56 protein-coding genes, 1 tRNA gene and 1 pseudogene (2 of these 58 cut by a window edge) are annotated in these 55,837 nt (G+C 62.9%); 22 read left to right on the top strand and 36 right to left on the bottom strand.

Annotated elements, in window-relative coordinates; genetic code table 11:
- The 3 genes in view from egtD to SYNCC9605_RS00580 are tightly spaced (at most 33 nt apart) and all read left to right on the top strand, a layout consistent with a single transcriptional unit that may run on beyond the window.
- Positions 1–191: the 3' end of an L-histidine N(alpha)-methyltransferase gene (gene egtD / locus SYNCC9605_RS00590; protein ID WP_011363149.1), read on the top strand. Its footprint begins 763 nt before the window's first position; only the last 191 of its 954 coding nucleotides appear in the window; its start codon lies beyond the left edge, outside the window; the stop codon is at positions 189–191.
- Positions 192–224: 33 nt separating this feature from the next.
- Entirely contained in the window at positions 225–458 is a 234-nt protein-coding gene (locus SYNCC9605_RS00585; RefSeq protein ID WP_011363148.1) for a hercynine metabolism small protein, read from the top strand.
- The gene (locus SYNCC9605_RS00580; RefSeq protein ID WP_011363147.1) at positions 455–934 is read left to right on the top strand and encodes a hercynine metabolism protein; all 480 of its coding nucleotides are present in this window, start codon (positions 455–457) and stop codon (positions 932–934) included. The genes SYNCC9605_RS00585 and SYNCC9605_RS00580 overlap by 4 nt, the downstream gene beginning before the upstream one ends.
- Position 935: 1 nt before the next feature.
- Here SYNCC9605_RS00580 and SYNCC9605_RS00575 read toward each other — a convergent pair whose 3' ends face one another.
- From SYNCC9605_RS00575 to SYNCC9605_RS00545, 7 genes are all read right to left on the bottom strand, one after another.
- Positions 936–1,199: a hypothetical protein gene (locus tag SYNCC9605_RS00575; protein ID WP_006851112.1), complete on the bottom strand. Its 264-nt coding sequence runs from the start codon at positions 1,197–1,199 to the stop codon at positions 936–938.
- A gap of 27 nt (positions 1,200–1,226) precedes the next feature.
- Entirely contained in the window at positions 1,227–2,735 is a 1,509-nt protein-coding gene (lysS, locus tag SYNCC9605_RS00570) for a lysine--tRNA ligase (RefSeq protein ID WP_011363146.1), read from the bottom strand.
- A gap of 44 nt (positions 2,736–2,779) precedes the next feature.
- Entirely contained in the window at positions 2,780–3,541 is a 762-nt protein-coding gene (gene rpaB / locus SYNCC9605_RS00565; RefSeq protein WP_011363145.1) for a response regulator transcription factor RpaB, read from the bottom strand.
- Between the two features lie 92 nt (positions 3,542–3,633).
- Positions 3,634–4,941 (bottom strand): ABC transporter substrate-binding protein, encoded by a 1,308-nt coding sequence (locus tag SYNCC9605_RS00560; protein ID WP_011363144.1) that lies wholly within the window; start codon positions 4,939–4,941, stop codon positions 3,634–3,636.
- Positions 4,938–5,447 carry a hypothetical protein gene (locus tag SYNCC9605_RS00555; protein WP_041434317.1) on the bottom strand — a complete coding sequence of 170 codons (510 nt, stop codon included), beginning with the start codon at positions 5,445–5,447 and terminating at the stop codon, positions 4,938–4,940. The genes SYNCC9605_RS00560 and SYNCC9605_RS00555 overlap by 4 nt, the downstream gene beginning before the upstream one ends.
- Before the next feature lie 16 nt (positions 5,448–5,463).
- Positions 5,464–6,210 carry a rod shape-determining protein MreC gene (gene mreC / locus SYNCC9605_RS00550; protein ID WP_011363142.1) on the bottom strand — a complete coding sequence of 249 codons (747 nt, stop codon included), beginning with the start codon at positions 6,208–6,210 and terminating at the stop codon, positions 5,464–5,466.
- A 4-nt stretch (positions 6,211–6,214) separates the two neighbouring features.
- Positions 6,215–7,267 (bottom strand): rod shape-determining protein, encoded by a 1,053-nt coding sequence (locus tag SYNCC9605_RS00545; protein ID WP_011363141.1) that lies wholly within the window; start codon positions 7,265–7,267, stop codon positions 6,215–6,217.
- Positions 7,268–7,409: 142 nt separating this feature from the next.
- Here SYNCC9605_RS00545 and SYNCC9605_RS00540 point away from each other — a divergent pair, with 142 nt between their 5' ends.
- A complete protein-coding gene (locus SYNCC9605_RS00540) occupies positions 7,410–7,787 on the top strand; it encodes a single-stranded DNA-binding protein (RefSeq protein ID WP_011363140.1) in 378 nt (125 codons plus the stop codon).
- Between the two features lie 33 nt (positions 7,788–7,820).
- On the opposite strand, the gene SYNCC9605_RS00535 is transcribed toward SYNCC9605_RS00540, so the two are convergent.
- Together SYNCC9605_RS00535 and ahcY are read right to left on the bottom strand one after the other, a co-directional pair.
- On the bottom strand, positions 7,821–8,480 hold the full coding sequence (locus SYNCC9605_RS00535; protein WP_011363139.1) for a DedA family protein: 660 nt from the start codon (positions 8,478–8,480) through the stop codon (positions 7,821–7,823).
- 71 nt (positions 8,481–8,551) lie between these two features.
- Positions 8,552–9,982, bottom strand: a complete 1,431-nt coding sequence (gene ahcY / locus SYNCC9605_RS00530; RefSeq protein WP_011363138.1) for an adenosylhomocysteinase — start codon at positions 9,980–9,982, stop codon at positions 8,552–8,554.
- 30 nt (positions 9,983–10,012) lie between these two features.
- Here ahcY and tsaE point away from each other — a divergent pair, with 30 nt between their 5' ends.
- Complete coding sequence (gene tsaE / locus SYNCC9605_RS00525) at positions 10,013–10,504, top strand: tRNA (adenosine(37)-N6)-threonylcarbamoyltransferase complex ATPase subunit type 1 TsaE (protein ID WP_011363137.1); 492 nt, start codon at positions 10,013–10,015, stop codon at positions 10,502–10,504.
- On the opposite strand, the gene SYNCC9605_RS00520 is transcribed toward tsaE, so the two are convergent.
- The 7 genes and pseudogenes from SYNCC9605_RS00520 to SYNCC9605_RS00495 form a co-directional block, all read right to left on the bottom strand.
- A complete protein-coding gene (locus SYNCC9605_RS00520; protein WP_011363136.1) occupies positions 10,471–11,427 on the bottom strand; it encodes a carbohydrate kinase family protein in 957 nt (318 codons plus the stop codon). The two genes, tsaE and SYNCC9605_RS00520, sit on opposite strands and share 34 nt — an antisense overlap.
- Positions 11,428–11,448: 21 nt before the next feature.
- Entirely contained in the window at positions 11,449–12,639 is a 1,191-nt protein-coding gene (mutT, locus tag SYNCC9605_RS00515; protein ID WP_011363135.1) for an 8-oxo-dGTP diphosphatase MutT, read from the bottom strand.
- On the bottom strand, positions 12,554–13,207 hold the full coding sequence (locus tag SYNCC9605_RS15315; RefSeq protein ID WP_257930044.1) for a transglutaminase family protein: 654 nt from the start codon (positions 13,205–13,207) through the stop codon (positions 12,554–12,556). The genes mutT and SYNCC9605_RS15315 overlap by 86 nt, the downstream gene beginning before the upstream one ends.
- A 41-nt stretch (positions 13,208–13,248) precedes the next feature.
- Positions 13,249–13,377, bottom strand: a pseudogene (locus SYNCC9605_RS15745) (hypothetical protein); the annotation flags it as partial.
- A gap of 56 nt (positions 13,378–13,433) precedes the next feature.
- Positions 13,434–13,889, bottom strand: coding sequence for a DUF3488 domain-containing protein (locus SYNCC9605_RS00505; protein WP_041434315.1), 456 nt, complete (start codon positions 13,887–13,889; stop codon positions 13,434–13,436).
- Entirely contained in the window at positions 13,846–14,430 is a 585-nt protein-coding gene (locus SYNCC9605_RS00500; RefSeq protein ID WP_156782932.1) for a hypothetical protein, read from the bottom strand. Before SYNCC9605_RS00500 ends, SYNCC9605_RS00505 begins: the two co-directional genes overlap by 44 nt.
- Positions 14,378–15,292, bottom strand: a complete 915-nt coding sequence (locus SYNCC9605_RS00495; RefSeq protein WP_257929715.1) for an AAA family ATPase — start codon at positions 15,290–15,292, stop codon at positions 14,378–14,380. Before SYNCC9605_RS00495 ends, SYNCC9605_RS00500 begins: the two co-directional genes overlap by 53 nt.
- A 64-nt stretch (positions 15,293–15,356) precedes the next feature.
- Between SYNCC9605_RS00495 and SYNCC9605_RS00490 the strand changes: the two genes are divergently transcribed.
- Complete coding sequence (locus tag SYNCC9605_RS00490; protein WP_374699856.1) at positions 15,357–16,298, top strand: alpha/beta fold hydrolase; 942 nt, start codon at positions 15,357–15,359, stop codon at positions 16,296–16,298.
- A 2-nt stretch (positions 16,299–16,300) separates the two neighbouring features.
- Here SYNCC9605_RS00490 and SYNCC9605_RS00485 read toward each other — a convergent pair whose 3' ends face one another.
- Positions 16,301–17,308, bottom strand: coding sequence for an RpoD/SigA family RNA polymerase sigma factor (locus tag SYNCC9605_RS00485; RefSeq protein WP_011363132.1), 1,008 nt, complete (start codon positions 17,306–17,308; stop codon positions 16,301–16,303).
- A gap of 54 nt (positions 17,309–17,362) precedes the next feature.
- Positions 17,363–18,823 (bottom strand): magnesium transporter, encoded by a 1,461-nt coding sequence (mgtE, locus tag SYNCC9605_RS00480; protein ID WP_011363131.1) that lies wholly within the window; start codon positions 18,821–18,823, stop codon positions 17,363–17,365.
- Positions 18,824–18,895: 72 nt separating this feature from the next.
- Between mgtE and SYNCC9605_RS00475 the strand changes: the two genes are divergently transcribed.
- Positions 18,896–19,369 carry a glutathione peroxidase gene (locus tag SYNCC9605_RS00475; protein ID WP_041434314.1) on the top strand — a complete coding sequence of 158 codons (474 nt, stop codon included), beginning with the start codon at positions 18,896–18,898 and terminating at the stop codon, positions 19,367–19,369.
- Here SYNCC9605_RS00475 and SYNCC9605_RS00470 read toward each other — a convergent pair.
- From SYNCC9605_RS00470 to gyrB, 4 genes are read right to left on the bottom strand one after another with little or no spacing between them, the layout of a single operon-like run.
- On the bottom strand, positions 19,335–19,733 hold the full coding sequence (locus tag SYNCC9605_RS00470; protein WP_011363129.1) for a FluC/FEX family fluoride channel: 399 nt from the start codon (positions 19,731–19,733) through the stop codon (positions 19,335–19,337). The two genes, SYNCC9605_RS00475 and SYNCC9605_RS00470, sit on opposite strands and share 35 nt — an antisense overlap.
- A complete protein-coding gene (locus SYNCC9605_RS00465) occupies positions 19,726–20,106 on the bottom strand; it encodes a FluC/FEX family fluoride channel (RefSeq protein WP_011363128.1) in 381 nt (126 codons plus the stop codon). Before SYNCC9605_RS00465 ends, SYNCC9605_RS00470 begins: the two co-directional genes overlap by 8 nt.
- Entirely contained in the window at positions 20,087–20,422 is a 336-nt protein-coding gene (locus tag SYNCC9605_RS00460; RefSeq protein WP_011363127.1) for a hypothetical protein, read from the bottom strand. Before SYNCC9605_RS00460 ends, SYNCC9605_RS00465 begins: the two co-directional genes overlap by 20 nt.
- A complete protein-coding gene (gyrB, locus tag SYNCC9605_RS00455; protein ID WP_011363126.1) occupies positions 20,422–22,389 on the bottom strand; it encodes a DNA topoisomerase (ATP-hydrolyzing) subunit B in 1,968 nt (655 codons plus the stop codon). The genes SYNCC9605_RS00460 and gyrB overlap by 1 nt, the downstream gene beginning before the upstream one ends.
- A 152-nt stretch (positions 22,390–22,541) precedes the next feature.
- On the opposite strand from gyrB, the gene miaA reads away from it, so the two are divergent.
- Positions 22,542–23,441, top strand: a complete 900-nt coding sequence (gene miaA, locus SYNCC9605_RS00450) for a tRNA (adenosine(37)-N6)-dimethylallyltransferase MiaA (RefSeq protein ID WP_011363125.1) — start codon at positions 22,542–22,544, stop codon at positions 23,439–23,441.
- Positions 23,442–23,498: 57 nt separating this feature from the next.
- Complete coding sequence (gene infC, locus SYNCC9605_RS00445) at positions 23,499–24,152, top strand: translation initiation factor IF-3 (RefSeq protein WP_011363124.1); 654 nt, start codon at positions 23,499–23,501, stop codon at positions 24,150–24,152.
- Here infC and SYNCC9605_RS00440 read toward each other — a convergent pair.
- Complete coding sequence (locus SYNCC9605_RS00440) at positions 24,149–24,916, bottom strand: dienelactone hydrolase family protein (protein WP_041434313.1); 768 nt, start codon at positions 24,914–24,916, stop codon at positions 24,149–24,151. The two genes, infC and SYNCC9605_RS00440, sit on opposite strands and share 4 nt — an antisense overlap.
- A 79-nt stretch (positions 24,917–24,995) precedes the next feature.
- Between SYNCC9605_RS00440 and SYNCC9605_RS00435 the strand changes: the two genes are divergently transcribed.
- Positions 24,996–25,997 carry a GntR family transcriptional regulator gene (locus SYNCC9605_RS00435; RefSeq protein WP_011363122.1) on the top strand — a complete coding sequence of 334 codons (1,002 nt, stop codon included), beginning with the start codon at positions 24,996–24,998 and terminating at the stop codon, positions 25,995–25,997.
- Between the two features lie 10 nt (positions 25,998–26,007).
- Positions 26,008–26,754 (top strand): serine O-acetyltransferase, encoded by a 747-nt coding sequence (cysE, locus tag SYNCC9605_RS00430; protein ID WP_011363121.1) that lies wholly within the window; start codon positions 26,008–26,010, stop codon positions 26,752–26,754.
- Between the two features lie 336 nt (positions 26,755–27,090).
- On the opposite strand, the gene secA is transcribed toward cysE, so the two are convergent.
- The 3 genes from secA to uvrB all read right to left on the bottom strand — a co-directional run bounded on the left by secA (position 27,091) and on the right by uvrB (position 32,176).
- A complete protein-coding gene (secA, locus tag SYNCC9605_RS00420) occupies positions 27,091–29,895 on the bottom strand; it encodes a preprotein translocase subunit SecA (RefSeq protein WP_011363120.1) in 2,805 nt (934 codons plus the stop codon).
- A gap of 78 nt (positions 29,896–29,973) precedes the next feature.
- Positions 29,974–30,045: transfer RNA gene (locus SYNCC9605_RS00415), tRNA-Gly, on the bottom strand.
- 91 nt (positions 30,046–30,136) lie between these two features.
- Positions 30,137–32,176: an excinuclease ABC subunit UvrB gene (gene uvrB, locus SYNCC9605_RS00410; protein WP_041434310.1), complete on the bottom strand. Its 2,040-nt coding sequence runs from the start codon at positions 32,174–32,176 to the stop codon at positions 30,137–30,139.
- 71 nt (positions 32,177–32,247) lie between these two features.
- On the opposite strand from uvrB, the gene SYNCC9605_RS00405 reads away from it, so the two are divergent.
- Positions 32,248–32,703 carry a GNAT family N-acetyltransferase gene (locus SYNCC9605_RS00405; protein ID WP_011363118.1) on the top strand — a complete coding sequence of 152 codons (456 nt, stop codon included), beginning with the start codon at positions 32,248–32,250 and terminating at the stop codon, positions 32,701–32,703.
- Between the two features lie 52 nt (positions 32,704–32,755).
- Positions 32,756–35,467: a DNA mismatch repair protein MutS gene (mutS, locus tag SYNCC9605_RS00400; protein WP_011363117.1), complete on the top strand. Its 2,712-nt coding sequence runs from the start codon at positions 32,756–32,758 to the stop codon at positions 35,465–35,467.
- A 4-nt stretch (positions 35,468–35,471) separates the two neighbouring features.
- Here the strand turns inward: mutS and ribH are convergent, their stop codons facing one another.
- From ribH to SYNCC9605_RS00385, 3 genes are all read right to left on the bottom strand, one after another.
- A complete protein-coding gene (gene ribH / locus SYNCC9605_RS00395; RefSeq protein ID WP_011363116.1) occupies positions 35,472–35,954 on the bottom strand; it encodes a 6,7-dimethyl-8-ribityllumazine synthase in 483 nt (160 codons plus the stop codon).
- A 63-nt stretch (positions 35,955–36,017) separates the two neighbouring features.
- Positions 36,018–36,206 carry a photosystem II reaction center protein PsbZ gene (psbZ, locus tag SYNCC9605_RS00390; protein ID WP_006850156.1) on the bottom strand — a complete coding sequence of 63 codons (189 nt, stop codon included), beginning with the start codon at positions 36,204–36,206 and terminating at the stop codon, positions 36,018–36,020.
- Between the two features lie 112 nt (positions 36,207–36,318).
- Complete coding sequence (locus SYNCC9605_RS00385; RefSeq protein ID WP_011363114.1) at positions 36,319–37,077, bottom strand: DUF561 domain-containing protein; 759 nt, start codon at positions 37,075–37,077, stop codon at positions 36,319–36,321.
- Positions 37,078–37,112: 35 nt separating this feature from the next.
- On the opposite strand from SYNCC9605_RS00385, the gene tilS reads away from it, so the two are divergent.
- Complete coding sequence (gene tilS, locus SYNCC9605_RS00380) at positions 37,113–38,117, top strand: tRNA lysidine(34) synthetase TilS (RefSeq protein ID WP_011363113.1); 1,005 nt, start codon at positions 37,113–37,115, stop codon at positions 38,115–38,117.
- Here the strand turns inward: tilS and SYNCC9605_RS00375 are convergent.
- Positions 38,065–38,733, bottom strand: coding sequence for a precorrin-8X methylmutase (locus tag SYNCC9605_RS00375; RefSeq protein WP_257929702.1), 669 nt, complete (start codon positions 38,731–38,733; stop codon positions 38,065–38,067). The two genes, tilS and SYNCC9605_RS00375, sit on opposite strands and share 53 nt — an antisense overlap.
- On the opposite strand from SYNCC9605_RS00375, the gene holA reads away from it, so the two are divergent.
- The 3 genes from holA to SYNCC9605_RS00360 all read left to right on the top strand — a co-directional run bounded on the left by holA (position 38,722) and on the right by SYNCC9605_RS00360 (position 42,355).
- Positions 38,722–39,687, top strand: a complete 966-nt coding sequence (gene holA / locus SYNCC9605_RS00370; RefSeq protein ID WP_011363111.1) for a DNA polymerase III subunit delta — start codon at positions 38,722–38,724, stop codon at positions 39,685–39,687. The genes SYNCC9605_RS00375 and holA overlap by 12 nt on opposite strands.
- A 47-nt stretch (positions 39,688–39,734) precedes the next feature.
- Positions 39,735–41,540: an aspartate kinase gene (locus SYNCC9605_RS00365; protein ID WP_011363110.1), complete on the top strand. Its 1,806-nt coding sequence runs from the start codon at positions 39,735–39,737 to the stop codon at positions 41,538–41,540.
- 281 nt (positions 41,541–41,821) lie between these two features.
- Positions 41,822–42,355: a hypothetical protein gene (locus SYNCC9605_RS00360; RefSeq protein ID WP_156782931.1), complete on the top strand. Its 534-nt coding sequence runs from the start codon at positions 41,822–41,824 to the stop codon at positions 42,353–42,355.
- Here SYNCC9605_RS00360 and SYNCC9605_RS00355 read toward each other — a convergent pair.
- Genes SYNCC9605_RS00355 through SYNCC9605_RS00345 form a run of 3 tightly spaced genes read right to left on the bottom strand, consistent with a single transcriptional unit; the run spans position 42,341 to position 46,363 of the window.
- The gene (locus SYNCC9605_RS00355) at positions 42,341–44,380 is read right to left on the bottom strand and encodes a ribonuclease J (RefSeq protein WP_011363108.1); all 2,040 of its coding nucleotides are present in this window, start codon (positions 44,378–44,380) and stop codon (positions 42,341–42,343) included. The two genes, SYNCC9605_RS00360 and SYNCC9605_RS00355, sit on opposite strands and share 15 nt — an antisense overlap.
- A 52-nt stretch (positions 44,381–44,432) precedes the next feature.
- The gene (gene dapA / locus SYNCC9605_RS00350) at positions 44,433–45,341 is read right to left on the bottom strand and encodes a 4-hydroxy-tetrahydrodipicolinate synthase (protein ID WP_011363107.1); all 909 of its coding nucleotides are present in this window, start codon (positions 45,339–45,341) and stop codon (positions 44,433–44,435) included.
- Complete coding sequence (locus SYNCC9605_RS00345; RefSeq protein WP_011363106.1) at positions 45,341–46,363, bottom strand: aspartate-semialdehyde dehydrogenase; 1,023 nt, start codon at positions 46,361–46,363, stop codon at positions 45,341–45,343. The genes dapA and SYNCC9605_RS00345 overlap by 1 nt, the downstream gene beginning before the upstream one ends.
- A 157-nt stretch (positions 46,364–46,520) precedes the next feature.
- Between SYNCC9605_RS00345 and tig the strand changes: the two genes are divergently transcribed.
- The 5 genes from tig to SYNCC9605_RS00320 all read left to right on the top strand — a co-directional run bounded on the left by tig (position 46,521) and on the right by SYNCC9605_RS00320 (position 52,599).
- Positions 46,521–47,930, top strand: coding sequence for a trigger factor (gene tig, locus SYNCC9605_RS00340; RefSeq protein ID WP_011363105.1), 1,410 nt, complete (start codon positions 46,521–46,523; stop codon positions 47,928–47,930).
- 43 nt (positions 47,931–47,973) lie between these two features.
- Positions 47,974–48,648: an ATP-dependent Clp endopeptidase proteolytic subunit ClpP gene (gene clpP / locus SYNCC9605_RS00335; protein ID WP_006852004.1), complete on the top strand. Its 675-nt coding sequence runs from the start codon at positions 47,974–47,976 to the stop codon at positions 48,646–48,648.
- Positions 48,649–48,738: 90 nt separating this feature from the next.
- Positions 48,739–50,088: an ATP-dependent protease ATP-binding subunit ClpX gene (gene clpX / locus SYNCC9605_RS00330; protein ID WP_011363104.1), complete on the top strand. Its 1,350-nt coding sequence runs from the start codon at positions 48,739–48,741 to the stop codon at positions 50,086–50,088.
- 4 nt (positions 50,089–50,092) lie between these two features.
- The gene (locus SYNCC9605_RS00325) at positions 50,093–50,731 is read left to right on the top strand and encodes a lecithin retinol acyltransferase family protein (RefSeq protein ID WP_011363103.1); all 639 of its coding nucleotides are present in this window, start codon (positions 50,093–50,095) and stop codon (positions 50,729–50,731) included.
- 23 nt (positions 50,732–50,754) lie between these two features.
- Entirely contained in the window at positions 50,755–52,599 is a 1,845-nt protein-coding gene (locus SYNCC9605_RS00320; RefSeq protein WP_011363102.1) for a DNA polymerase III subunit gamma/tau, read from the top strand.
- Positions 52,600–52,601: 2 nt separating this feature from the next.
- Here SYNCC9605_RS00320 and SYNCC9605_RS00315 read toward each other — a convergent pair whose 3' ends face one another.
- The 3 genes in view from SYNCC9605_RS00315 to SYNCC9605_RS00305 are tightly spaced (at most 24 nt apart) and all read right to left on the bottom strand, a layout consistent with a single transcriptional unit that may run on beyond the window.
- Positions 52,602–53,849 (bottom strand): exo-alpha-sialidase, encoded by a 1,248-nt coding sequence (locus SYNCC9605_RS00315; RefSeq protein WP_011363101.1) that lies wholly within the window; start codon positions 53,847–53,849, stop codon positions 52,602–52,604.
- A complete protein-coding gene (locus SYNCC9605_RS00310; protein ID WP_011363100.1) occupies positions 53,849–55,168 on the bottom strand; it encodes a glycosyltransferase in 1,320 nt (439 codons plus the stop codon). Before SYNCC9605_RS00310 ends, SYNCC9605_RS00315 begins: the two co-directional genes overlap by 1 nt.
- Before the next feature lie 24 nt (positions 55,169–55,192).
- Positions 55,193–55,837, bottom strand: the final stretch of a protein-coding gene (locus tag SYNCC9605_RS00305) for a SpoIID/LytB domain-containing protein (protein ID WP_011363099.1). The gene runs 915 nt beyond the window's last position; 645 of the gene's 1,560 nt are visible here — the last part of the coding sequence; its start codon lies off the right edge, out of view — the gene reads right to left on this strand; the stop codon is at positions 55,193–55,195.

Here is a 55,837-nt window from a genome sequence, read left to right as displayed (position 1 = left end):
ATCAAACCGTGCATCTGGCCGGCGAAACCTGGGTCTTCAAGAAAGACGACGCCTGGATCACTGAACACAGCGTCAAATACTCCTCAGGAACTGCAGCCGACCTTGCAAACCAGGCCGGATGGCGGATTGAGAGCAGCTGGGAGGATCCGCACCAGCAAATGGCTCTGCATCTGCTTTTGCCGGCAGACTGACTCCACAGATGGAGCCCATGAGCTCATGGCGGCATGAAATCAGACGAACGGCGTCAGGCGATCAAGCAACAGCGTGAACAGCTGATCCAAGACCTGGAAGCGGTGTACATGGCGGCCTTTGATCGCCTGGGGGAATTGGAAGGTGAAGTGGGAGAAGTGAAAGCGGCGCAGCTCACCCAGATGATCCTCAACTCCAAAACAGCCGCAATCGAGCCCCTGGAGAAAGAAATCGAAAAACCAGTGATCACCACCCCAGGCGAGGCATGAGCAGCTGGCTGGAGCAGTTGGAACGGGAGCTGGACGCCAGGCTCTCCGCCTTTCTGCGCAATAACCCCGTCCAGGACCAGCTGTTCAGCGAGCAGCACTTGAAGGACCGAGCTGGCGCCCTGCAACGGCAACGCCAACAACTGCAAGGCGAAGCAAAGCAGCAACGCCAACAGCTGCTGCGACTGGCAGAGGACGTGCGGGCCTGGCGCAGCCGAGTGGACCGTGCCAAGGCGGCCGGCGCAGCCGATCTGGCCGGACGAGCCGAACAACATCTCACCAGCCTGATGAACCAGGGACGTTCCCTCTGGGTCGACCTAGAGGATCTGGGACGCCGCTTCAACGAGGTGGAGCGACAGCTGAAAGAGCTTCAGCAGCAACAGGAAAAGCCCAGCACCTCAACACTCGAGAAGGACTGGGCGTTGTTTGAAGCGGAACAGGAGCTGGAACAGCTGCGCCGCGACTCTGGGCTGGGTTAGATCAGGCCTTGGGCGCGGGGGGCTCGAGGCTCACACCCTCGGGCGGAGGGGTGGGATCGGGATCGGCAATCAACATGTGTTGCAACACGATCTCCGGCCGCTCACTGTCACGCCAGCGGATGCGGTAAGCAGGCATTTTGGTGCCACGGCTGGTGGTCTGCTCCACCGGCTCCATCACCCATCCCCGACGGGAACGGCCCTGAGGATTCCGCTTGACCACGGCATCAGCGTGCTTGAAGCGAAACCCGACGCGTTCTCCACTCATGGGGATAGGACCATGCCACTCCACCCATTATTCCACTGAGGGTGGTTCTCCCTTGCGGGACTCCGGCCGCAACAGCGGGAAGGCGATCACATCCCGAATCGAAGGGCAGTCGGTGAGCAGCATCACCAACCGGTCGATGCCGATCCCCAGACCTCCCGTGGGGGGCATGCCCACCTCCAGGGCCATTACGAAATCCTCGTCCAACCCCTGCGCTTCCAGGTCGCCCGCCGCCTTGCGCGCCTGCTGGGCCTCGAGGCGCTGCCGTTGATCCACAGGATCGGTGAGCTCACTGAAGGCATTGGCGTGCTCGCGGCCGACGATGAACAACTCAAAGCGCTCCACCAGGCCTGGCTTGCTGCGATGGGGCCGGGCCAGGGGCGAAATCTCTACCGGGTAATCGGTGACGAAGGTGGGCTGAATCAGGGTCGTCTCCACCGCTTGCTCAAAGGCTTCATTGAGCAGACGGCCCACCGAGTCGGCCAGTTCAGGTGCATGCAGACCCTTGGCGGTCATCGCCGCGGCCGCCTCCTCCCGACTGCTGAAGCCATTGAAATCAAGCCCCGTCGCGTCTTGCACGAGCTCGTGCATGGTGGCGCGCCGCCACGGCGGTGCCAGATCGATCTCGGTGCCCTGGTAGGTGATGGTGGTCGTGCCGCAGACCTCTTCACACACCGCGCTGACCATCTGCTCGGTGAGCTCCATCATCCCGACGTAGTCGCTGTAGGCCTGATAGATCTCCACCGAAGTGAACTCGGGGTTATGGCGGGTGCTAACCCCTTCATTGCGGAAGATCCGGCCCAGTTCATAAACCCGCTCAAAGCCGCCCACCACCAGGCGCTTGAGGTGTAACTCGGTGGCAATCCGGAGGGTGAGGGGCAGATCGAGAGCGTTGTGATGGGTCTCGAACGGTCGCGCGTCGGCGCCACCGGGTTCGCTCTGCAACACGGGGGTCTCGATCTCGAGAAAATCCCGTTGATCAAGCCAGCGGCGAATGCCGCTCACCAGGCGGGCCCGGCGCCGGAACGTCTCCCGGCTGTCGGGAGACACCACCAGATCCAGGTAACGCTGGCGGTAGCGCTTCTCCACGTCGGCCAGACCATGCCACTTGTCGGGAAGGGGCTGCAGCGCCTTGGTGAGCATGCGCCAGTCGCTCACCTTTACCGACAGTTCACCTCGGTCAGTGCGACGCAGGGTGCCGCTCACCCCAAGCCAGTCGCCACTGTCCACCAACGAGGTGATCTGTTTGAACCAGCCCTCCTGCTGGGCCTCCAGCCCCGCCTTCTCCAGGAACAGCTGGATGGAACCCGTCTCATCGGCCAGGGTGAAAAAGGCCAACTTTCCCATCACCCGGCGGGTCATCACCCGCCCCGCCACGGAAACGCTGACGTCCCGCTCTTCCCCCTTGGGGAGATCGGCATGGGTCACCTGTAGCTCAGCCATGCGGTGGCTGGGGCTAAAGGTGAGGGCATAGGGGCCCTGCCCCAGCTCCTCCAATGTCCTCGCCTTTTCCAGACGGGTGTCGCGCAGCTCAGACACAGCAGCAGGTCAGTCGGGCGCCATCCTGCCCGCCCGCGGGTTGATCACCCGGCAGCGAAGGCCTCGCCCATGCGCTGAGAGGCATAACCAATGCCCCGCACCGTAAGGATCAGCTCGGGATTGCGGGGATCAGGCTCCAGTTTTCCGCGCAACCGCGCCACATAGACATCAACCACGCGAAGGTCTGCAGCACGCCGGGGGGGATAGCCCCAAAGTTGCTCAAGAATTTCTGCCCGGGGCACAACGTGTCCGGGATCGCGGAACAGCAACTCCAAAAGGCTGAATTCCGTGTAGGTGAGGTTAATTCGCTCAGAACCTCGGGTGACTTGGCGTCTGTTGGTGTCCACAACCAGGTCACCGAGCCGCAAAACTCCTTGCCCCGTGGGCAATTCACGGCTTTCAATGACAGCATTGCCCCGACCCACCCGGCGCAAAATTGTTGAAATACGAGCTTCCAGTTCCTTGGGGCTGAAGGGTTTGGGCAAATAATCGTCTGCGCCCAAATCCAATCCAGCGACTCGCTCGGAGATCGCTTCAACAGCGGAGAGGAAAATGATTGGTACACAGGATTCGGCCCTCAGGCGCCGGCAAACTGCAAAACCATCCAGCTTGGGCAGCATCACATCGAGCACCACCAGATCGGGCGACTCGTTGTGGTACATCTCCAGGGCCTCTTCGCCGTCTTCGGCGCAAATAACGCGGTAGCCCGACAGCTGCAGGCGCATCACCAAAACTCGCCGAACTGCAGCCTCGTCATCAACGACAAGAATGGTGGCTTTCGGTTGTGAGGGCAAGTCGCCCGTCATCCGAATCAAACCTATAAAGAGCTGCAACCTTACTAGTCAGGGCCTGGACACCGACGCAAACACCCTGTCGCGCAGCTTGTTTACCGATTGTTTTAAGAATTGCCGGCGACCTCAGGCCATCGCGAACGGGCATATCGATTCCATTCCGACGCCGCGGCTGCAAGGGCTTGTTCAGGGCTGACCTGGGCCAACATCGCCCGCTGCATCTGGGTGTAAAGGATCTTCTGCAGGCGCTTGATCCCCGGCATGGCCGGCACCAACACCCGGGCACGATCCAACGTGCTGGCCGAGAGCAATCGAGCCTGGCGAATCTGACGCTCCGCATCGGTGGCAGGAACCTGTTGCTCCAATTCACGCCGCACCCGGACCAAGGCCTCAATCGACGACGGCAACACCCGCGCCTCAGCGGCAAAGCGCGCCTGCTGATAGGCATTGGTCAGGAACAGCGCCAGATCGACGGCCTCCTGGACGCGCTGGCTCTGACGCGGCACCGCCAACGTCATCAAGGCCACATTGGCCGTGCCATCTGCACCGATCAGCGGGGGATGGGGCTCCGTCACCGCAGCAACCCCAGGCGCATTGGTCTGGATGCTGCGCAGGAACTCCGCCCCCGTGGCCGCCAGGGCGAGATCACCACTCTGGAACAACTCGATCGCACGGCGTTGCCCCTGACTCACCACCTCCCGAGGCAACAACCCCTCCCGGTAGAGATCACTCCAAAAACGGAAGGCCCGAAGCCCCGCCGGGCTGTCGAACGCAGCCCGGCGTCGGGAATCCAGCAGGGTCACCCCCATCTGCACCAGGGTTTCGAGGAGCTCGGCCGAGTCATCCGGCACGGTGGTGAGGAACAGCCCGTAACGGCCCGTGCGCTCGCGGATACGACGCGCGAAGGCGGGCACCTGATCCCAGTGGCTGGGCGGTGCTGCAATGCCGGCTTGATCCAACAGCGCCCGATTCACCAGACTCAGTCGCACCGTGAGATACCAGGGCACAGCGATCTGCCCGGCATCGGGGTCATGACAGGCTTGCCACACCGAGGGCAGATAGCGACCAGCGGCCTCAGCCGGCAGCAGCGGGGTCAAGTCGGCCAGGCCACCTTTGCTGGCCAGATTGGCCGCGAAGGGCGGATTGAGGTTCACCACGTCCGGGGCCGTGCGGGCGAACACCGCTGCCAGCAACTTGCGTTCCACGGACCCCCAGGGCAGATCCGTCCAGCGCACAGGTGCGCCCGGATGGAAACGGCTCCATGCCCCAAGAACATCCGCGAAATAGGGATTGAACTTGGGGGCCAATTGCAGGGTCCACAACTCGATTGCCCTGCTCTTTTGGTTCCTGGGAGCACAGGCCGCCAGCCCGAAGGCCGCTGCCCCCAGCAGCAGATCCCGGCGGTTGAGCCTCATGAGGGAACCCTCCTTCGCCAAAGCAGCAACTGCAACGACACCAACAGCGGCGCCAGCAAACCCGTGATCAGGGCCTGACACCACAGGGTCTGTAGACCCCAGCTCTGGGTGAGGGGATCCAGTGCTCCGCCTTGACGCCACCAGAGCTGCAGGATCAAGGACAAACCAAGCCCCAGGGAGCCAAGCCAGGCCAACAAACCCAGATTCAGGCTGCGTTGGATCGGTGCTGCGCGCCGCCCAAGCCGTCCCCACCACCAGCCCAACAGCAGCAGCGCCGGCACCTGACTCAAACCAGCGAGGTTGAGACCATCCAGCACCAGCCCTAAAGCCAAACCCGCCAAGGCGCCCGACACCGGACCATCTACAAGCGCCCAGGGCAACAGCCAAAGCACAGCCCAGGCAGGACCGACCCCATCAATGGCCAACCAACGCGGCGACGCCAAGGCCAACAACGGCACCACCAGGGCTGAGGCTACACAGATCGGTTGTCGGTGCAGTCGGGGCATGTCAGTGGTTCTCATCTCAACGCGTCTGCACCTGCACCCAATCGATCGCCTCCGGTGCAGCGATCAACTGCACCACCGCCGTGGGGGCGGGAACCGTCTGCTCGTCCACCGACTGGACCACCCCCACCGGAACGTTGGGTGGCAACAGGGTGCTGGCCGGCGACGTGGCGACGAGATCCCCCGGACGCACGTCAGGATCCTTGTCGATGAAACGAAGCGAGAGGCGACTGCTGCCGCGGCCCACCAGCAATCCGTGGCGGCGGCTGCGGGGCAGCCACACACCAATCTCATGGCCAGGGGCGGTGAGCAATTTCACCCGCGCCGTCGCCGGGGTCACGCTGGCGATACGCCCCACCAGACCACCTGGACCCAAAACCGCATCGCCCTGACCGATGCCCTGCAGCGAGCCCTTGCCCAACTGCAGTTGCTGCCACCAACCCCGCGACGAGCGGGAGATCACAGCAGCTGACACCTCCCCATCTGCAGCCCCTTGTTGCTGGAGCTCCAACAGTCCACGCAGACGACGGTTGTCGTCTTCCAACAGCTGCAGGCGAGAGCGCTCCTCAAGATCCGCCGCAGCGGTCACCCATTCCCTCTGGGCAGGCCCAGGCCAGAAGGGTCGGCTAAGCAGAGCGTATGCATCGCTGAAACCAGCGCCCTTGCTCAGACGCACCAGAAGAAGCCCCACCACCAGAAGCAGCCAGGGGGTGAGCTGCCCCAATCCACGCCAGCGGCTTTTGCCGGGACGGAGCGTTGGGGCCATGGCTTCAGGCGCCTGCGGCGGAGCGAACGAATTCAGGAGTGTCAACCACCCGCTGCAGACGTTTCCAGTCCTCCAGAACCTGGCCACAACCATTCACCACACAGAGGAGAGGGTCTTCGGCAATGTGCACAAAAATGCCGGTCTCGTGGCTGATCAGGTCGCTGATGCCCCGCACCAGCGCGCCACCACCGGCCAACATGATGCCCCGATCCACGATGTCGGCTGCCAACTCAGGGGGCGTGCGCTCCAGAGTTCGCTTCACCGCTTCCACAATCACGTTGAGCGGCTCGGCAATCGCTTCACGCAGATCACCGGCCTTGAGGTTGATCGTGCGGGGCAAACCGGAGAGGAGATGCAGGCCACGCACATCCATCGACTGCTGATCGAACTCGTCGTCGGGGAAGGCGGAGCCGATGCGGATCTTGATCTCCTCGGCCGTGCGCTCGCCGACGACCATGTTGTGCACCTTTTTCAAGTAGACGCCGATGGAATCGCTGATCTCATCGCCAGCAACACGCACGGATTCACTCAGCACCGTTCCACCAAGGCTCAACACCGCAACCTCGGTGGTGCCGCCACCGATGTCCACAATCATCGTTCCAACGGGCTCGGTGACGGGAAGACCAGCACCGATGGCGGCTGCCACCGGCTCATCGATCAGGTGAACCTCGCGAGCCCCGGCCATGCCGGCTTCGCGAACGGCGCGGCGCTCCACACCGGTCACACCACTAGGAATGCCGACCACGAGGCGAGGAGCCATGATGCCGCGGCCTTCATTTCCCTTGGTGATGAAGGTTTTGAGCATCTGCTCAGCGGCATCGAAATCGGCAATCACCCCATCGCGTAACGGGCGGACGGCCCGGATGTTTCCGGGGGTGCGGCCAAGCATCAACTTAGCTTCATCACCTACGGCCATGGTGGTGCCACGCTCGAGGTCTAGAGCCACCACGGAGGGCTCTTGAAGCACGATGCCCCGGCCGGAGACATAAATCAGGGTATTAGCGGTGCCCAGGTCGATGCCGATGTCGCGCGACAGCTGGAAACGACGGAAGAACACAGATACCGCAGTTTAGACCGCCGGATCATAGGGGCGTTCTCAGCTGTTGCCTGTTACACCCAGCGGCTTGGGTGGAACTCCTTAGAAGCAGTCACCCAACCGGTGCCGCATCATGAATCCAAATTCAGGAGATGAATTGTCTATGGGCGTTAATTCCGTCACCCTCGTCGGCCGTGCAGGCCGCGATCCCGAAGTGCGTTATTTCGAGTCCGGCAGCATGGTGGCCAACCTCACCATGGCAGTGAACCGTCGCAGCCGCGATGACGAACCCGACTGGTTCAACCTTGAGATCTGGGGCAAGCAGGCCCAGGTCGCCGCGGACTATGTGAAGAAGGGGTCACTACTCGGCATCATCGGCAGCTTCAAGCTGGACCGCTGGACCGACCGCGCCAGCGGCGAAGAGCGCAGCAAACCCGTGGTCCGTGTGGATCGGCTCGAACTGCTCGGATCCAAACGCGACAACCAGGAAGCGGCCGGCAGCTTTGGCGGCCATGCCTCCGATGAGGAGATTCCCTTCTAAGTCTTCTTCCCAGGTCAACCCCAGCGCCGGTGCTCAGTCGGACGACTGACGCCGGCGCCAGATGCGCAGACCCAACCAGATCGTGCCCGCCAGCACCGCCACCACCAGCAACACCTTCACGGCCTTGGAGACAGGGTCAATCCAAATCTCAACATTGCTGTAGCCCTCTCCAAGAACCATGCCGGCCACGGTGAGTAGGGCCGTCCAGATCAGGCTGCCGGCGGTGGTCCAGACAAGGAACGGCGCCATCGGCATCATTTCAATGCCCGCTGGGACCGATATCAGCGTACGAATGCCAGGCACCAATCGCCCCCAGAACACCAGGGCGGTGCCGTAGCGGCTGAACCAGCGGCGGCTGCGGGCCAACTCATCGGCACTGATGCCAATCCAGCGACCGTGGCGTTGCAACCAAGCTTCGATCCGTTCCTCATTGATCAACCGTCCGATCCCGTACCAGGGCAGGGCACCGAGGACCGTCCCCAGCAAACCGGCCAGCACCACAGGCACCAGATCCAACTGACCCTGCTGCACGTAAAAGCCCCCGAGGGGCATGATCAGCTCGGATGGAATCGGCGGGAACAGATTCTCGAGAAACATCGCCGCGAAGATCGCGGTGTAACCGAGCCACTGGTTCGCCTCCACCGCCTGGCCGATCAACTCCGGTAGCTGCGTGATCAGATCAGAAAGCCCCATGGAGACTGCGCTTGATCGCGCAAGTCTTCCATGGGGCCGTGAGAATCAGATTCCGATCCGCAGGATCGTGATCAGTAGCGGTAGTGGTCGGGCTTGTAGGGGCCTTCCACAGGAACGTTGATGTAGTCGGCCTGATCCTTGCTGAGCTCGGTGAGATTGGCGCCGATGCGACCGAGGTGAAGGCGGGCCACCATCTCGTCGAGATGCTTGGGCAGCACGTACACCTCTTTGGCGTACTCATCGCCCTTGGTGAACAGCTCGATCTGAGCCAGCACCTGGTTGGTGAAGGAGTTGCTCATCACAAAGCTGGGGTGGCCGGTGGCGCATCCCAGGTTCACCAGACGGCCTTCAGCCAGCAGGATGATCCGGTTGCCGCTGGGCAAGGTGATGTGGTCGACCTGCGGCTTGATGTTCTCCCACTCGTACTCCTTGAGGGAGGCGACATCGATCTCGTTGTCGAAGTGGCCGATGTTGCAGACGATCGCCTCATCCTTCATCTTCACCAGGTGCTCGTTGCGGATCACCTGGTAGTTGCCGGTGGCGGTGACGAAGATATCCATGTCTTCGACCACGTCTTCCAGACGCACCACGCGGTAACCCTCCATGGCGGCCTGCAGGGCGCATATCGGATCCACTTCTGCAATGCAGACGGTGGCACCCAGACCACGCAGGGACTGGGCCGAACCCTTGCCCACATCGCCGTAGCCGATCACGAGGGCCTGCTTGCCAGCCACCATCACGTCAGTGGCGCGCTTGATGCTGTCCACCAGCGACTCGCGGCAGCCGTAAAGGTTGTCGAACTTGCTCTTGGTGACCGAGTCGTTGACGTTGATGGCGGGGAAAGGCAGCTCACCGCTCTTCTGCATCTTGTAGAGACGTGCCACGCCCGTGGTGGTCTCCTCGGTCACACCCTGGATTTGGGCCTTGGTGCGCGAATAGAAAGTTGGGTCCTGGGCCAGCTTTTTCTTGATCGAGGCGAACAGGAAGGTCTCCTCTTCGTTGCCGGGGTTATCCAGAACGGTGATGTCCTGCTCGGCCTTGCTGCCAAGCATCACCAGACCGGTGGCATCGCCGCCGTCGTCCAGGATCATGTTGGGAGAACCACCATCACCCCACTCAAGGATGCTGTGGGTGTAATCCCAGTACTCCTCCAGGGTCTCGCCTTTGACGGCGAAGACGGGGATGCCCTTGGCGGCGATAGCAGCAGCAGCGTGGTCCTGGGTGGAGAAAATGTTGCAGGAGGCCCAGCGCACTTCGGCCCCGAGCTCCACCAGGGTCTCGATCAGAACCGCGGTCTGAATCGTCATGTGCAGGGAGCCGGCGATGCGGGCGCCCTTCAGGGGCTTCTCGCTGCCGTACTTCTCTCGCAGCGCCATCAGACCGGGCATCTCGGTCTCGGCAATGTCGAGCTCCTTGCGGCCGAAGTCGGCCAGGTTGATATCGGCAATGACGCAATCTACGCCGAGCTTCAGCTCAGCTGGGGATGTGGGCGCTGCCACCATGGTTTCGGTGCTCCCTAAGGAATCGTGGAGTTGGATATCTGCAGAGACGCCGAGGCTTCGGGCTCGCTTGAAACGGACTCTACAGGGCTTGTCTGGGCTCTTGAGACCCTTGAGACGACGCAGGCCCTGGGCCGATCCCTCGCTCGGGAACTTCCACGGGGAGCAATTCTTCTCCTCAGCGGTCCCCTCGGGGCCGGCAAAACATCGTTGGTGCAAGGCCTGGCCGAAGGCCTCGGGATCACCGAGCCGATCACCAGTCCCACCTTTGCTTTGGCACAGCACTACCCCCAGGGATCACCGCAGCTGGTGCACCTCGATCTCTATCGGCTGGAACAACCGACCTCCGCAGATGAGCTGTTTCTTCAGGAAGAAGAAGAGGCGCGCGCGGCGGGGGCGTTGATGGCGGTGGAGTGGCCGGAACGGCTGGGGCTCGATCTGGCCGAGGCCTGGCTCCTGGAGTTACACCATCAAGACGAAGGGCGGCTGGCTCAGCTCACCCCTCCCAGAAAGGCCTCAACCTGAGCCTGCGTTGGCTGGGGATCAATGCCACCGGCGCCGCCACAGACCAGGGCACCACAGGCGGCCGCAAAACGGACGCGCTCCTGGGGAGCGGCGGCCCACCGGTGCAACAGACCGGCCGTGAAGGCATCACCAGCACCGGTGGTGTCAACGACGCTGGGGGGCTGAAACGCAGCCTGCTGCCCTGATTCGTCACCCAATTGCCAGAGCACCGGAGATGCTCCATCGGTGACCACGACGTCCGGCCGCTGGGACAAGGACTGCTGAATTGAACCGGGATCGTCAGTGTTGAAGAACCAAAGTGCTTCCTCCCGCGCCAACTTGATCAGAGCCGCCTGCTCCAGAAGCGGTTGAATCGCATCCTTCGCTGCTGAAGACGGACCGGCCTCGGCATCAGCGGTGGCATCCCAAAACGTGGGGCGCCAGTTCACATCAAGGGCAAGCGCGGTGCCCTGGCTCCGGGCCTGGCGCGCGGCAGAGAACAAAGCCGCGGCCGACGCTGTTGACGCCAACGGAAGGGTGCCGATCAACAACCATTGAACCTCGGGCAGAGCAACCGGCTCAAGAGCCTGGTCCGCGAAACCGGCCCCTTCATCGCCAGCAAAACCCTGAAACTGCCGTTCACCATCAAGCGAGCGACGAACTAGCACGATGCGACTAGGGCACTTGGCATCCCGCTGCAGGAGCGTGGTGTCGACACCACGCTTAGCAAACAAGCTGGAAAAAGCCTCGCCGATAGCGTCCTGCCCCAAGCGACCGGCAAACGCCACGGGGGTGCCCAAGCGAGCCAAGCCACAGGCCACATTCGCTGGCGCTCCTCCCAGACGGTCGTCCAGCGGATGATCGACCGCCGGGTCACCTCCAGGCGGCCCAAGCCGATCGATCAGAGCTTCACCGAGACAGACGACAACGGAACCAAGCGCCATCCGACCGCATCAGGACCTTCTTTAAGGGTGGGCAGAGCTTTCCAAGCTGCCAAGCAACGCCTCAATGATCCGAGCATTGGCGGCCGGAAAGGCGTAATCCACCAGGTCATCTGGGCGCACCCAACGCACCTGCTGACTGGCAAGGGGCTGCGGCTCCCCCGACATCCAGTCGCAGAGATGCACCACAAAGCGCAACTTCTTGTGGCTGTAGGCGTGATCAACGGTGATCAGTTCAGCGCCCACTGTCACCGCAATGCCGAGCTCCTCCTTCAACTCGCGGGCAATGCAGGTTTCGATCGTTTCGCCTTGTTCTTGTTTGCCACCGGGGAACTCCCACATTCCCCCCAGCAGGCCTTCCTCTAGGCGCTGGTCGATCAACACCTCCCCGGCAGCGTTGAGCACGACACCCACACCGATCACCTGGAAGGGCAGGGGCTTGGGGGCATTGGTCACGGGCCAGCGGCAGGGATCGCCGGAAGCGTAGGCAGCGCACTGGGAGTGCCAGGGGCAGCGGTGACAGGCCGGCTGGCGGGGGGTGCAGAGCGTGGCCCCCAGATCCATCAAGGCCTGGTTGGTATCCCGTGCCCGAACCGGATCAAGCAGAGCCTCACTCCAGCACCAGAACAAGGCATCGTCACGGGCCGGCGGGCGCGCATGGGCCGTCAAGCGCGCCAGCACCCGTTTTACGTTGCCATCCAGGATCGGCAGCCGGAGATTGAAGGCACTGGAGAGGATGCTGCCGGCGGTGGTGCGGCCGATGCCAGGCAACGCCATCCACTCCTCCAAGCTGCGCGGCCACGGTCGGCCCACCAACCGCTGCGCCGCCTCATGCAGCCGGCGGACCCGGGAGTAATACCCGAGGCCCTGCCACTGCAGCCGCACCTCATCCAGGGACGCCGCTGCCAACGTTTCGACAGTTGGAAATGCCTCCATCCAACGCATCCAATAGGGAAGCGCCACGGCCAACTGGGTCTGCTGCAGCATCACCTCAGCAATCCAAATGCCGTAGGGATCAAGTTGGTGAACCGCTTCAGGCCAAGTCCCGGCTGGCTTGAACATCCAAGGCTTCTGCACGGGATCACGCCGGCCATGGGCCTGCCACCAGCTGAGCAGGCAAGCGCTCAATTCAACGGAGTTGTTGAGCAAGCCTGGAGCGGAGTTGCCGCCACTGGCGTGAATGGTGCGGGCGCTGGGATGCGGTGAGCGGGGCATGGGCAAGCTGCTGTTGCTGATCCGCCATGGCCTGAAGCAGCGGGGCCAGATCGGGGTGCATCCTCGCGGCTCGCCCACAGAGAGCGGGAAAGCTTTCCCCCTTCATTGGGAGCACACCCCGACGAGCCAGAAGGCGAAGTGACTGCGCCAGCGGGGCACGAGGCTGGAGTACAAGCCGCAGCAACAGCCAACCAGCTGCAACGGCCGCGAAGCCACCCACAACAATCGCCACACCCAACCACTGCAGCTGCGCACCAAACAGAAGCTGCAGCCAGGCTTGCTGACTGGCTTGATCGAAACTCAACCACCAGCGCGTCCAGGCCAGATCCAGGCTCCACCACTGCCATTGGAGCCAGCGCCACCAGGGCACCTTCTGCTCAAGCCGCTGCCCTGACTCAGCAGCCACTGCAGCAGCAGGCAAACCCATATTTCTCGCCCAACGGGTGGGATCCACCCGCTGCCAACCTTCCCCTTCCAACCACAGCTCAACCCAGGCATGGGCATCGCTCTGGCGCAACTCCAGATATGAACTGCCGCTAGCGGTCGCACCACATGCCCACCCTGGTATCCACTCACCACCCGCGCCGGCAAATCGGCCGCCCGCATCAAAGCGGCAAGGGCACTGGCGTAGTGGCCGCAGAACCCCACCTGCTGATCGAACAAAAAGGCATCCAGATCAGCAACCGAACCGGGGTGAAGGCTGTAGCGGAAGGGCTGACGCCGAAACCAACCCTCCAACGCCTCCAACCGTTCACGCCCCGTGGGTAGCGCTCGGAACTCTCGGGCCAAAGTATTCAGTCTGGGCAAGGAATCAGGGGGCGACTGCCGTTCCCCAGGAGGGGGGGGCGCTGCTGCCAGGCCGCCAACTTTTCGGCGGACTGCAGGCGAAAGGACCGGCGCTGGCGCGATGCAGCACCAACCAGCAGCTCTCCTTCCGGAGTGATCCACTGATCCGGGGAAGTCGGCAAGGCAGAGCCATTCCAGGGGACGGCCCTGGTGGCTGAGGGCTCCACGACCCACCACTGGCTGGTTCCTTCCCTAACCGTTGATTCACCCAACCCACCCCGAGGAACGGGAGGATCCCGGTGCTGCCAGCGGCGGCCATCGAACTGCTCATGCACCAACACCCGCCAATAGGCATCCGTCGGCAGGGGTTGAGCATCCGGCAGCAAAACCCGCGCTGCCGAGCCATCCACCAGCGCCAGCTCAGCAATGCTGAGGGGATCCAGCTCCGGAGACAGACCAGACACCGCACCGCGGGCAGATCAACTGCAGCTGTTGGGGCTGCCAACGCCCCCAACAGATGAACAACCCGAGCGGCTCAATGGTCTCGATCTGCACGGGGGGCGGCAGCTGCCAGCCCCGATGCTCCGCCACCCAGGAGAGAGCGAGGGTCGTGGTTCCCGCGGCGATGCGATCACATACCACCACCGGATGCCCCTGAACACGCAAGCTGCACCGGGGCCGAGCTGTGTAGCTCTCCAACCGCAACAGGTAGTCGGCAGGCTCATCGCCAAATGCCGGTGATGGCTGACCACAGCGGAGGGTGAGCCCCTGAAGTGTGTCGTGGGTGAGAAACATGGCCAGCAACATCAACCCAAACATCAGGAAAGCCAGCAGCAGGGTGCTGTTGCTTCCCGTCTGAATGGCCACCAGCAGCAACAGGCCCGCTGCCGCAATCCAGAGCGCACCGAAGCGACTGGGAATGATGTAAAGGCTGCGATGCCCCAGCTTCAATTCAGCGCAAGGTCGGGACGGCCTGAACAAGGGCTTCACTGTGCGGTGCGCCATGACGAGCGGGACAACCGGCATCCAGGCGATGCTCCACCACCGCCGGCAACACGGCCTGAACATCGTCAATCACCACATGATCACGGCCGTCCAGCAGCGACCAGGCGCGAGCAGCTGCCAAGAGGCCCTGACTGGCCCGCGGAGAGAGACCAAGATGCCTCTGACGACTGACCTCCACCAGGTCAAGGACGTAGTCGATCAGAAGCTCGGAGCAGTGCTGGGCAGAACAACAGTGCTGCAGGAGCTGCAGGGCCTCCGGAGCCAACCGAGGCAGTGAGCTATCGAAGGTTGGATCAAACCCAGCGCAAAGCAACGCCCGTTCAGAGGCACGATCGGGAAAACCCAGGCTCAGCCGCATCAAGAAACGGTCCAGCTGAGCCTCCGGCAAGGGGCTGGTGCCCACCTGATCGAGGCTGTTCTGGGTGGCGATCACAAAAAAAGGCTCGGGCAAGGAATTGCTGACGCCATCAACGCTGACGCGACCAGCGGCCATCGCCTCAAGCAGGGCACTCTGGGTGCGAGGACTGGCGCGATTGATCTCATCGGCCAGCAACACCTGCGTGAACAGCGGGCCGGGCTGAAAGCGGAAACTGGCCTCCGCCGGATTGAACACGTTCAAGCCCGTGAGGTCCGCCGGCAACAGATCACTAGTGAAACTCACCCGCTTGAAGGCGAGGGCAAAGACCCTACCCAAGGCTTCAGCCAGGGTCGATTTCCCCATCCCCGGGCGGTCTTCAATCAGCAGATGACCACCGACCAACAAACAATTGAAGGCCAGGCGCACTTGGTGCTCTTTGCCCAGCAGCACCCGGCCGACAGCCTCGAGCAAGGGCAACAGCTCCGGTGCAGGCAAGGGGGTCACGCGTAGCACTGCACCAACTTGACAGGTCCGACGAGCCAACGCGCAGCAAGCCTCAGTCCACGCCATGGGCTCGCCAGGATGCAGTGGCGAAGCAAGCAAAGGCGTGAGCCCAAGCCACAACCTCTGGAGCTGGAACGAGCGATCCATTGGCTGGAGCCTGATGGGCGACCCCAATGCCGAAGTGGCCGTGCTCCTGATTCATGGCTTCGGGGCCAACACCAATCACTGGCGTTTCAACCAACCGGTGCTGGCCGAACTGCTGCCCACCTACGCCATCGATCTGCTCGGTTTCGGGCGCAGCGATCAGCCTCGGGCTCGCTTGAAGGATGAGTCCGTTTCAGCGGATGCCGTTCATTACGGCTTTGATCTGTGGGGCCAACAGGTGGCTGACTTCTGCCGCCAAGTCATCGATCGCCCGGTGCGACTGGTGGGCAACTCGATTGGCGGGGTCGTTGCCCTGCGAGCCGCACAACTGCTGGGCGAGCGCTGCCGTGGCGTGGTGCTGATCGACTGCGCCCAGCGCTTGATGGACGACAAGCAACTGGCCACACAACCAGCCTGGATGGCCTGGATTCGGCCGCTGTTGAAAACAATGGTGCGGCAGCGTTGGCTCAGCACTGCGCTGTTCCGCAATGCAGCGCGGCCCGGCGTGATCCGCAGCGTGTTGAAGCAGGCCTATCCCAGTGGCGCCAACATCGACGACGACCTGGTGAATCTGTTGTTCCAACCCACCCAACGCGAAGGTGCCGCCGAAGCCTTTCGCGGATTCATCAATCTTTTCGACGATTACTTGGCACCACAACTGATGGAAGAGCTCAAGCTCCCCGTCGATCTGATCTGGGGCGAACTTGATCCCTGGGAGCCAATTGCTGAAGCCGAGCGCTGGGCCCAGACGCTGAACTGCGTTCAATCCCTGTCAGTGGTTCAAAACGCAGGCCACTGTCCCCACGACGAAGCACCGGATAAGGTCAATCCGGTGCTGCAAAGGCTGATCAACAAGAATTGAAGTCAGCAGGCGACGTAGGCCTCCACCTGATCACTAACCCGGCGCAGACCGGCCAAACCATCGCGCTCGAGGTTGCGAACACGGTCGCGGCTCATGCCCAGGATCCGACCGATTCCCGTGAGGCTCATCGGATCTTCCCCATCCATGCCGTAACGCATGCGCAACACCTGCTCCTGCAAGTGAGGCAATTGCCCCAACAGGCTGCGGAGATCACCCTTCAAGCAGTCCTCTTCCACTTGATCGCTAGGCAAATCGCCATCTCCGGAAAGCAATTCAAGAAGTTCAGTGTCGTCACCATCACCAACCTTCATTTCAAGACTGACGGGCTGACGGGCACGGCACATCAGATCCTTGACGTCGTCCTCAGGCAGCTCAACGAACTCAGCCAACTCGGTGACGGTGGGTGTGCGTCCCAGCTCCTGGCTCAGCTCTCGCTGACCCTTCTTGAGCTTGTTCAGCATCTCGGTGATGTGGATCGGAAGCCGGATCGTGCGGCTCTTTTCCGCGATAGCCCGTGTAATCCCCTGACGAATCCACCAATAGGCGTAGGTGGAGAACTTGTAACCGCGGGTGGGATCAAACTTCTCGACGCCGCGCACCAAACCGATGGTTCCTTCCTGGATCAGGTCCAGGAGTTCCATGTTCCGTTTGGTGTATTTCTTTGCAACGCTAACCACAAGTCGGAGATTGGCAGCCACCATCCGCTCCTTGGCGCGGCGACCGTGCTGAAGCTTGCGCTTCAGCTGTATCGAGGACAGACCTGAGGCCTTGGCAAGCTGGTCGCGACTGGGCTTCTCACCGGCCTTGCTCTTCAGCTCAGACTCGAGTGACTCCAAATCCATCAGTTCCTGGACTTGCCGTCCCAGGGTGATCTCCTGCTCGTGGGTCAGAAGGGGCACACGGCCAATGTCTCGCAGATAGGAACGAACCAGATCAACGTCAGCCGTGACGGCTTTTGCCGTCTTCACAGAGGTTTTGGGCTTGGAAGCAGCGGTCGCAGCCGGAGCCATGGGGCGCTTCTTTTAGTTATGTGAAGAGTACTCCTAAGAAACGTAAACAGACTCTCAGAAAACGGCGAAAGCAAAGAAATGGGTAGAAATACCTGTGGCTTGCACCAGCTGCGGCAGGTGGACCAGCAGCCACCCCGCCGTCTTCAGGTAGATCAACGTGCCAGCCACGTCGGTGCACGTGGTGATGAAGGGCGTGGACATCAGAGCCGGATCCAGACCCATGCGGTCAAACAGCAGCGGAAACGCTGCACCGGCTGTCGCCGCCAGGGTGGTGATCGCCAGCAAGCTCATCCCTACCGAGAGGCCAACCAAAGCGCTTTCCCCGCGCCACCAAGCGAAGGGAACCACCAGCAGCATCATCAACACGCCCAGCAACGCCCCGGCCATGGCTTCGCGGCCAATCGCCCGCAAGGGTCCGAGGCTGGAGATGCTCTGGGTGCTCAAACCACGGATCACCACTGTGGAGCTCTGGGCCCCCACGTTGCCGCCGGTGCCACCCAGCAGGGGGATGAACGCCGCCAGCAAGACCACCCGCTGCAGAACGTCTTCATTAGCGGCGATCACTTCCGAGGTGAAGAAGCTGGCCAGCACCAGCACCGCAAGCCAAACCACGCGGCGCCGGGCAACGGTGAACAGGTTGCTGCTGAAGTAATCGTCGTCATCGCCGGCCTGAACCGCACCGGCGGCGTAGAGATCACGGGTGGCCTCCTGCTCGATCACGTCGATCACATCGTCCACCGTGACGATCCCCACCAGACGCTGTTCCAGGTCCACCACGGGCACGGCGAGGAAGTCGTAGCGCTGGATCGTGCGGGCCACCTTCTCCTGATCCGTGTCGGTGCTGACGCTGAGCACCTCCTCGGTCATCACATCACCGATGCGGGCCTGGGGATCTGCCGTCACCAGATCCCGCAGCGACAGGATCCCAGTAAGGCGTCGCTCGGCGTCCGTCACATAAAGGGAATAAATCGTCTCGGTGTCGCGGGCACGACGCCGCACGATCTCCAGCGCAACGCCAGCAGTCTGGTTTTCCTTGAAGGCGATGTACTCGGTCGTCATCAAGCGACCGGCCGTCTCCGCGCGGTATCCCAGCAACTCAGCGGTCACCTTGCGCTCATCGGGACTGAGCTCAGTGAGCAACTGACGCACCACCTTGGCCGGCAGCTCCTCAAACAACCGGGCACGATCATCCGGTGACATCTCCTCCACCACCTCACGCATCTCACCGGAACGAAGCAGGCTCAGCAGGCTCTGTTGGGTGGCCGTATCGAGGTACTCATAAACACTGATGGCTTCGTCCTTGCTGAGCAGGCGAAAGGCAATGGCCTGCAAATTGGCAGGGAGATTGCCAATCGCTTCAGCAATGTCCACCGGCTGCACCGGTTCCAGCAGCAGCTTCACCGCGTCGTAATTGCCCGCCTGGAGGATCGCGGCGAGCTCATGGGACACCGCCTCGGCCAGCAAGTCGGGCTCTACGCTCACGCCAGCACTGCTCAGCCCCGATGCCTCCGTCATGCCCCTCTGGCCGGGAGCCCAGTGTATGGCCGTTACAGCCGGTTAACCTCTGCGCTCCATCCTTGTTTCACCATGGCGATCAGCGTCAGTGCCGTCTCCGTCACCACCCCTGACGGCAGCAGCAAATCCCTGGGCGATTACGCCGGCAAGGTGCTGCTGATCGTGAACGTGGCCAGCCGCTGTGGCTTCACCAAGCAGTACGCGGGTCTGCAGGCCCTCAATGAGGCCTATGCCGCCAAGGGCCTGGCGGTGCTGGGCTTCCCCTGCAACGACTTCGGCGCCCAGGAGCCCGGCAGCCTGGACGAAATCAAGAGCTTCTGCTCCACCACCTACGGCGCTGACTTCGAACTGTTCGAGAAGGTGCACGCCAAAGGCAGCACCACGGAGCCCTACACCACCCTCAATCAGATGGAACCCTCCGGTGATGTGGAGTGGAACTTCGAGAAGTTCCTGGTGGGCAAAAACGGCACCGTGATCGCTCGCTTCAAGAGCGGCGTCACCCCTGAAGACCTCAAGTCGGCGATTGAGGCGGCTCTGGCGGCTTGAGCCGTCGCCCGAGGTTGAATCCCAGGGCTGCGGCGCCAAGTCCCAGCCCGAGGGTCAGCCCGATCAAGCCCAATGCGGCGGCCCAATCACCAGCACTGAGGTGCTTCACGGCCGCCAGCATCCAACTACTGAAGGTGGTCACGGAACCGCAAAAGCCAATGCCAAGCAGCAACTGCCGCCGTGGCGCGGCGGGGAGCCCGGACAGGAAGCCCAACAGGGCGGCCCCCAGAACATTCACCAGCAGGTTCTGATCCCCTAGATATAGAGCCAGCTGCCAGCGCAGCAGGGCCCCGGGCACGGCACCGGCACCAACCAGCAACAGCTCCAGCAATTCCAGTTGCAGGCCGGGCTTCGCTTCAGGCATGGGTCCCTATTCCGTAACCGACTGCACAGGCCAGCAGGCCGACCCCAATGGAGGCCACCGCCAGCACCAACGCCGTCAGCAACTGGCCAGCACGCAGCTCGTTGAGCAGCTCCACGGCGAAGGTGGAAAAAGTGCTGAGACTGCCGAAAAAGCCCACACCCATCAGCAAGGCGATACCAGTGCTCGCCGTGCAGGTTTCATTCAGCGCCAGCACCAGGCCCAGGGCAAAACAGGCCACTACATTCACCAGAAAGGTGCCCCAGTGCTTCTTCGGCACCATCGGCTGAAAGTGGTTCACCACCTTCAGGCGCAGCCAGGCCCCGGGGATCGCCCCAAGACCCACCAAGACAGCCTCAGGCGCGGAGCCAGCCACGGCGTTGATCTCCAGAGAGCGTCTGTACGTGCAGCCAATCCTGGCCATCGGCGTTAGACCAATGCCGCAACAAGCGCAGGGATGAGCCGGCTTCGAGGGTGCTCAACCGAGGAGCTACGGCCAGTGGGCTGAGCCGCAGGGGCTGATCGGCGGCGGTGTGCAGGGGGCCGGAGGCCGCACGGCGACGGGGCTGCGGTTGACGCCGATCAGCTCCTCCAGCCGGAAGAGCTGCAGGAGCCATCAGAGCCACCCCCAACAGCCAACTCCAACGCAGAACACTGCTCGTCGAAACAGTCCCTGTCCGAACAGCCGTCATCAAATGTCGAGAGCCGCCATATCCAGCTCTGCGCTGTGGGTCTCGATGAATTCCCGGCGGGGCGCCACCTTGTCGCCCATCAGGATCGTGAAGATGCGATCAGCCTCGAGGGCATCTTCGATCTCCACCCGCTTCATCGTGCGCGTGGTGGGATCCATGGTGGTTTCCCAGAGCTGCTTGGGCATCATTTCGCCAAGACCCTTGAAGCGCTGGATCGTGTAATTGGCCTTCTCGCCGAAGCCCTCCAGGGTCTTCTGCAGATCTCCTTCGTTGTAGCAATAGGTGTGGTTCTTGCCGCGCTCAACTTTGTAGAGCGGCGGACAGGCGATGTAGATATAACCGCCTTCCACCAGCTCCTTCTGATAGCGGTAGAAGAAGGTGAGCAGCAGGGTGCGTATATGGGCGCCGTCCACGTCGGCGTCGGTCATGATCACGACCCGGTGGTAACGGAGGTTCTTCACATCGAAGTCCTCACCCTTGATCCCCAGACCCAAAGCGGTGATCAACGCCTGAATCTCGGTGTTCTTGTAGATCTTGGCGTCGTCTGTTTTCTCGATGTTGAGAATCTTGCCCCGTAGCGGCAGGATCGCCTGGAAGCGACGGTCCCGGCCCTGCTTGGCCGAGCCACCGGCGGAGTCGCCCTCCACGATGTAGATCTCGGATTCGCCGGGATCGCGAGAGCTGCAATCAGCAAGTTTTCCGGGCAGGGTTGAGCTCTCCAGCACGCTCTTGCGCCGCACCAGTTCCCTTGCCCGGCGGGCGGCCTCAGCGGCGTTAAACGCCTGGATCGCCTTCTCGAGGATCAGGCCGATGACGGAGGGATTGAACTCGAGGAACTGACTGAGGGCCTCTCCCACCAGGTTGTCGACGATGCCCCGCACCTCGGTGTTGCCGAGTTTGGTCTTGGTTTGACCTTCGAATTCCGGTTCCGGCACCTTCACCGAGAGCACTGCCGTCAGGCCTTCACGGATGTTCTCCCCCGCAAGATTGGAATCTGATTCCTTGCGTTTGCCCAGCTTCTTGGCGAAGGCGTTGAGGGTGCGGGTGAGCACCGTCTTCAAGCCTTCAATGTGGGTGCCGCCATCCACGGTGCGGATGTTGTTGGCGAAGCCAAGGATGCTGTCGGAATAGGCATCGGAGCACCACTGCAGGGCTGCCTCCACTTGGACGCCATCCTTCTCGGAATTCACGTAAATGATGTCCGGATGAAGGGCGTCCTTCTCCTTGTTCATGTAGGCGACGTATTCCTTGATGCCGCCTTCGTAGAAGTAAGTCTCCTCATGGGGATTGCCTTCCCCATCCCGGGCTGACTCCCGCTCATCGCGGAAGACAATCCTCACGCCGCCGTTCAGATAAGCCAGCTCCCTCAAACGGGCCGAAAGAGTGGCGTAGTCGAAGACGATGCCGCCGGTGAAGATTTCAAGGTCGGGCTTGAAGCAGACGGTGGTGCCGGTCTCACCGGATTCAGCTGCAGGCTGCGACTCCGACGCCAGCACCCCGATGGCAGCGCCGCGCTCAAAACGCTGGCGATGCACCTGGCCCTGCCTTCGCACCGTCACCTGCACCCATTCGCTCAGGGCGTTCACCACCGAAACGCCAACGCCGTGGAGGCCGCCAGAAACCTTGTAACCACCGGCGCCAAATTTTCCGCCGGCGTGCAGCACCGTGAGGACTGTCTCCAAGGCGCTCTTGCCGGTGCGGGGGTGCACATCGGTGGGAATGCCGCGGCCGTTATCGCTCACTGAGGCGGAGCCGTCTTCACCGAGGACCACAACGATGCGGTCGCAATGGCCCGCCAGGGCTTCATCCACCGAGTTATCAACAACCTCGTACACCAGGTGGTGCAAACCCCGCGGCCCGGTGGAGCCGATGTACATGCCTGGGCGCTTGCGGACGGGCTCAAGCCCCTCCAGCACCTGAATCTGCTCGGCGCCGTAGGCGTTCTGGACCTTGGAAGCGTCGCTCATTCAGAAAGTCTCAAGCCAGGAAACCGGGTCATGGGCGGGCGCAACGGCCCTAAACCTCGACCTGACAATGTCAATCTACCACCGGCTGTCTATAGAGGCTTGCAGAGGCCTCTCAGCGCCCATTCCACGCCGGGCTGCACCCCCTCACCCCTTTGAACAGCTCCAACCCCCTGGTGATCACCCTGCTCGGGCCCACCGCCAGCGGCAAGACCGCCCTGGCGTTGGACATCGCCGAACGGCTGGATCTGCCGGTGTTCAACGTGGATTCCCGCCAGCTCTACAGGGAGATGGACATCGGAACCGCTAAGCCGACGGCGGAGCAACAGGCGCGGATACCGCACCATCTGCTGGACCTGCGCACGCCCGATCAGCCGATCACGCTGCAGGAATTTCAGGCGATCGCCACCCCCTGCATCAACGCTGCTCTAGAGCAGCGGGACGTGGCGCTGCTGGTGGGCGGCAGCGGCCTCTATCTCAAGGCCCTCACCAGCGGTCTTCAGCCTCCTGCCGTGGCACCCCAGCCGCAACTGCGCCAGCAGCTGACGGCCCTGGGCCAGCAGATCTGCCATCCCCTGCTGCAGGCCGCCGACCCCAAGGCCGCTGCCAAAATCGCCCCTGCCGATGCCGTGCGCACCCAACGCGCCCTTGAGGTGCTCTACGGCTCCGGGCAACCGATGAGCCGGCAGGCCACAGCCGCCCCTCCGCCCTGGCGGGTGCTGGAACTGGGCCTCAACCCCGCCAACCTGCGCCAACGCATCCAGCAACGTACCGAGCAGCTCTACCGCGATGGGCTGGTGGACGAGACCCAGCGCCTGAGCGAGCGCTACGGCGCTGATCTGCCATTGCTGCAGACCATCGGCTACAGCGAAGCGCTGCAGATGATTGGCGGCAGCCTGACCACAACAGAAGCGGTGCGAATCACCAGCCAACGCACCCGCCAGTTCGCCAAACGCCAACGCACCTGGTTCCGGCGTCAGCACAACCCCCACTGGCTGCCCGACCAGGCAACGCTGACGGATGCGATGACGTTGATCGAACAACATCTAAGGTGAAGGATGCAGACGTTGTATTAAGCGAAGTTGTCTGCACCTGTCCCCGTCACCGCCTGAATGCCCCCACGTCCCCGTTTTGACCGTCGTGCCCCGGTTCGGGAGCTGCCCAACATCAACGACCGGATCAACTACCCCCAGTTGCGGGTGGTCGACTCAGACGGCGCTCAGCTGGGCGTGATCAGCCGCGAAGAAGCCCTGGATGTGGCCCGCGACAGGGAACTGGATCTAGTGCTAGTGAGCGAGAAGGCTGACCCACCGGTCTGCCGGATCATGGATTACGGCAAGTTCAAGTTCGAGCAGGAAAAGAAAGCCAAAGAGGCCAAGAAGAAGTCGCACCAGACCGAAGTTAAGGAGGTCAAGATGCGCTACAAGATCGATCAGCACGACTACGACGTGCGGATCGGCCAGGCGCAGCGCTTCCTCAAAGCGGGCGACAAGGTGAAGTGCACCGTAATCTTCCGCGGCCGCGAGATTCAGCACACCGCGCTGGCGGAAACCCTGCTGCGGCGGATGGCAAAGGATCTAGAGGAAAAGGCCGAGATCCAGCAGGCCCCCAAGCGGGAGGGCCGCAACATGATCATGTTCCTCACCCCGCGCAAAACACCGCTGGTGAAGAAGGAGGAAAAGGAGCAAGCCGCCAACAAGGCCGTGCGCACCATTCCGGCACCACCCAGGCCCACCGCAGCCAAGGTGGCCAGCCCCCAGGGCTAAACCGCAGGATCGTCACCAAGCAGCAGGCTCCATCCCTGGGCTGAGGCCTGGGGATGGAAGTTGCTGCGGGCTTCGCACATGAAGCCATGGTCGGCACCGGCGTACTCCACAAAGCGCAAGCGCTGGCAGGCGGGATCAGCCTTGCTCAGGGCAACCCTTATCGCTTCGCGATCCTCGAGAGGGATCAGTGGATCGGCCGTGCCGAACACACAAGTGAGCCGTGCCTTGATCTCAGGCAGCAGAGCAAGCGATGGCTCTCCACCGCCGGGCCGCATCCGGCTCACCCCTGCGCCGTAAAAATCGAAGGCGTGCTTAACCCCGGGCAACGTGGCGGCCAGAAAGGCGGCATGCCCCCCGAAGCAGAACCCCACCACATGCACGGCGGCCTGCGGGTAACGGACTCCTAACCAGCTGACAGCAGCAGCAACATCACCAAGGATCTGCTCGGTGGTGGTGGCGTCCTTGTGACGCCGCCCTTGAGCCAGATCGGACGGTTCATAGGACAACTCCAGATCGGGCGCCGTGCGGGCAAACAAAGGAATGACCAGGGCCGGATGGCCATGGGCGGCCAGGCGATCCGCGACGCTGCGAACCCAGCCATTCACACCGAACACCTCAGGTAGCACGATATAGGCACGATTTATAAACGGTTTCGACTCAATATCGTTCGCGGCGATGACTGGCTCCGCCCACCAACAACGCAAGCGAACGGGCCCATTCAGAACCTCGACCCAATCACTTCGGCCCAGCCCAGAACTTTCCATAACTGCATAGGACACACCCCTAATTGTCACCAAGCAATTCGCTCCGTATGGTGGCCGCATTCCGACCTGTCCCACCGGCGTGCGATTCCATATCCAACAGGAAAGCGACATTCCGGCGTCGACGCAGCTCTACAACCAGATCTGTTTTGCCATCGCAGCAAGGCATTACCCGCCGGGGCATCGCCTTCCCAGCACCCGGCAGCTGGCAATGCAAACCGGACTGCACCGCAACACGATCAGCAAGGTGTACCGCCAGCTGGAAACCGATGGCGTCGTTGAAGCCATGGCCGGCTCTGGCATCTATGTGCGCGACCAGCAAAAACCCCGGGAAATCAAAACGCCTCCACACATCCGCAACCGGGGCGTCACCGACCTCGACCGTGAAGTGCGGAAGTGCGTGGATGGCCTGCTGAATGCAGGCTGCACCCTGCAGCAGACCAGGGAACTGCTGACTCGGGAGATTGACTGGCGCCTGCGCTGCGGAGCCCGCGTGCTGGTGAGCACGCCGCGGGAAGACATCGGCGCCTCGATGCTGATTGCCGAGGAACTGGAACCCTGCCTAGATGTGCCGGTGGAAGTGGTGCCGCTGGAAGAGCTGGAAAGCGTGCTGGAGAACTCCAGTAACGGCACGGTGGTGACAAGCCGTTATTTCCTTCAACCAGTGGAGGAGCTCGCCAAGAAACACAGCGTCCGCGCCGTGGCCGTTGACCTGAACGACTTCCGCCAGGAACTGGCCATGCTCAAGGAATTGCGTCCTGGCAGCTGTGTGGGGCTGGTGAGCATCAGCCCCGGCATTCTGCGGGCTGCGGAAGTGATTCTCCACTCCATGCGTGGCAACGAATTGCTGCTGATGACCGCCACCCCGGATGTGGGCAGCCGCCTACTGGCCCTACTGCGGGCCTCCAGCCACGTGCTCTGTGATCGACCAAGCCTGCCACTGGTGGAGCAGAGCCTGCGCCAGAACCGCTCCCAGCTGATGCGCATGCCCCAGGTGCATTGCGCCGAGAGCTACCTCAGCACCGATACGATTGATCTACTCCGCAAGGAGATTGGCCTGCAGACCCCGGCGGCCGCCAGCTGACCCCCCTGCGATGTTTGATCACATCCGTGCCGACCTCGCGATCATCCGCGAGCGCGATCCGGCTGCCCGTGGCTGGCTGGAGATCCTGTTTTGTTATCCCGGCTTCCAGGCGATCAGCCTGCACCGGATCAGCCATCGCCTTTGGAGCTGTCAGCTGCCCCTGAAGCTGGCTGCCCGTTGCCTCAGCCAGATTGGCCGTGCACTCACCGGGATCGAGATTCACCCCGGCGCCCGGATCGGCCACAGCGTGTTCATTGACCATGGCATGGGGGTGGTGATCGGCGAGACCGCCGAAATCGGCCACCGTTGCCTGCTGTATCAAGGCGTCACCCTGGGAGGCACAGGCAAGGAACACGGCAAGCGCCACCCAACCCTGGCGGAGAACGTGGTAGTGGGTGCAGGCGCCAAGGTGTTGGGTGCAATCACGATCGGGACCAACACCCGCATTGGCGCTGGATCCGTGGTGGTCCGCGATGTGGAGAGCGACTGCACGGTGGTGGGCATCCCCGGAAGGGTGATCCACCAGAGCGGTGTAAGGATCAATCCACTTGCCCATTCGGCCCTTCCGGATGCGGAAGCAAACGTGATCCGCAACTTGATGGAACGGATCGATCAGCTCGAGAACACAGTGATGAACCTCAAACGCTGCCTACAGGAGGTGGCGGCCGGTCGGCAGCTCCTTGAAGAATGCTCTGGTGAAGCCCAGAATCTCAAAGACCGAGAAATCTTGGAATTCCTGGGAGATAGCACTAGATAAAGAGCTCACAGCTGGCCGATTTAATTAATTTTATGGCCAATACTTTTGACCCAGAAATTTACATTGATCCTCCAAGGCGAACCTCGCCGTCAGGAAGCCCTGAAACACACACTGCGCGAAAACAAGACAACATTCAAGGCTAATCTCACATAAAGCACTAGTAGCAAGTAAGAAAAGGTTTTTTATCTTTATACGCAATATCATATTGCGTGACTCCATAAAACTGACCAAATACATCATATTCAACCAGCAAATATTCCGCATGAGCCAATAATAAATAAGGAAATATTGATTAAAAATTCACTAGAACAGCGCCTTTACTCTGGTTCATTAAGACTAGTTTTTGGGTGCTTGCGGCTGGAACATGAACATTGAATAGATGACATTACGGCGCATATTCGTCATCATTTCAAGGAACATGTCGTAACCCTCATTCTTGTATTCAATGAGCGGATCTTTCTGACCGTAGCCACGCAGACCCACCGATTCACGCAGGGCATCCATCGCCTGGAGATGTTCACGCCAAAGGGTATCAATCTGCTGAAGGATGAAGAAGCGCTCAGCCTCACGCATCAGCCCAGGGCGCTGTTGCTCAATCTGGCCTTCTTTGAGGTCATAGGCATTGCGTAGTTGCTCCTGAAGAAAGGCCTTGAGTTCCTCCATGCCGAGGCCCTGAACCTGGTCAGGGGTGAGATCTTCCAACAAATAGATGAACTCTTTCACCTTGCCGACCAGCTGATCGAGATCCCATTCCTCCGGCGGCAGGTCAGGATTCACATAGGCCTCCACGATTTCTCCCATGGTGCGTTCGCCGTAACCGATCACTTGCTTCTTCAAAGCACGGCCATCCAGCACTCGGCGGCGTTCGGAATACACCGCACGCCGCTGGTTGTTCATCACCTCGTCGTACTCGAACACCTGCTTGCGGATGTCGTAGTAGTAGGTCTCCACCTTCTTCTGAGCTCCCTCCAGCGAACGGGTGAGCATGCCGGATTCAATCGGCATGTCTTCCTCCACGCGGAAGGCATTCATCAGACCGGCAACGCGATCACCGCCGAAGATCCGCAGCAAGTTGTCGCCCAATGAGAGGAAAAAGCGAGTGGATCCGGGGTCGCCCTGGCGGCCGGCACGGCCACGAAGTTGGTTATCGACACGGCGGGACTCATGCCGTTCCGTGCCGATCACATGCAGGCCGCCAGCCTCGCGAACGCGGCTTTCTTCCTGCTTTACCACGGCGTCGTATTCACCCTTCACCCGGGCGATCGCCTCGCGCAATGCCTGAATCTGGGGAGCCTCAGTGGGTGCTTTCTCCGCAGCAGTGGCGATGCGCTCCTCCAGCTCAATCACCGTGAGGGCACGATCGCCCCAGGCCTTGACCAGATCACGCGCCAGCTGGCCGAGGGCTTGATCGGTGTCATCGGTGAGGGGGCAGGGATAGAGGCTCTCGCCGCTGCGGGGCAGCGAAGGCGCCGCAGCATCAGAGAACCCGCCCGGAGCACTGCGCTGCAAAGGCACGGGCGGCGTGTGATCCTCTTCCGGCTTCACAAGACGGCCCAGCAGCACCTCCCGCAACTTCAAGCGGGCCATGTAGTCGCTGTTGCCACCAAGGATGATGTCAGTACCACGGCCCGCCATGTTGGTGGCGATGGTCACAGCGCCAGCCCGACCCGCCTGGGCGACGATCTCCGATTCGCGCTCCACATTCTCCGGCTTCGCGTTGAGCAGGTTGTGGGGGATCTCCTGCTCCGCCAGCAGCGAACTCAGCAGTTCGCTTTTCTCCACCGAGGTGGTGCCGACTAGCACCGGCCGTCCGTTCTTGTGGATCTCAGCTGTTTCGTTGGCCACAGCGCGCCATTTTGCAGCCTCGGTTTTGTAAACCTGATCGGCCCAGTCCTGACGCGCCCGGACCCGGTTGGTGGGGACGATTGTGGTTTCGAGTTTGTAGGTCTTCTCGAATTCAACCTCTTCCGTTTTGGCCGTGCCGGTCATGCCGGCCAAGCGGGGATAGAGCAGGAAAAAGTTCTGATACGTGATCGAAGCGAGGGTCTGCGTTTCTGATTGGATCGCAAGGGCCTCCTTGGCCTCAATGGCTTGGTGCTGGCCGTCACTCCAACGGCGCCCAGGCATCACCCGACCGGTGAACTCATCCACGATCACCGCTTCGCCATCGCGCACGATGTAGTTCACATCCTTGACGAACAGCTCCTTGGCCTTCAGAGCGTTGGTGATGTAGTGGGCCCAGGGGTCCTGGGGGTTGAACAGATCAGCCACCCCGAGCATCTGCTCGGCCTTGGCAAAGCCTTCATCGGTGAGGGTGCAGCTGCGCTGCTTTTCATCCACCTCGTAATCCCCCTCGGGATCGATGCCGTCTTTGCTTAACTCGGCAGCGCGAGCAAGGGCATTGGCCACCTCGGCCGCCTGCTGGTACTTCTCCTGGGGCCGTTCCACCTGACCAGAAATGATCAGAGGGGTGCGGGCTTCGTCGATCAGGATCGAATCGACCTCATCGATCACGCAGTACTGAAACTCCCGCTGCACCACCTCCGAGATGTCGGCAGCCATGTTGTCGCGCAGGTAATCGAAGCCCAGCTCTGAATTGGTGGCGTAGGTGATATCGCAGTTGTAGTTACGTCGGCGCTCCTCAGGACGCATGTCCTGCTGGATCAGGCCCACGGATAAACCGAGGAAGCGATGCACCTGGCCCATCCACTCGGCATCACGGCGGGCCAGGTAATCGTTCACCGTCACGACGTGCACGCCACGACCAGTGAGGGCGTTGAGGTAGCTCGGAAGGGTGGCAACCAGAGTTTTGCCTTCGCCAGTTTTCATCTCGGCGATCTGGCCTTCATGCAGCACCATGCCGCCAATCAGCTGGACATCGAAATGACGCATGCCCAGCACCCGCTTGCCGGCTTCACGAACAACGGCAAAGGCCTCAGGCAGGATCTCGTCGAGGATCGGCCGCTGGTTCGCCAGACTGCCGGCATTGGCCAAACGCTCCTGGAAGGCAGCGGTTCTGCCACGTAACTCATCGTCGGAGAGCGGAGCGATCTCCTCTTCAAGCAGCTGAATATCCGAAACGATCGGCTGGTAACGCTTCAGCTTGCGGGCATTGGGATCACCCAGCAGGAGCTTGAGCATGGATAGCAGCAACCGAATCGGGTGCAGCTTAATGGAGGCTCACTCGCAGAATGCCCTTCTGGACTGGGTTCTGAATCAAGCGGATGAAGAGATTCGAACTCTCGACCCTCTCCTTGGCAAGGAGATGCTCTACCACTGAGCTACATCCGCAGGTGTCGACGCGGGCGTGTCCCTGACGACTTGGAGACTCTGCCTTACGGAGGGACCAATGGTCAATTGCCAAGGGTTCCCACCGTGAATTTCAACGGGAGCCGGCCATCTTCTGACGCAGCTGCTTCACCCGATCCCGCAGGTTGGCGGCTTCCTCAAAGTCGAGCTTCTTGGCCGCCTCCTTCATCTTGGCCTCGAGCTGATCGATCAACTCCGGCAGCGCCTCCAACGCCAGGCCGGCATCGGGGTCGTTCTCCAGGGCCTGGGCGGCCTTGCCCACCACTTCCACCAGATCGGCATCGGGACCGTCTTGCTTCAACTTGCGGCTCAACTCCAGGAAGCTGAGGATCGAGTTGCTGGCCTTCTTGCCCGCAGCGGTGGGCACGACGCCGTGCTTCTCGTTGTAGGCCTGCTGGATCGCCCGACGCCGTTCGGTCTCGGAGATGGCTTTGGCCATCGACTCGGTCATGTTGTCGGCATAGAGCAGCGCCACCCCCTCCACATGGCGAGCCGCACGGCCGATGGTCTGGATCAACGAGCGTTCAGCCCGCAGGAAGCCTTCCTTGTCGGCATCGAGGATCGCCACCAGGCTCACCTCCGGCAGGTCCAGACCCTCCCGCAGCAGGTTCACCCCCACCAACACGTCATATTCCCCGAGCCGCAGGTCCTGAATGATCTCGATCCGCTCGATCGAATGGATCTCCGAGTGGAGGTAGCGCACCCGCACATCGTTCTCCGCCAGGTAATCGGTGAGATCTTCCGCCATCCGCTTGGTCAAGGTGGTTACCAGCACCCGCTGGTTCTTGGCAGCCCGATCGCGGATTTCCCCCAGCAGATCGTCCACCTGACCGGTGGTGGGTCGCACCTCCACCACTGGGTCCAGCACCCCAGTCGGGCGGATCACCTGTTCGGCCACCTCGCCGCCGCTCACCTCCATTTCCCAGTTGCCCGGGGTGGCTGAGACGAACACCGTCTGCTTGGCCTTGTCCCAGAACTCTTCCCCCTTGAGCGGCCGGTTGTCGGCGGCACTGGGCAGGCGGAAGCCGTGCTCGATCAGCACCTTTTTACGGGCCTGGTCCCCGTTGTACATCGCCTGCAGCTGGGAGCAGGTGACGTGGCTCTCATCCACGATCAGCAGCCAGTCGTCCGGGAAGTAATCGATCAGGCACTCCGGCGGGGTGCCTTCCTCCCGGCCAGCCAAATGGCGGGCGTAGTTCTCCACCCCGTTGCAGTAGCCCACCTGCCCCAGCATCTCCAGGTCGTATTTGGTGCGCTGCTCCAGCCGCTGGGCCTCCAGCAACTTGCCTTCGCCGTTGAGCACATCCAGCCGCTCCCGCAGCTCCGAGCGAATGGCGCTGATCGCCGAATCGAGCCGGTCTTTCGGGGTGACGAAGTGCTTGGCCGGGTAGATGTTCACCGCGTCCATGCTTTGCAGGATCTCGCCAGTGGTGGGGTCGACATAGCGAATCGCCTCCACCTCATCACCGAACAGTTCAATGCGCACCAGCCGGTCTTCATAAGCCGGGCCGATCTCCAGCACATCCCCCTTCATCCGAAAACGACCGCGGGCGATTTCGGTGTCGTTGCGGCTGTACTGGTTGTTCACCAACTCCCGCAGCTGGCCGCGAATGTTGAGGGTCTCCCCCACCTCGAACTTCACCGCCGCCTTGAGGTATTCACTGGGAATACCAAGGCCGTAGATGCAACTGATCGAGGCCACCACGATCACATCACGCCGTTCAAACAGCGACCGGGTCGCCGAATGGCGCAGCATGTCGATTTCCTCGTTGATCGACGCCGTCTTGGCGATATAGGTGTCGCTGACCGGAACGTAGGCCTCCGGTTGGTAGTAGTCGTAGTAAGAGATGAAGTATTCAACGGCGTTCTCGGGGAAGAACTCCCGCAGCTCGTTGCACAGCTGCGCCGCCAACGTCTTGTTGTGGGCCAACACCAGCGCCGGACGACCGGTCTTGGCGATGACGTTGGCCATCGTGAAGGTCTTGCCCGTGCCCGTGGCCCCCAGCAGGGTCTGATAGCGCTCGCCGCCATTCACCCCCTTCACCAGCTGCTCGATCGCCGTGGGCTGGTCACCTTTGGGGGAATAGGGAGCCGTGAGGTCGTAGGCGGGCATAGTTGCTGTGCCAGACGGCGGCTGTCGATTATCGCCGGGGAGCAAGATGAAGTGCTGCGGCTCCCCCACCCGTGACCCCGATCCGGCTGGTTCACCATGCCCCCGGTGCTCCAGGCCTGCGCTGGCTGGGCCTCGGGCCGGATCTGCGCCCCAGCCGTGCCCTGCTCAAACTGCAACGGCTGTTCGATCGCCACGCCTTCTGGGCCCGCGGCCGCAGCTTTAGCCAGCTGCGGCGATTGCTGGCCGGGAGCGACGCCGTGGTGAGCCTCTGGCGCGGCAAGCGGCTAGTGGGCTTCGGCCGGGCCACCTCCGATGGCTTCAGCCGGGCCGTGCTCTGGGACATCGTGGTGGCCGGCGATCTGCAGGGCCACGGCCTCGGCCGCCGGGTGATCGAGGAACTGCTCCACACCCCACCGGTGGTGGGCGTGGAGCGGGTGTATCTGATGACCACCAAGAGTGCCGGCTTCTACCGGCAGCTGGGCTTCCAGGATGCGAACCCCCAGCAGCTGATGGTGCTGCGCCGCTGAGGCATCTCAATCGGGTCAGGCCCGGTACGATCCGTATTCGTCAGATCAGCCGATGCCCCGGTCCGCGTCCCAGCCCCCTGACGACGCCCTGCAGGGCAATCTGTTCGGGGCGCCTGAGCCGGCCGCCCCATCGGCGACAGCAACGGCCAGCGAGCCTGAGACCGCCAGCCACGATCTCAGCGACGACGAACTTGGGGCCGATGCAGCCGCCCGGCCCCGAACGCGCCAGGCCACGGCAAGCGAGGGCAGCAGCGAAGCTCCGGCTGCAAACGATTCAGAACCCAGCAGAGACGAACCAGCCTGGGGCCATCACAGCCAGCTGGACCCGCTGCAGCTCACACCGATGCTGCGCCACTACGTGGAGCTAAAAGCAGCCCATCCCGAAAGGGTGCTGCTCTACCGCCTGGGCGACTTCTTCGAATGCTTCTTCGAAGACGCGATCGAGCTCTCCCGGGTGCTGGAACTCACCCTCACCGGCAAGGAGGGCGGCAAGGCCATCGGCCGGGTGCCGATGGCGGGCATCCCCCACCACGCCGCCGAGCGCTATTGCGCCGAACTGATCAAGCAGGGCTACAGCGTGGCCCTCTGCGATCAACTCGAAACCACTCCCACCAAGGGTGCCCTGCTCAAGCGGGACATCACCCGGGTGCTGACCCCCGGCACCGTGTTGGAGGAGGGCATGCTCAGCGCCCGCCGCAACAACTGGCTGGCGGCGGTGGTGGTGGAGCCGGCCCAGGGAAAACAACCGCTGCGCTGGGGCCTGGCCAGCGCCGATGTGAGCACCGGCGAGGTGCAAGTGATGCAACGAGAAGACAGCAGCGCCCTGCACCAGCAGCTGGCCCAGCAGGAGGCCTCCGAATTGCTCTGGGCCGCCGCCCTCGATACTGAGCGGCCGGCCTGGTGCCCGGAACGGTTGCGGCTGACGCCAATGGCCAGCACCCCCTTCAGCCCAGTGGAGGCGGAGCGCACCCTGCAGCAGCACTACGGCCTCAGCAGCCTCGATGGCCTCGGCCTACCGGAGCACCCCCTAGCCCTGCAGGCCCTCGGTGGCCTGCTGGGCTACCTGCAGGACACCCAGCCCCTGGAGGAGGACAGCCGCATTCCCCTCGAAGTGCCGGCAATCGTGCACCGCGGCGATGCCCTGGTGCTGGATGCCCAGACCCGCCGCAACCTCGAGCTCACCGCCACCCAGCGCGACAACCAGTTGCAGGGGTCATTGCTCTGGGCCATCGATCGCACCCTCACCGCCATGGGCGGCCGTTGCCTACGCCGCTGGCTGGAAGCACCGTTGATGGACCGCCAGGCCATTCAGCAGCGCCAGGATCTGGTGAGCAGCCTGGTGGGTGAACGCAGCCTGCGACTGGCGATCCGCCAGCTACTTCGGCCGATGGGGGACCTGGAACGGCTGGCCGGCCGGGCCGGGGCGGGCCATGCCGGTGCCCGCGATCTTGTGGCCATCGCCGATGGCCTTGAACGGTTGCCCCAGCTCACCGCTCGGCTGAAATCGGCAATCAGCACAGGGCCGGAGTGGTTGCAGCAGCTGCTCAGCCCCGATCCAGCCCTGGCGGAGCTGGCCCGAACAATTCGCCACAAGCTGGTGGAGGCCCCACCGCTCTCCCTCTCCGAGGGCGATCTGATCCATGACGGCGTCGACCCGCTGCTGGATGGGCTGCGCAACCAGCTGGACGATCAGGACGCCTGGCTGAGCCACCAGGAGCAGCAAGAGCGCCAACGCTGTGGCATCAGCACCCTGAAGCTGCAGCACCACCGCACCTTCGGCTATTTCCTGGCGGTGAGCAAAGCCAAGGCCACCGCCGTGCCGGAACACTGGATCCGGCGCCAGACCCTGGCCAACGAAGAACGCTTCATTACCCCGGATCTCAAGGAGCGGGAGGGCCGCATCTTCCAGCTGCGGGCCCGGGCTTGCCAGCGGGAATACGAGCTGTTCTGCCAGCTGCGAGAGCAGGTGGGGGCCATGGCCGCCCCGATCCGCCAGGCAGCCCGCGCCGTTGCTGCACTCGATGCCCTCACCGGCCTGGGCGATGTGGCCGCCAGCGGTGGCTACTGCGCACCAACCATCACCGACGGCCGAGGGCTGCAGCTGGAGGACAGCCGCCATCCGGTGGTGGAGCAACGGCTGGTGGAAACCGCTTTCACCCCCAATGATGTGCAGCTCGGTGAGGGCACCGATCTGGTGGTGCTCACGGGCCCCAATGCCAGTGGCAAGAGCTGCTACCTACGCCAGATCGGCCTGATCCAGTTGATGGCTCAGATCGGCAGCTGGGTGCCGGCCCGCTCAGCCACGGTCGGCATTGCCGATCGGATCTTCACCCGGGTGGGTGCTGTGGATGATCTGGCCGCCGGCCAGTCCACCTTCATGGTGGAGATGGCTGAAACCGCCAACATCCTTCACCACGCCAGCGATCGTTCCCTGGTGCTGCTCGATGAAATCGGGCGGGGCACCGCCACCTTCGATGGCCTCTCCATCGCCTGGGCCGTGAGCGAGCACCTGGCGGGCGACCTGGGCAGCCGCACGGTGTTCGCCACCCACTATCACGAACTCAATAACCTGGCCGCCGAACGCGACAACGTGGCCAACTTCCAGGTGCTGGTGGAGGAAACCGGTGAGGATCTGGTGTTCCTTCATCAGGTGCAGGCTGGTGGCGCCAGCCGTAGCTACGGCATCGAAGCGGCACGCCTGGCCGGCGTTCCCAAGCCCGTGGTGCAACGGGCCCGTCAGGTGCTCGATCAGTTGACGGCCTGAAGCCTCAAGCCGACGGCAAGGCCCTCATCAGGCTGCCCATCTCCAGGGCTTCCAGGCCGTAGCTCCAGCCGAGATTGCTCTTGATGCCCGCCCGCTCCAGCGCCTGCTGCATCGTGTCAGTGGTCAACACGCCGAAGATCACCGGCACGGACGTATCGCGCGCCACCGCAGCAACGCCCTTGCTGGCCTCAGCCACCACCACATCGAAATGGGGCGTGTCCCCGCGGATCACCGCCCCAAGGGTGATCAGGACCTGGTACTGACCGCAGCGGGCCATCTGCTGGGCCACGATCGGCAGTTCGAACGAACCTGGCACCCAGGCCACGTCCAACTGGGAGCTGGTCTCCGACACATCCACGCCATGGCGCTTAAGGCAGTCGAGACAGCCGCTCAGCAACTTGGCAGTGACCAGGTCGTTGAAACGGGCCACGACGATGCCGACGCGCAGCCCGGCTGCGTCAGAGAAACGTCCTTCAAACGTGGCCATTGGGAAGGTGCCGACTGAATCTCAGCCATCGTGGCACCTGCCAGGTTCTGCCTGAGGCTGAGCTCAGACGACGAAGAAGCTCACACCCCAGTTCAGCAGCACCAGCGCCACCCAAACAGCACTGCCCAGAAGGATCAGACGGTTGGAGCGGCCGCTGTCTTCGCTGGAGGCATACAGCACCGGCACCGCAACGATCAAAGCGAAGGACGCCACCACCAGGGCCAGAACGGTCAGCGTGTTGATGAACTGCATGGAACTGGAAGTCAGGTGTCGATTTTCACACGAGAGCTGTTGCTCCCGCGAGCGAGCGGAGCACTCTTCACACCATGAAGGGAAGAGTGCTCCGCTCAGCGGAGATTCAGGTTCAGACGCGGGTCGCGACAGCGCTGCCAAGGGCATCACGCAGACCACGAACAACGGCCACCATCGCCAGCTCATCCTGCAGGCAGTTCACTGCTGAACCGACGCCTACGCCGGCCGCACCGGCAGCGATGGCCATCGGCAGAGTCACCGCCGACAGACCCGAAGCACAGAGAACGGGCACATCGACGGCGCGGCTGATGCTGTGGGCCGCTGCAAGGGTGGGGGCAGCCTTCTCGATCAGGCCCAGGTGGCCAGCACTGAAGGGCTTGGCACTGGTGCCGCCCTCGGTCTGGATCAGATCCGCACCGGCGGCCACCAGATCGATGGCCAGCTGCTCCTGCTCATCCATTGGCAACACGTGGGGCACAGTGACGCTCAACACCACGTTGGGCAGCAGTTGGCGGGTGCGGCGGGTGAGCTCCAGCACTTCAGCCGCATCAAAGATCCGGCCCTGGGGATAGAAGGCGTCGTAGTTGCCGATCTCCACCATCAGCGCACCGGCCTCCACCACCGCGGGGAACTGCTCAGGCTCCACCGAAGACACACACACTGGCACTCCACCGGAGGCCTCGATTGCCAGACGCACCAGGGCGGGGTCGCAAGCCACGTCGATCAGATCAGCACCGCCACGCCCGGCTGCACGAGCAACCCGCTCCACACTGGCGGCATCGAAATTCATCAGGCCAGCGATCACCTTGAGCGCAGAGCGCTGCTCAAGGCTGCGCTGCAAAGAAACGGGCAGCTGCTGAAGACGGGTCATGGGGGACTGGACAGCGATGCCCTGATTCTCACACCGTGGGGGAAACGCACCCCACCTCCTTGGGCTGGACGTCCTGGCATGACCGCCTGCACCGGCGCCTGCTGATGCAGCCGCAGCTGCTGCCCAAGGGCAGCTCTCTGCTGCTGGCGGTGTCCGGCGGACAAGACTCCATGGCCCTGCTGGCGTTGCTGCAAGATCTGGCGCCATTGCATGGCTGGGGCCTGAACCTGTGGCACGGCGATCACGGCTGGCACGACAACTCCAGCCGAATCGCCGCGGAACTGAGCAGCTGGTGCAAGCAGCGGCAGCTCTCCCTGCAAGTGGACCAGGCAGCGCCGGGAGAGGTGCCCAGCGAAGCCAAAGCCCGGCAATGGCGTTACGAACGGCTGGCCCAGCGGGGCAACCAAGCGGGCGCCGATGTGGTGACGGGCCACACCGCCAGCGACAGGGCCGAAACGATGCTGCTGCAGCTGGCCCGCGGCAGCGACCTGGCCGGCCTGGCAGCCCTGCCCAGCGTTCGCCCCCTCAGCCCGGAAGGCCCCCGACTGCGCCGGCCGCTGCTGCACCTGCAGCGCAGAGACACCCTCCAGATCTGCCGGGACCTGGCCCTGCCGATCTGGGAGGACCCCAGCAACCAATCCCCCGAGTTCGCCCGCAATCGGATTCGCCAGGAGGTGCTGCCCGTGCTCGAGGAACTGCATCCGGGCTGCAGTCAGCGGATCAGCGATCTGGCCGAACGGGTGTCCCAGGTGCGGGACAGTCAGACGGAACTCAGCCAGATGGCTCTGGAGCTTCTGCAAACCGCTGCCGGCCTGGACCGCCGCGGCCTGGGGGCGTTGAGCTCAGCCACCCGCCGCCTGCTGCTGGCGCAGTGGCTGCAGCAGCAGGGGGTACCAGCCCCGCCTGCCAGCCAGCTCAACGAGCTCAGCCGGCGACTGGAAAGCGGTGCCCCCAGCGGTGCGGCCGATCTTGCCGGAGGCTGGCAACTCAGCTGGAGGGGGGGTGAGCTGGTGCTGCAGCAGCGCGAAGCAGAGCATTGACCGCCGCGGCCACCAGACCCGCTCCACCCCTGCTGCTCTCCAAACGGATCTGGACCAGGCCACTGGCCGCCAAATGCTTCTTGCTTTCCGATACCCCCACAAACCCCACCGGCATGCCGATCACCAAGCTGGGGGCTGGAGCACCGGCGGCCACCTGCTGCAACAGCACCTCAAGGGCGGTCGGCGCACTGCCGATCAGCACCACCGGAGCCGGTGACGCCTCCGCGAGCGCGCGCCAGGCCCGCTGCATGCCCGCCGCCGTACGCGTTGAACCCGCCGGTACCGCCTCAGGTGCCCACTCCAGCACCGTGTGCACGGCAGTGCCCAGAGTCCGTTGGGCCATCGGGGCCACCGCCGCCGCCGCCATCGCGGTGTCCGTCAGGATCGGCGCTCCCTGCTTCAGCGCTGCCAAACCCTGCTCACAGGCCCCCTCACTGAACCGCAGCAGTGTTCCCAATGAAAGATCGCCGCTGCTGTGCACCAGCCGTTCCAGCACCTGCTGTTGCAGCGGCGGCAGGCCCGTGTCCCCCAGAGCCGCCCGGATCCGCCGGATGCTTTCGGTGAAGATCGGGTGGTCCTGGGCCATCCACGCCATCATCAACCCATGCCGATCCATCTGCTCTGGGGTGATGACGCCGCTGCGCGGGATCGGGCCATCAATGCCCTGATCGGCCAGGTTGTCGACCCCAGCTGGAGCAGCCTCAACCTCAGCCGCCTTGATGGGGCGGACGCTGGTCAGGCCCTGCAGGCCCTCGAGGAGGCCCGTACCCCTCCCTTCGCCACTGGCGAACGGCTGGTGCTGTTGCAGCGCAGTCCGTTCTGCAATGGCTGCCCAAGCGAGCTGGCCGACCGGTTTGAGGCCGCCCTCGAGCTCATCCCGGACAGCAGCCACCTGGTGCTGGTGAACCCGGCCAAACCTGATGGTCGCCTACGCACCACCAAAGCCCTGCAGAAGCGGATCAAAAGCGGGATCGATCAGGAGCAAAGTTTCCCGCTGCCAGCGGCCTGGGATGGCAACGGCCAGCGCCAGCTGGTGCGACGCACGGCCGAGGCCCTGGCCCTGAAGGTTGAGCCGGATGCCATCGATGCCCTGGTGGAGGCCATCGGCACCGACAGCGCCCGGCTGGAATCGGAACTGCGCAAACTCTCCCTTCAGGACACCAGCATTTCCGCTGCACGGGTGCAGGAGCTGGTGGGGGGACGCTCCACCAACGCTCTGGCTGTGGGCGATGCACTTCTGGAGGGCAACCCCGGCGAAGCGATCGCCCGCTGGGATGCCCTGATCGAAGCAGGGGAACCAGCTCTGCGCATCGTGGCCACCCTCACTGGTCAGATCCGCGGCTGGCTCTGGGTGAGCCTGCTGGAACAGCAGGGGGAACGGGATGTGGCCGTGATCGCCAAGGCCGCTGGGATCGGTAACCCCAAACGCATCTACGTGATGCGCAAGAAGCTGCAGGGCCGCCCGACCAAACGCTTCCTCTCGCTGCTAGGCCGTCTCCTCGAGGTGGAGGCACGGCTGAAACGCGGCGCCCAACCGGGCGATGCCTTCCGCGACGGCCTTTTGGGCTAATCACTGCCGGCCAGGTGAGAAAATCCAGCGTTGCTGAAGCCCAGCCCATGGCCCTCCTGGTGCAGAAATTCGGGGGCACCTCCGTCGGCAGCGTGGAACGCATCAGGGCGGTGGCTGATCGGATCGGACGTTGCCGTGAGGAAGGGCACGACGTGGTCGTTGTGGTCTCCGCTATGGGCCACACCACCGATGAATTAACGGGTCTGGCCAACGCCATCACCTCTGCCCCCACCCAGCGGGAGATGGACATGCTGTTGGCCAGTGGCGAACAGGTGTCGATCGCCTTGCTGGCGATGGCCTTGAACGCCCAGGGGGTCAGTGCGACATCGATGACCGGTCCACAGGTGGGCATCGCCACGGAATCCACCCATGGCCGGGCCCGGATCCTTGGGATTCGCACCGACCGAATCCGCAACCGCCTCGCAGCTGGCCAGGTGGTGGTGGTTGCTGGTTTCCAGGGCACCAGCACCAGCAGCGATGGCCTCAACGAAATCACCACCCTCGGGCGCGGAGGCTCCGACACTTCTGCTGTCGCCCTGGCGGCGGCCCTGGGTGCCGATGCCTGCGAGATCTACACCGACGTTCCGGGTGTGCTCAGCACCGATCCGCGCAAAGTGTCCGATGCCCAGCTGATGGAGACGATCAGCTGCGACGAAATGCTGGAACTCGCCAGCCTTGGGGCCTCCGTGCTGCATCCCAGGGCCGTTGAAATCGCCCGAAACTACGGCGTGAACCTTGTGGTGCGCTCCAGCTGGAGCGATGCCCCCGGCACCCGGATCACCAGCCGTTCAGCCCGTCCGATCAGCAGCAGTGGCCTGGAGCTCGGCAGTCCCGTGGATGGGATGGAGGAAGTGGACGGACAGGCCGTGCTCGCCCTCTCCCAGATTCCCGATCAGCCTGGGATTGCCGCACGACTGTTTGAAACCCTCTCTGAGGCAGGAATCAATGTGGACCTGATCATTCAGGCCACCCATGAGGGCAGCAGCAACGACATCACCTTCACGGTGTCGGAAGCGGATCTCGAGCTGGCCCGCCCTGTCTGCCAGAAGGTGCTGGATCAACTGGGCGGCGATCTGGCCTCCGAAGGAGGGCTAACGAAGCTCAGCATCAGCGGGGCCGGAATCATGGGGCGCCCTGGAATTGCCGCCGGCCTGTTCAAGTGCTTGTGTCAGCAGGGCATCAACCTGCGCCTGATCGCCACCAGTGAGGTGAAGGTGAGCTGCGTGATCGACTCCGGCGCCGGCAGCAAGGCGGTTCAAGCCGTGCAAGAGGCCTTCGCCCTGGAGGACTCGCAAATCCGCATCAACCCCACCGACAACGGCAGCGGGGAACCAGAAGTGCGCGGCGTCGCCCTCGACCGCGACCAGGTGCAACTGAGTGTTCGCCACGTGCCCGATCGTCCCGGCACCGCAGCAGCGCTGTGTTCAGCCCTGGCAGACAACAGCATCAGCCTCGATGCGATCGTTCAATCGGAACGTCAGCACAGCGACGGATCGCGGGACATCACCTTCATCCTGCGCAAAGACGACCGTGCCCGCGCCGATGTGGCCCTGGCACCTCTGCTGGCCCAGTGGCCCGGTGCTGCCCTGGAGGACGGCGAAGCCATTGCCCGGGTGAGTGCTGTGGGCGCGGGAATGCCGGCAACGCCAGGGACGGCAGGGCGCATGTTCCGTGCGCTGGCGGATGCAGGCATCAACATTGGCCTGATCGCCACCAGCGAAATCAGAACCAGCTGTGTGGTGGCCGAAGATGCTGGCGTTCAAGCGCTCCAGGTGGTGCACGCCGGATTCGGACTGGGAGGTGAAGAGCGTCACACCGCCCAAGGCACCGCTTCACCGCACGACCCCGACTAACGGCCTACAACGGGGGGACTGGCCCCCCAACTTGTGGACGCCGATTTCGAGCAGCACTACCAAGCCGCGGAACGGGCCTATGGCCTTGGGGACTACGCCAAGGCCCACACCCTTGCCTCAGCGTTGTGGGATCAACTCGAAAGCGCACCAGACGAGCACGATCCAAGCCTGGTCTTGGGCTGGCGGGCGGTGGTGTCGTTGCTCCTAGGTCACATCCAGCTGCATGGGCTCCGGCAACCGGAGCAAGCCGCCATCTCCTACGAACGGGTGTGCAGGGTGACGTGGACGCCACCATCACAGCCCTGGCGGAACAGGGGCTGCAGCGCTGCCAATCAGAAGACATCGCCAGCGAAGCAGGTACGACACCCGCAACCAATGGCGCCATCACAGACCTGCTCAGGGATCCCTTCCTGAGCACGGATCCCGATCAAGCCAGGCCAGCACCGGCTGATCTGGTCACCGCAATGCCGTGGTTGTCCAATGATGCGGAGCCAAGGGCCATGCCGACTGCTGATCCCTTTCCTCCTCTGACACCTATTCCGGCTCCTGTGCAAAGCCCAGAGCCAACGGTCAGCCCTGAAGCCAATCCCCAGGCCGAGATGCAGCAAGAACCAGAACCCACTACAGAAGAGCCACCCCTCGATGCAATCAAGCCAACGCCCCAACCCCAGAAGCCTGAGGCCGCAAAGCTTTTGGAACACTCATGGCTCCGCGTTCAACTCCAGCCTGAGATCAAAAGCCCCACCGACTCCGTGGAGCCGATGGGGCTGATTAACAGGATCAAAGGGGTCTTCGCCCGATCAGCTGGCCGCTGAACGACGACGACGGGTGCGGCCTGCAGGCATCTCCGGCTCCGGGGAAGCTGGGGCTGCCTTTTCAGCCACCGGTTGAGGAGCCACTTTCTCCACCACTGCGGTTGCCGCAGCGGCACGAACGGGGGCCGGTGTTGCCGAGCCAGACCGACCATTGCCCTGGTTGTTTCGCACCGGAGCGGGGGTTCCACCGCCACCGCCGTTGCGACGGCCATAGGGAGAGCCACCGCCACGACCCCCGCGACCGCGGGGGGCTGGACGGTCATCGGGCTCAGCATCAGCACGGCCCTTGTAAACCGGTGTGCCACCAGGAGCCGGCTGAACCAGACACAGGATCAGCGGCTCCACCTGAAGTTCACGGCGCATCCGGCGGCCAAGGCCTACCTCCACTTCGCGCTGCACACCCATCCAGTCCACCTCGGGTGCCTTGCCACCGGTGTTGCGGCAGAGCTGCTTCCAGCGATTCTCAAGCACCCACTTGATTTCGCGCTCCACCCACAACGACATCTTGCGGGCATCGGCTGTGGTGACCACACCGCGCAGGTTCACCCGCGGCGGAGCCACCATGGCGCCATCGGTGCTAATGGCGGCAAGGATCGTCACCACGCCATCTTCCGCCAGCTGCTGGCGTTCCTTCAGCACCCGAGCATCGACGATGCCGTTGCGGGATTGATCCAGCAGCTCGATGCCCGCCTTCACGGCATTGCCCTTGCGGATCGAATCCGGGGTGAGCTCCACCACATCACCGTTGTCGATGATCAGGGTGTTGTCGACCGGGACCCCCATCGCATGACCGGTGCGGGAGTGCTGAACCAGCATCCGGTGCTCACCGTGCACCGGCACGAAGAACTTGGGCCTGGTGAGGGCCAGCATCAGTTTCTGGTCTTCCTGGAAGCCATGGCCGGAGACATGGATGCCTTCACCCTTGCCGTAAACGACCTTGGCGCCCAGCATCATCAGCTTGTCGATGGTGTTCACCACGGAAATCGTGTTTCCCGGAATCGGGCTGGCCGAGAAGATGATCGTGTCGGTGGTCTTCACCTTCACCTGGGGATGCTCACCACGGGAGATGCGGCTCAGGGCGGCCAGCGGCTCACCCTGGCTGCCGGTCATCAGCAGCAGCGTTTCACGATCGGGCACATCGTTGATCTGTTTGATCGGCACAAACAATTCATCCGGCGCGCGCATGTAGCCCAGTTCCCGCGCCTTGGCGATCACATTGAGCATCGAGCGGCCCAGCAGCCCCACCTTGCGGCCGTTCTTCAGGGCCAGCTCCAAAATCATCGACACGCGATGAATCGAGCTGGCGAAGGTGGTGACGATCACCCGCCCTTCTGCATTGGCGATGTGGCGATCTAGGTTGGGGAACACCGAGCGTTCCGGCGGGCAGAAGCCAGGAACCTCGGAGTTGGTTGAATCGCTGAACAGACAGAGAACTCCCTTGTCACCGTGGTGGGCGAGGCGGGCCATGTCGAAGTTTTCGCCGTCGACCGGGGTGTGGTCGAACTTGAAATCCCCCGTGAAGATCACCGTTCCCACCGGTGTGGAGATGGCCAGCGAGAAGCTGTCGGCCATCGAGTGGGTGTTGCGGATGAACTCCACGGAGAAGTGCTGACCCACCTTCACCACATCGCGCGGAGCGACGGTCTGCAGGGTGGTGCGGTCGCGAACACCGGCCTCATCCATCTTGCCGGTGAGCATCGAGAGGGCCAGCCGCGGCCCGTAGATCACCGGAATGTTGAAGTGCTTGAGGTGATGGGCGATGCCACCGATGTGGTCTTCATGACCATGGGTGACGATCATGCCGCGGATCCGCTTCTGGTTCTCGCGAAGGAAACTGGTGTCGGGGAGCACCACATTCACCCCGTGCATGCCGTCGCTAGGGAAGGCCAGACCGGCATCCACCAGCATCAGGTCATCGCCGTACTCGAACACACAGGTGTTCTTACCGATCTCGTGCAGACCGCCCAGGGGGATCACCCGAAGGCAGGGCTCCTGACCCTTGCTGGATCTCGCGTTGTTGGCCATGGAAAACGATGTGTAAAAGAACGGGTTGCGTAAGCCGATAAGCCGGACCGAGCTAGGTCTGACGGAGGGCGGCCATGGCGTTGGAAAGCGAACGTTTCATGTCGTCAGAGAGTGAGCACAGGGGCGGACGGGGTGCACCGACAGACCAGCCATTGAGTTCCAGGGCAGCCTTGACGGGAATCGGATTGGTGGTGGCGAACAGGGCCTTGAACAGAGGAATCAACGCGTCGTGCAGGGCGAGTGCGGAGGCACCATCGCCATTCAGATAGGCCTCGATCATGGCGCGGATCTCAGGGCCCGCCACATGGCTGCCCACACTCACCACGCCAACGGCACCCACCGCAAGCATCGGCAGGGTGAGGCCGTCGTCACCGCTGTAAATCGCCAACTGCGGACCGCAGGCCAGGCGCAGCGCAGTGACCTCTTCAGTGGTGCCGCTGGCGGCCTTGAAACTTACCACGTTGGGGCAGTCCATCAGCCGGGCCACCGTGGCCGGGGCTATGCTGCAGCCGGTGCGGCCAGGGATGTTGTAAAGCATCAATGGCAGCTCAGGAGCCGCTTCAGCGATGGCCCGGAAATGGGCCTCCAGCCCCTCTTGGGGAGGCTTGTTGTAATAGGGCACAACAACGAGAGCGCCATCCGCGCCAGCCGCCGCTGCTTCTTTGGTGGCCTCCACCGCTTCGGCTGTGGAGTTGCTGCCGGTGCCCGCTAACACCTTGGCGTCACTGCCAACGGCATCACGCACTGCCTGCAGAAGCTGCAACTGCTCGTCCCAGCTGAGGGTCGGCGATTCACCGGTGGTGCCGCAGACCAGCAATCCATCGGAGCCCTGTTCCACGAGATGCCGGGCCAGGTTTGCGGCAACGCTGAGATCCACAGCACCGCTGGCATCAAAGGGGGTCACCATCGCGGTGACCACACGGCCAAAGGGCGTTGGCGAGAGGGTGGCGGCCTGAGTCATCACTTCTGAATCAACAGTTCAGCGATCTGAACAGCGTTGAGCGCCGCTCCCTTGCGGATCTGGTCACCACACAGCCAGAGCTCCAGAGCATTGGCATTACTGATGTCCTGCCGGATCCGTCCGATCGCCACCGGGTCGCGACCGGTCACATCCGTCGGCATCGGGAAACGGTTCGCCGCCGAATCGTCAATCAACTCCACACCAGGTGCAGCCGCGAGCAGCTCACGTGCCTCATCAACCGGGAAGGGGGACTCGAACTCGATGTTCACCGCTTCGGAATGCGCCCGCAGCACGGGCACCCGCACGCAGGTGGCGGTGAAGCGCAGATCCGGCAGACCCATGATCTTGCGGGTCTCGTTCACCATCTTCATCTCCTCTTCGCAATAGCTGTTGGCCTGCAAGGGAGAGTTGTGCAGAAAGAGGTTGAACGCCAGGGAGTAAGGCAGCACCTCTCCTTTCGGAGTGCCGCCATCCAGCACCGTCTGCGAAAGGTTTTTGAGCTCTTCCATGGCCCGGGCACCGGCACCACTGGCGGATTGGTAAGTGCTCACCACCACCCGGCGCATCACCCGCATGGCAGCCAAAGGAGCCAAAGCCAAGGTGAGCAGGATCGTTGTGCAATTCGGGTTGGCGATCACGCCCCTGTGGACGAAGGCCGCATCGGGATTGACCTCGGGCACCACCAGCGGCACACCCTCCTCCATCCGGAAGGCACTGGAGTTATCCACCATCACTGCACCGGCGGCGGTGATCGCCTCGCGCCACTGCTTGGATACAGAACCACCGGCTGACGCCAGCACCAAATCGACCCCTTCAAAAGATTGAGCCGAGACCTCTTCCACCGTGAGGGTGCGGCCATTCCAGGTTTGGGTCTGGCCGGCCGAACGGGCCGACGCCAGCAGCTTCAGCTCGCCAACGGGGAAACGGCGCTCCTCAAGCAGCAACAGCAGCTCCTGACCAACAGCACCGCTGGCACCGAGAACTGCAACGTTGAGAGGGCGATTGGGAAGGGTCGAAGACAAGCGGTGGAGTGGACGATCTGAACGAAAACCCGTCGTTTCTCAAATCCAACATCACTGTGTAGAGAACGTGATGCTGATCTAGCGACGCGATCAGCTTACCGATCAAGCCTGAATTCACCCGTTGCATAAAATGTTTGGCTGCCCTTTCCCTTCCCCCATGAGCGCTGCAGCCCTGAAGGTGACCACCGAAGCCCGCCCCAGCAGCCGCCTGGCGGTGACGGTCACCGTTCCTGGGGAGCGCTGCAAGACGAGTTACGAAGACGCCATCACCAGCCTGAGCCGCAGCATCAACCTGCCGGGCTTCCGCAAGGGCAAGGTGCCGCGCACGGTGCTGGTGCAACAGCTAGGAGGCGTGCGGATCAAAGCCACGGCTCTGGAAAAGCTGATCGATAACGCCTGGCGTGACGCCATCCAGCAGGAATCGCTGGAACCGATCAGTCAGCCTGACCTGAGCAGTGGTTTTGACGGCCTGCTGGAGAGCTTTGAGCCCGGCAAGGAACTCACCTTCACCCTGGAAGCCGACGTCGCCCCGACGCCAAAGCTGAAAACCACCAAGGGCCTGAAGGCGGAATTCGAAACCGTCGCCTACGACGCCTCACGCGTCGACGCGATGATTGAGGACTCCCGCAAGCAAATGGCCACGGTCGTTCCGGTGGAAGGTCGTGCCGCCCAGAACGGCGACATCGCTGTGCTCGGCTTCAAAGGCACCTACACCGATGACGGCAGCGAGATCGAGGGCGGCAGCGCCGATTCGATGGATGTGGACCTTGAAAATGGCCGGATGATCCCCGGCTTCATCGAAGGGGTCATCGGCATGAAGGTCGGCGAGACTAAAACCGTGGATTGCCAGTTCCCTGACGACTACCCGAAGGAGGATGCCCGCGGACGTAAGGCCAGCTTCGAGATCGAACTGAAGGACCTCAAGACCCGCGAACTGCCCGAGCTGGATGACGAATTCGCCAAGCAGGCCAGCGAACAGGAGACCCTGGCGGACCTGCGCAAAGATCTGGAGCAGCGGCTCAAGGACGACGCCGAACGCCGTCAGACCAGCAACCGCCGCGATGCCCTCGTCGCCGCCCTGGTGGAGCAGCTCGAGGTTGAGCTGCCCGAAGCACTGATCCAACAGGAAAGCCGCAACCTGCTGGAGCAGACCGCAGCCCAGTTCGCCCAGCAGGGCATGGATGTGAAGTCGCTGTTCACTCCTGACCTGGTGCGCAACCTGATGCAGAACTCCCGCCCCGAGGCCGAAGAGCGTCTGCGCCGCAGTTTTGCCCTCACCGCCCTGGCTGAAGCGGAGGACATCAAGCTCGACGACAAGGCCGTGGACGCCAAGATCAAGGAGGTGAAGAAAGAGCTCTCCGCCGACGCCAAGATCGATCCCGAGCGCTTGCGTCAGGCCGTTATGGATGACCTGATTCAAGACCGTCTGATGGGCTGGCTTGAGGAGAACAGCACCATCACCGAGAAGGCGCCGGCAGCTGACGACAGCAAGGCTGAAGCCAAGAAAAAGCCCGCTGCCAAGAAGGCCGAGGCCAAGAGCAAGTCCAAGGCAGACGCCAAGGACTGAGCAACGCCCATAGATTGGCCCTACTTCACCGCACACCGATCGCGTGATCGACGCCCGCAGTCACCACCCCATCCAGAACCGCTGGCGGGCCGCCATGCCCGTCTCGGCACCGGGGCCGCTGCCCACGGTTGTTGAACAGTCCGGTCGCGGCGACCGCGCCTTCGACATCTATTCCCGCCTGCTGCGGGAGCGGATCATCTTCCTCGGCACCGGTGTGGATGACGCCGTTGCCGATGCCCTGGTGGCGCAGATGTTGTTCCTTGAAGCCGAGGATCCCGAGAAGGACATTCAGATCTACATCAACTCCCCGGGAGGGTCGGTAACCGCTGGTCTGGCGATTTACGACACGATGCAGCAGGTTGCCCCTGACGTGGTGACCATCTGCTACGGCCTCGCCGCCAGCATGGGTGCCTTCCTGCTCTCCGGAGGCACCAAGGGCAAGCGACTCGCTTTGCCGAATGCCAGGATCATGATTCACCAACCCCTTGGTGGCGCCCAGGGACAAGCGGTTGACATCGAAATCCAGGCGAAGGAAATCCTTTACCTCAAAGAAACCCTGAACGGGTTGATGGCGGAGCACACCGGCCAGCCGCTCGACAAGATCTCGGAAGACACCGACCGCGACTACTTTCTTTCTCCGGCAGAAGCGGTTGAATACGGCCTGATCGATCGCGTGGTGGACAGTTCCGGGGACGGAGGAATCATTACGGAGAGCTGACAGACGCCCTTTCGTTCTCGATCCTGTGTGTTCAGGGAGACCCCATCGGTTGATTCCTGAGTTGTTCTCCTGTGTGGTGCCCAGCGTTCGATGGCCAAGTTCGACGCCCATCTGAAATGTTCGTTCTGTGGGAAATCCCAGGACCAGGTGCGAAAGCTGATCGCCGGACCTGGCGTTTACATCTGCGACGAATGCATCGATCTCTGCAACGAGATCCTGGATGAAGAGCTGGTGGATGGTCAGGGCAACTCCCGCCACAGCCATGAGCCGAGCAGGAAGGCCATGCCAGCCGCCCGCAAGAGCAGCAAACCGGCCCCGACCCTGGCTTCCATTCCAAGACCTCAGGACATCAAGAGCTTCCTGGATCAGCAGGTGGTCGGCCAGGACGCGGCCAAGAAGGTGATGTCTGTGGCGGTCTACAACCACTACAAACGTCTGGCCTGGCAGGGGGATGGCCAGGGCGAAACCGAGGAAACAGCAACCCGGCTGCACAAGAGCAACATCCTGCTGATCGGACCCACCGGCTGCGGCAAAACGCTGCTGGCCCAGACCCTGGCCGAAATGCTGGACGTGCCCTTCGCCGTGGCCGATGCCACCACCCTCACCGAAGCGGGCTACGTGGGCGAGGACGTGGAAAACATCCTGCTGCGGCTGCTGCAGAAAGCCGAGATGGATGTGGACCAGGCCCAGCGGGGCATCATCTACATCGATGAAATCGACAAGATCGCCCGCAAAAGCGAGAACCCCTCGATCACAAGGGATGTGTCCGGCGAAGGGGTGCAGCAGGCCCTGCTGAAAATGCTTGAAGGCACGGTGGCCAACGTGCCGCCCCAAGGAGGCCGAAAGCACCCCTATCAGGACTGCATCCAGATCGACACCAGCCAGATTCTGTTCATCTGCGGTGGTGCCTTCGTCGGCCTGGAAGACGTGGTGCAGAAACGCATGGGCCGCAATGCCATCGGCTTCATGCCCAGCGACGGCCGTGGACGCAGCCGCGCCAACCGCGACCTTCAGGCCGCCCAGGTGCTGCGGCACCTGGAGCCGGATGATCTGGTGCGCTATGGCCTGATCCCCGAATTCATCGGCCGGATGCCGGTGAGTGCCGTGCTGGAGCCCCTGGACGAAAGCGCCCTGCAATCGATCCTCACCGAACCCCGCGATGCTCTGGTGAAGCAGTTCCGCACCCTGCTGAGCATGGACAACGTGCAGCTGCAGTTCGCCGATGACGCCATCGAGGCGATCGCCCAAGAGGCGCACCGGCGCAAGACCGGGGCCCGTGCATTGCGCGGCATCGTTGAGGAGCTGATGCTGGACCTGATGTACGACCTTCCTTCCCAGACATCGGTGAAAGAGTTCACCGTCACCCGGGCGATGGTTGAGGAACACACGGGCGGCAAGGTGCTCCCCCTGCCTGGCGCGGAACAACAGAAGACCGCCTGAAGTCTTGGCTGCCGCTGACCACCTGGAGGTGCCGCGTCAGCACGGCCTGTTCAACCACCACGGCATCGATCTTGGCGACGGAACCGTCGCCCACTATCTGGAAGGGCGTGAAATCCTGCGCAGCCCCTTGGAGGAATTCAGCCAGGGGCAACCGTTCCGGGTGATCAACTACGTCGAGTCGTCTCCGCAGGGTGTGACCCTGCGCCGGGCCATGGGGCGCCTGGGGGAACAGGACTACAACCTGCTGTTCAACAACTGCGAGCACTTCGCCACCTGGTGCAAAACCGGACGTCATCGCAGTGGCCAGGTGGACTCCTTGCTGGACCGGGCCCGCCACTGGAGCGGGCTGATGCCTTCGGCGCTGATGCGGGGCCTCGAGCTCCTGGTGAAACGGGGCCTGCTCGATGACGACGCCCGCGCCATGGCCAGGCGGGGTGTGGAGATGCTGGAACGCCTGCGCCTCTCGCTGCTGCACAAGTTGGAGGGTCTGCTGGAACGGGCAGGAGAGGGAACGGATCGCCGTCTGTTGCTCACGGGCCAGAGCCTGGCCGACGAGCTGGCCGCCGTGGAAGACCTGAAACAACGGATTGATGCCCTGCTCCAGCAGCACCCCGCCCTTCCAGGCTCCGAATCCTCTGAGTAATCTCCTTTCAACGCTCGCGGCGCATGAGTTCGGCCTACCAGCCGCTGCATCACAAATACCGGCCCCAGCGCTTTGATCAGCTGGTGGGGCAGGAGGCGATCGCCGCCACCCTTGGCCACGCCCTCACCAGCAATCGCATTGCCCCGGCCTATCTGTTCAGTGGCCCCCGCGGCACCGGCAAAACCTCCAGCGCCCGCATCCTGGCCCGCTCGCTCAATTGCCTGAACAGCGAAGGGCCCACCCCAGAGCCCTGCGGGACCTGCGAGCTCTGCACCACGATCGCCGCCGGCACCGCCCTCGATGTGATCGAGATCGATGCCGCCTCCAACACCGGCGTCGACAACATCCGCGAGCTAATCGAACGCTCCCGCTTCGCACCGGTGCAGGCCCGCTGGAAGGTGTACGTGGTGGACGAGTGCCACATGCTCTCCACCGCAGCCTTCAACGCTCTGCTGAAAACCCTGGAGGAGCCCCCGCCGCAGGTGGTGTTCGTGCTCGCCACCACCGACCCGCAACGGGTGCTGCCGACGATCCTCAGCCGTTGTCAACGCTTTGATTTCCGACGCATTCCTCTGGATGCCCTCAACACGCATCTGAGCTGGATCGCTGAACAAGAAGCGATCGAGATCAAGCCTGAGGCCATTCATGTGGTGGCCCAACGGTCCCAGGGAGGCCTGCGGGATGCGGAAAGCCTGCTGGATCAGCTGAGCCTGCTGCCGCCACCGATCGAAGCCGCAGCGGTGTGGGACCTGCTCGGGGCCGTGCCTGAACAGGAGCTCCTGGAGCTGGTGGGGGCCATGAGCAGCGCCGAACCTGTGCAGCTGCTGGAGGCCACCCGCAACCTGCTGGACCGGGGCCGGGATCCCGGGGCCGTATTGCAGGGTCTGGCCGGGATGCTGCGGGACCTGGTGCTGATGGCGGCCGCTCCTGATCGGCTGGAGCTCACCAGCGTGTCGCCCCAGTTCCGCGAGCAGCTGCCCGCCCTCGCCAAGGCCATCGGCAGGGCCCGATTGCTGCAGTGGCAGGCGCAGCTCCGCGGCACCGAGCAACAACTGCGCCAAAGCATGCAGCCGCGCCTGTGGCTGGAAGTGCTGCTTTTGGGCTTGCTGGCGGAACCGTTGGCGGCTCAGAGCGCAGCCGCAGCTCCGGCCCCAAGACAACCAGCGACAACGCAGCCGGCAGCAGCAGCAAGCCCCCCGACAACACCAGTCGCCCTTCCTGCTCCGACGCCTTCCACCGCAGCCCCTGCAATCGAGGCGTCCACCCCCAGCCCAAAACCTGCCCCTGCTCCATCACCGGAACTTCCGTCGGTCGCCACCCCTACACCGGCAGCCAGCACCAACCTGCCCGAGCTTTGGCAACAGATCCTGGGCAGCCTCGAACTGCCCTCCACCCGGATGCTGCTATCGCAGCAGGCCCAACTTGTGCGCCTGGATGCAAACCGCGCCGTTGTGCAGGTGGCAGGCAACTGGATGGGGATGGTGCAAAGCCGGGCATCCCTGCTGGAACAGGCCGTGGCCAAAGCGCTGGGCGGCTCGAGGCAGCTGGTGCTGGAGGCCAACAACAGCGCCATGCCACCTCCGCTTGCAACAGCCCCGGCAGCGGTCGAGCCCCCCGCACCAACACCGGCGCCAACGCCGGCACCCACGGCTGCACCGCTCCAGGCACCCCCAGCAACACAAAGCCCTCCCCCGGCCGTTGCACCGGAACTGCCGCGCACCCAATCCGAGCCGATCGAGCCGAAACCAACTCCACCCACAGCCGAATCCAACCCTCAACCAAGCCCGCCGTCAGGCCTGGATCGTCAGGCCCGCAATCTGGCGGACTTCTTCAATGGTCAGGTGCTCGACGTCGATGAAATCAGCTGACCTCAGAACGAACCAAAGGGGGTGGCGTCAGGGTCGTAGCCAATCACCTCCTGTTCACGCAGCGTGACGTAGCGAATGGCTTGGCGCCCCGCCCAGGAATAAGCCACATGCAGCTCACCGGGCTGCCCCTCGATCAGGGTTGGGTAAGCCAGTTGTCCATTGAGATCCCAATTCATCGGCCCACAGAAGCCGAAACCGGTATCAATGTCGCGAATCCACGGCCACTGAAGGCCGTCGTCATCGCTGATGGCGATCGACAACGGCCATCGGGTTCGCGGCCAACGGGCCTCCCCCCACTTCAGCGGCTCCTCCGACGCGCCCGGATCCGGCGCAAAGCCAAAGCGATTGAAAATCATCGCCAATCTCCCACTCGCCAACCAGCAAGCCTGGATGGAGCTGTTGTTGTTGGGCAGCTGGGTGGGCTCTGGAGCCGACCAGGTGTGGCCGCCATCTGAACTCACACTTCGGTATATCTGATCCGCGAGGCGACTGCGAAAGAACTGGAGCAGTTGCTCGCCACCGCGCGAGGCAACGACGGAGCCATGCACCCTGCCAGTGCTGTCTGGAATGCCAAACGGCCGATCAAGACACTGACCTGACGGATCTAAACGCACCATTTCGCTGTGATCATGACCAAAGGCCCCGCCCGCTTCCAGGCTCCGATAGATCGGCAACAACCAGTGGCCGTTCTCCAATGGATAAGGGGGGTTTCGGCAGAAGGCGGGATCGTCAAACAGGTCAACGGGCATCGACCATGCCTCAGCCGACCAGGTCTCAAGATCGGAAGGATCGAGGCCATCCAGCGCCAGCCGCTGATGCCGGAGGATGGCTGTCCACTGCATGGAAAAGCTGCTGGATGCGTCGACAGCAGCACGATCCTCTGGATCGCGAACCAATTGGGCCGAATGAATCAGGTGCAAACAACCGTCAGAGACGAACAGCAAGGGGTTCTGCTCCGACCGCTCCTGATCTCGGGAAATCCGCTGCGGTTCCGACCAACGTCCGCCTTCAGCCCCCAAAAGAGACAGAAACACCGACATCCCGGCATTGCCCTCTCCGCTGCCTGCCATCCAGACACAACCCAACAGGTCAGGACGGATCCAGCACAACTGGGGCGCATGGTTTTGTTCCCCCATCGGCTCAAGCAACGCCCAAGCCCCCAGCTCAAAGGGTGTGACGAGAACCTGGCCCCAAGCCAGATCCTCAAAGCGATCCTCTGCCTGATCGAACAACGAAAAGGGCGGAACCATCAGACCTGGATGGGCTGGTCCTGACCATGGCTGGTTTTGGCCCAGACCAGGCGTTTGGGGAGCAGTGACATCCGCAAGGTCACCCAGGGAATCACCACAAACCAATGGCCCAGGTAGGCAATCGCGACGAGCAGATTGGCCAGGCTCGCTGAGGGAATCGCCGGCCCCTCGCTGCCATCGCGACATCCACGCCAATAGGCCAGACCCGACACGCTGAACGCAACCACAGACAAAGGCCAATAGACCGGCAGGCTTCGGGTGATCAGAGCCGTGCTCAGGTCAGCGAAGGACACCACCGGCAAGGCGTACTGGAGCAGAAAAAAGGCCGTCAGATCCAAGCGCTGGCGAAGACTCAACTGCGCTGAGGTGAGCACCGGCCAGTAATCGAAGAACCGCTGCAAGCCACCTTCCGCCCAGCGCTGCCGTTGCTTCCACAGGGCCTGAAGACCAGGTACCGCCTCTTCCTGAACCGGAGGGTCCCACAACAATCCCACCAAGGCGCCATGGGTCAACAGGCGGAAGCTGAGGTCAAGGTCATCGGTGACGGTGTCTTCGTTGAAGCCGCCGCTGGCCTCCAGCACCGAGCGCTTGATCAGCTGTCCGTTTCCCCGCAGCTCTGCCACCCCTCCATTGGCCAGACGCCCCGACTGGATCACCGCATCAAGAGCCATCTCCATCGCCTGGGATCGCGTCAGCCAATTGCGATCGGCGTCAATCACGGCCTTACGCAGCTGCACCGCCGACCAACCACCATCCAGGGCGTAGGGGACAAGACGCTCAAGCAGGTCGTCCTGCAATTGGGCATCCGCGTCAAGCACCAACAGCCACTCACCCTTGAGACGGTTCAAGGCGGTGTTGAGCGCACCCGACTTGCCACCACCGGCATTGCGCTGGCGATGGATGACATTGAGTCCAGGGTGCTGGCTGGCCAGATCGTCCAGCAACTCGGAGGTCCGATCAAGACTTCCGTCGTCGATCACCCAAGTGGTGAGTTGGCCGGACGGATAGCGAAGGGATGTGAGCCGTTCCACCAAACGCGGCACCACCGCCTCTTCATCACGGGCTGCAACCACCACATCAAGGCTGGGCAGCTTCGCTGGATCGACCGCTGGTCCGGACTCCGATGACCCACGCGTCAGCTGCCCGCGCATGACAGAACGAAGCCCATAGCCCCCGAGCATCAAGGCAAGGCTGATGGCGGGCCAGAGCGAACGGGCGGAGTCGAGCCAATGGGGAGCTGCACCAGCACATCCACAGGCGAACAGGAACGCTGCCGATTTCACCCGACGGTGATCACCCGATGTGGCGTTCGAGCTCATCCAGATGCCCAGGTGGGGAGGACTTTAAGGGGACTGCGTTGGTGTTGAGAGTGGGCCGTAGACAGTCCCGGGGTAGTAATGGCTCAGGATCCGTTCCACGGGCCAGCCACGCCAGGCCAGGTCAATGGCTCCCGCCTGCGACAAACCAGCCCCATGGCCGAAGCCACCACCACGCACCAGCCAGCGTTCAACCTCCTGCGCCTCCAACACGAACAGAGTGCTGGGCAGGGTGCGAAGGGTGCGACGGATGGCATCCAATTTGAGGATGACCGGAGCCGCATCGCTGCTGCCTGAGATCTGCAAGGCCAGCACCCGGCCGCTTGCGCCCCGCTCCATCACCTTCAGTTGCAAAGGAGAAACCAGGGGGTCTGCGGCTGCTCCGAGGGCCTGACGCAGGGCCGGACCCGAAAGGGTTCGGGTCCAGCGGAAGCGGGGGTGGCGCTGGCCATAGGCCCCACTGCGATCGGCAAGCAACGCTTCCACCACCTTGCGCTGCTGCTGAGGCAAGGGATGACGGTTGCGCCAGCCCTCATCCCCATCCGGCTTCGCCCGCAAGTAGATGCTGGGCTGCATGGCCCAGGCTTCGGGCCCGGCAGCCATCATCCCGCCATTGGTGGCGTGATACACCGCGCTGATCGGCTGATTGTTCAGGCTGAGCAACTTGCCCTC

Source organism: Synechococcus sp. CC9605 (assembly GCF_000012625.1).
GTDB lineage: Bacteria > Cyanobacteriota > Cyanobacteriia > PCC-6307 > Cyanobiaceae > Parasynechococcus.
This window is presented reverse-complemented; position numbering and strand designations above follow the sequence as displayed.

Excerpts from the sequence above, each read along its gene's own strand:
- SYNCC9605_RS00585 (WP_011363148.1), top strand. The coding sequence starts at position 225 with ATGAAATCAGACGAACGGCGTCAGGCGATCAAGCAACAGCGTGAACAG.
- SYNCC9605_RS00580 (WP_011363147.1), top strand. The coding sequence starts at position 455 with ATGAGCAGCTGGCTGGAGCAGTTGGAACGGGAGCTGGACGCCAGGCTC.
- SYNCC9605_RS00575 (WP_006851112.1), bottom strand. The coding sequence starts at position 1,199 with ATGAGTGGAGAACGCGTCGGGTTTCGCTTCAAGCACGCTGATGCCGTG.
- rpaB (WP_011363145.1), bottom strand. The coding sequence starts at position 3,541 with ATGACGGGCGACTTGCCCTCACAACCGAAAGCCACCATTCTTGTCGTT.
- SYNCC9605_RS00560 (WP_011363144.1), bottom strand. The coding sequence starts at position 4,941 with ATGAGGCTCAACCGCCGGGATCTGCTGCTGGGGGCAGCGGCCTTCGGG.
- SYNCC9605_RS00555 (WP_041434317.1), bottom strand. The coding sequence starts at position 5,447 with ATGCCCCGACTGCACCGACAACCGATCTGTGTAGCCTCAGCCCTGGTG.
- mreC (WP_011363142.1), bottom strand. The coding sequence starts at position 6,210 with ATGGCCCCAACGCTCCGTCCCGGCAAAAGCCGCTGGCGTGGATTGGGG.
- SYNCC9605_RS00540 (WP_011363140.1), top strand. The coding sequence starts at position 7,410 with ATGGGCGTTAATTCCGTCACCCTCGTCGGCCGTGCAGGCCGCGATCCC.
- SYNCC9605_RS00535 (WP_011363139.1), bottom strand. The coding sequence starts at position 8,480 with ATGGGGCTTTCTGATCTGATCACGCAGCTACCGGAGTTGATCGGCCAG.
- ahcY (WP_011363138.1), bottom strand. The coding sequence starts at position 9,982 with ATGGTGGCAGCGCCCACATCCCCAGCTGAGCTGAAGCTCGGCGTAGAT.
- SYNCC9605_RS00520 (WP_011363136.1), bottom strand. The coding sequence starts at position 11,427 with ATGGCGCTTGGTTCCGTTGTCGTCTGTCTCGGTGAAGCTCTGATCGAT.
- mutT (WP_011363135.1), bottom strand. The coding sequence starts at position 12,639 with ATGCCCCGCTCACCGCATCCCAGCGCCCGCACCATTCACGCCAGTGGC.
- SYNCC9605_RS00500 (WP_156782932.1), bottom strand. The coding sequence starts at position 14,430 with ATGGCGCACCGCACAGTGAAGCCCTTGTTCAGGCCGTCCCGACCTTGC.
- SYNCC9605_RS00490 (WP_374699856.1), top strand. The coding sequence starts at position 15,357 with ATGGGCTCGCCAGGATGCAGTGGCGAAGCAAGCAAAGGCGTGAGCCCA.
- SYNCC9605_RS00485 (WP_011363132.1), bottom strand. The coding sequence starts at position 17,308 with ATGGCTCCGGCTGCGACCGCTGCTTCCAAGCCCAAAACCTCTGTGAAG.
- mgtE (WP_011363131.1), bottom strand. The coding sequence starts at position 18,823 with ATGACGGAGGCATCGGGGCTGAGCAGTGCTGGCGTGAGCGTAGAGCCC.
- SYNCC9605_RS00475 (WP_041434314.1), top strand. The coding sequence starts at position 18,896 with ATGGCGATCAGCGTCAGTGCCGTCTCCGTCACCACCCCTGACGGCAGC.
- SYNCC9605_RS00470 (WP_011363129.1), bottom strand. The coding sequence starts at position 19,733 with ATGCCTGAAGCGAAGCCCGGCCTGCAACTGGAATTGCTGGAGCTGTTG.
- SYNCC9605_RS00460 (WP_011363127.1), bottom strand. The coding sequence starts at position 20,422 with ATGACGGCTGTTCGGACAGGGACTGTTTCGACGAGCAGTGTTCTGCGT.
- gyrB (WP_011363126.1), bottom strand. The coding sequence starts at position 22,389 with ATGAGCGACGCTTCCAAGGTCCAGAACGCCTACGGCGCCGAGCAGATT.
- infC (WP_011363124.1), top strand. The coding sequence starts at position 23,499 with ATGCCCCCACGTCCCCGTTTTGACCGTCGTGCCCCGGTTCGGGAGCTG.
- SYNCC9605_RS00440 (WP_041434313.1), bottom strand. The coding sequence starts at position 24,916 with ATGGAAAGTTCTGGGCTGGGCCGAAGTGATTGGGTCGAGGTTCTGAAT.
- cysE (WP_011363121.1), top strand. The coding sequence starts at position 26,008 with ATGTTTGATCACATCCGTGCCGACCTCGCGATCATCCGCGAGCGCGAT.
- secA (WP_011363120.1), bottom strand. The coding sequence starts at position 29,895 with ATGCTCAAGCTCCTGCTGGGTGATCCCAATGCCCGCAAGCTGAAGCGT.
- uvrB (WP_041434310.1), bottom strand. The coding sequence starts at position 32,176 with ATGCCCGCCTACGACCTCACGGCTCCCTATTCCCCCAAAGGTGACCAG.
- mutS (WP_011363117.1), top strand. The coding sequence starts at position 32,756 with ATGCCCCGGTCCGCGTCCCAGCCCCCTGACGACGCCCTGCAGGGCAAT.
- ribH (WP_011363116.1), bottom strand. The coding sequence starts at position 35,954 with ATGGCCACGTTTGAAGGACGTTTCTCTGACGCAGCCGGGCTGCGCGTC.
- psbZ (WP_006850156.1), bottom strand. The coding sequence starts at position 36,206 with ATGCAGTTCATCAACACGCTGACCGTTCTGGCCCTGGTGGTGGCGTCC.
- SYNCC9605_RS00385 (WP_011363114.1), bottom strand. The coding sequence starts at position 37,077 with ATGACCCGTCTTCAGCAGCTGCCCGTTTCTTTGCAGCGCAGCCTTGAG.
- holA (WP_011363111.1), top strand. The coding sequence starts at position 38,722 with ATGCCGATCCATCTGCTCTGGGGTGATGACGCCGCTGCGCGGGATCGG.
- SYNCC9605_RS00375 (WP_257929702.1), bottom strand. The coding sequence starts at position 38,733 with ATGGATCGGCATGGGTTGATGATGGCGTGGATGGCCCAGGACCACCCG.
- SYNCC9605_RS00365 (WP_011363110.1), top strand. The coding sequence starts at position 39,735 with ATGGCCCTCCTGGTGCAGAAATTCGGGGGCACCTCCGTCGGCAGCGTG.
- SYNCC9605_RS00355 (WP_011363108.1), bottom strand. The coding sequence starts at position 44,380 with ATGGCCAACAACGCGAGATCCAGCAAGGGTCAGGAGCCCTGCCTTCGG.
- dapA (WP_011363107.1), bottom strand. The coding sequence starts at position 45,341 with ATGACTCAGGCCGCCACCCTCTCGCCAACGCCCTTTGGCCGTGTGGTC.
- tig (WP_011363105.1), top strand. The coding sequence starts at position 46,521 with ATGAGCGCTGCAGCCCTGAAGGTGACCACCGAAGCCCGCCCCAGCAGC.
- clpX (WP_011363104.1), top strand. The coding sequence starts at position 48,739 with ATGGCCAAGTTCGACGCCCATCTGAAATGTTCGTTCTGTGGGAAATCC.
- SYNCC9605_RS00320 (WP_011363102.1), top strand. The coding sequence starts at position 50,755 with ATGAGTTCGGCCTACCAGCCGCTGCATCACAAATACCGGCCCCAGCGC.
- SYNCC9605_RS00315 (WP_011363101.1), bottom strand. The coding sequence starts at position 53,849 with ATGGTTCCGCCCTTTTCGTTGTTCGATCAGGCAGAGGATCGCTTTGAG.
- SYNCC9605_RS00310 (WP_011363100.1), bottom strand. The coding sequence starts at position 55,168 with ATGAGCTCGAACGCCACATCGGGTGATCACCGTCGGGTGAAATCGGCA.